Below are 57,671 nucleotides of genomic sequence, written 5' to 3'. Positions count from 1 at the left end.
GCACTACGTTGATTTGGATAAAATAGCCCTAAAGGAAATTCCTAAAATTAGCGACCCCGACGGTCGCGGTAATCTTTCTGTAGTAGAAAAAGACTTTTTGCCATTTACAATAAAACGGGTGTATTATTTGTACGATGTGCCAAGTTCTTCAACTCGCGGCGGCCATGCGCATAAACAATTACAGCAGTTTTTAATTGCTCTAAGCGGTAGTTTTGACGTGGTTTTAGACAATGGCAAAACACGGCGCACAATTACTTTAAACAGACCAGATAGGGGGTTGTTAATTCCAAATGGTGTTTGGCGCGAACTAGAAACATTTTCATCGGGAGCTGTTTGTTTATCTTTAGTGAGCGAAGTGTATAACGAAGCAGACTACATTCGCGATTACGATGAATTTAAATTATTTAAAGGTGCCTAAACGCAAGCCTAATTTTTCTAGATTATTTTTCGTTTTTGAAAGATATTTAAGAATTGTTTTGTTTTGACGCAGCAGAAAGCGTTGTTTTTTACTGAGATTGGTCTGATTTATTTTACCTAAGTTTTTTTTAAAAGCCGGTTTATCACCTTCCATTTTTGCCAAAATACAAAGCGAATATCTGTTTAAATCTAAAAATTTTTTTAACGCAGGATTATTTTCTTCAAAAGGTTCGTAGGCTTCAAAATTGGCTTTTTCAGCAACGTTTTTTACACTGTTAAACAAGCCACTTGTGCGTACTACATACGTTGCGCAAACTTTTGGGCTAAAAACTACTTTGTATTTCAGGCCAATGCGAACGTATAAATCTGTGTCTTCTCCACTCTTTATTTCAGGATTATAATTTCCTACTTCATCAAAAACACTTTTTTTTACTACAAAAGACGAACTGTGCAAAACCGAGTCTAATTGGCTCGCCTCAAAATAATCTACCAGTACCGCATCATTATCAATTCTCTTTATGGAATAACTATTTTGAAATTTTTTTCCGTTGCGAATAATCTCGGCTGCAGTGGCAAATACATATTGGTTTGAAAATTTTTTCAGCAGTCTATTTTGTTCTTCCAAATAAAATGGATACCAATAATCGTCTGCATCTAAAAGTGCAATATTTTCGCTTTGTGCTTTTGCTATCGCTGCATTTCGAGCTGCTGCGGCACCTTTATTTTGTTGCGAAAAATAACGAATACGCGAATCGTTGAACTTTAAAATTTCGGCTTCACTAGTATCGGTACTACCATCGTTTACAATAATAATTTCAAAATCGGAAAATGTTTGCGCCAAAACACTTTTCAGGGTGTCGCCAATGTACTTTTCTTTGTTATAAACCGCTATTACTACTGAAAATTTCATCGTGTCATATTTTTTATAAACTGAGGTAATACCCCAATCTATATACGTCGAAGATAACCAACGAAGGTCTAGACGACAAGAGGTTTTTTTCCATAGCGGCTTTAAAAGTTTTATAAAATACAGAAGCCACCTCCCTCAATTTGTACTTTTTTAGTACTTCTGCTTTTTTAGAAAGCGCGGTTTCGTTGTGTTTTATTAAGCCTTGCGCCACAAAACTATGCAGACTTTCTACAGATTCTCTTGATTTGCGAAGAAATATTTCGCTACTCTCCAAACCAAGATGAATTACAGGATTATCTATATGTGCCACGTGTATGTTTTTTGCCTTGGCATCTAAAGCAAAAAGCGTGTCTTCGTGCCTTAAATTTGGAATTTCCTCATTAAAAGCTAATTTGGAAAAAACCGATTTTTTTATCAGAAAGTTAAGTGTTAAAAAACGTAGATGCGGTTGTTTTTCCCTTTCTGGAACTGGGAGGGCCTCTCTTTCTTTCCCGTACTGCCAGCGCAAGATTTCCGATTTTGGGGGTGGATCGGATTGATAGAGGATGCCGCCGTAAATAATTTCAGTGTGTTTATTTATTGCGGCTAAGTATTTTTTTAGAAAATCGGCTCTAATTATTTGGGTATCGGCATCTAAAAAAAGCAGGTTTTCGTATTTGGCATTATTAGCCAAAAGGTTGCGAATAGCACTCCTGCCAATATTTTTTTTCAATTTATGGTATGTTGCATTTTCCAAACTGTTTATGGCTTCGTTTTCAGCAACGGGGTTTGGCGAACAATCATCGTAAACGTTTATTTCAAATATAATAGCCAATTTTTTAGCCTGTACATGCAGCGATGCTACCAACTTAAAGACATTGTAATTATATGTGGGAATTAAGATTGAAATCATTTTTTCGATATTAATATGGTTTCTTCCACAAACCCATAACGCTCGTTTTCCGGAAATGTGTTTATTTCTACATTTTTAAAGCCGCTTTCTTTTAATCTTTCTTGCAATCCAGCTACCGAATAAACGCGCACATGATCCTCTTGTCCAAAAGCTTTTAAGCGGGCTTTTGGGGTTTTTATTGAAGCATCTTCGAATGTTTTTCCCGTCTTAAAAGGAGTTTGGATAATGCAGGTTCCATTGCTTTTTAGAACGCGATGTAATTCGGTCATGGCTTTTCTATCGTCTTCAATATGTTCTAAAATGTGATAGCAAATTATTAGGTCGAAAATATTTGCACCCAACGGAATTTGGGTAATGTCGTACTTGTGTTCGGCAATAAATTCGGCCTCGTAATCTGTGCTAAAGTAAGTAATGGATGGGTTTTTCTTTAGCAATCTATAAACACTTCGCGATGGGGAAAAATGAAGCACTTTCCCGTGGAGCAAATTGTTTGAATGTAATAGCGAATATAGTCTTCGAGTTCGCGAACGGCTTCCACAAAATGGACAGAGCAGATCTGCCGGTATTTTTATAAAACGTTTAATACCTTTCCCACATACAGTACACTCGTGATTTTTTCCTCGTAAGTGAAATGCAAAAATAGATCGAAAAAAAACTTCGTGTTCAAAAAGTAATTTTTTTGGCACGAGGGTATATGCTGCCTTTTTAAGTAATTGGTACATGCCGCTAAAATACAGCAATCTTTTTTGGAAGGCGTATATTTTTAATTAGAAAATGCTTTAAATTATTTCCTTATTTCTTCAATTTTGAAAAAAGAAGTACCTTGTGTAAAAAGATTGATACGTGCGAATTCTATTTTTATTTTCATTGAGTTTTTTCTTCACATTTTCAGCCTTTGGGCAGGAAGAAACTTGGTTTTTCCTTCGTGCTCGCGACACTTCATTCGTACCTTCATTTGAAAAAAAAGATGCTTATTTAATTTACACAGGAAACGATGCCCGATTGAAAGCTGCATTGCGGAATTATAAAATTAAAACCTTCAAAAAAACGTGGAAACACGCCCGAAAGGAAAACCTGCAGAAAACATTCTTCGTAATTGCAGATAAGCAAGCCCTCATGACAGATTTGCTGCAGAATGCATCGCATCTTTTTGAATTTGGAGAACAAATAGCACAAGAAGATAAAAAAATTTTTGAACCCAACGATTACGGGTTAACCAGTACTATTGGCGAAAATCTTGGCGCACAGGTAAATCTAGATTATTTAGATGTAATGGAAGTGCCCAAGGCGTGGTATTACACCACAGGATCGCGCGATGTTATTGTTGGAATCTCTGACGGTTCCGTTCCGACAGACGATATTGAATTTGCTGGAAAGAGTAAGGTGATTCGAGAATCCTTTTTGGCAAAAGGCCACGGTATTTCAGTAGCCGAAACGGCTGCAGGTCAAGGTGATAATGGTTATGGTATTGCTGGCGTGTGTTATGATTGCAGTATTTACGCTACAAATTATCGTCATTTTGATACGTTGGAACAACTTGTTGAACTTTCTAAATTAGGTGTAAAAGTAATTAACTGCAGTTGGGGGCTTACCCATTATTACGAAACTGCACAACAAGCTATATACGAAATGTTAAACAATGGCACGGTGGTAGTAGCCATTGGCCACAATCAATCTTATTATCACACCAAAGGACAAAAGTATTATTATCCGGCTTCATATGATGGTGTAATTTCGGTTTCGTCGGCGTCGCATCGTTACGAGCATTATTGGGAAAATATTCGTGTGGAAGAAGACAAAGGTTTGTATTATGTAAAAAACATTCGCAATTATGTAGGGCTCACAGGTGGTTTTAAAAACAATGATACTACTCAAGTTCCACATTTGTACCCAATTAGTATTAGAAACCTGAACAGTGCAATTGATATTGTGGCGCCTTCAAGTGGTTTGTTTAGGTACAGCGAACTGGCACTGAGAGATAAAATAGACGTGAGTGAATTTAATCAAACTTCGGGGGTTGCTCCTTTAGTTACGGGTACTGTCGGACTTATGTTTTCGCTCTATCCTTGCTTGCCAGCTGACCAAGTGGAGAGCATTATTAAACTTACATCATCCAATATTGACGATGTAGAACCCAATAAACCGTATGCAGGAATGTATGGCGCCGGAATGCTAAACACCGGTCGCGCCGTAAAGATGGTTTTTGATATGTTTGCTGGAAAAGGTGCTGTAACAATGGAAAATCAGCGTTTTAGCCGTTGGAATTTTAAACTTACCGCCCTTGCCGAAGTGGTAATTAAAAATCAGGAATTTACTGAAGATGCTCGTTTAGATTTAACTTCAAAAAGAGGTATTGTTATTTCAGAAAATACAGTTTTAAAGCCGGGTGCACTCGGAAAAATTCATCTCAAAATTGATCCATCACTCGAGAAAGAGTGTGAGTTGCAACTTCGCGATCCGAGTATATTGGATGATTAATCTTTAACCGAAAACTGACAACCGATAACGGTTTACACCGTCTTCTGCACAACTTCAAAAATTTGGTTTTCGTCGCACTTTAGTGTTTTGGAAGGATATTTCAACAGTAAGGCATAGTCGTGGGTTGCCATTAAAATAGTATTTCCGTTTTTATTTATTTCGCGTAAAACCTCCATTACTTCTACACTCGTTTGCGGATCGAGATTTCCGGTTGGCTCATCTGCTAAAATAAGTTCGGGGTCGTTTAAAAGTGCACGGGCAATTGCCACACGTTGCTGTTCGCCCCCCGAAAGTTGGTACGGGTATTTAAAAGCCTTGGTTTTCATATCTACTTTGGCCAGCACATCGTTAATTTTGCTTTCCATGGCAGCTTTGTCTTTCCATCCAGTTGCCGTTAGTACAAAAAGTAAGTTGTTCTGAACCGTACGATCGTTCAGTAATTTAAAATCTTGAAAAACTACACCTAATTTTCGACGTAAAAAAGGAATATCTTTTTCTTTTAAAGTGGCAAGATCGTACCCCACAATATTGCCTTCACCTTCTTTTAGCGGAAGATCGCCGTAGAGGGTTTTCATAAAGCTACTTTTCCCGGTCCCAGTTTTTCCGATAAGGTAAACAAATTCGCCTTTATCAACTCTTACACTTACATCGGAAAGCACCAAATTATCGGTTTGATATATAGCGGCGTTTTTTAATTCTAAAACTGGCTGGGACATATTTTTTATTATTTAGATAAAATTGAATGACAACAATAAGAATCAATGGAAAAAAAGGCATTGAAAAGCGCGCGTTGGAACCAAAGGTTACTATTGCTTGTCCAACAGATGCGCCCAAAATTAGTAAAACACAGAAGAATTCAAAAGTAAATAACAATTTTCTATTTCGAATTCTTTTATAAAAATGAAACGCACAAATTATTAAAAAAAGTATTTTTAGAAATAGCACGATAGGGGTCATAATAAACAGCCAAAATCCAGCTAACACCCACTTAATTTCTTTGATCGGAAACGATTCGTAATTCCACATTACACCTGTGCCCCAAAAATCTATCCACGATAATGTAACTCTTTTTAAATAAGCGAGTTTGTTGTTTTTTATCAAATCGATATTCATGGGTATTAGCAACTGCGAAAATTCGGCGACTGTAATTGAGTCTTTTCTCTCCAAATCTGCAAAAACATGCCAAATGGCCATGGCGGGATCTGAGCCATTCGCAATTACTGAATCTCGTTTCCGAATATGCAAATCGCGAATCTTGGCGTATTTGTTATCTGCATTTTGAACAAAGAAAACCGTTGTTTGGGCAGTATTTATGCCGGAATAGCTAGTAATGGCCTTATAGCCCGTATGTGTTTCGTTAAACGAACTCCACAACGAATAAAAGGTAAACGCAGGAAAACAAATAAGTAAAACACTAATTATATTGTGAAATATACCGTTTTTAAAATTTAAGACTACATAATAAAAAGCAATAAACGGGGGGAGAATTATAAACATTGGTCGCACAACGAGAACCATGGTTGCGGCTATTCCAATTAAAAACACAGTAAAAAAACTGAGACGCTGTGTAAAAAAACCGGTTTTAAACAAAACCCATACGCAAAACACTAAACAACTTAGCGTAAGGCTCTCTGTAAGAATTGCACGCTCGTAAAATAAGAGGTGCATAAAAATGGAAGGAATTAACCCCACCACAAGTGCATAATTTAAATTTTTGCTTTGTTTAAAAAAGATATAAAAAAGCATAAATGATGTGAGTATGCCGAGAATGCTTTGATAAATTGTGGTAAGTGGACCGGAAAGATCTGCTAAATAAATTAAAAATGGATAGCCCGGAGTTCGCGTGCCATTATAACCATTAAAATTCCAGCTTTTAATCATTTCGGCAATGGTAAAATACCCGCCGGAATCATTAAAAATACTCACATGGCCATTGTAGAGAATATAGACTAAAACTCGCGCCACTACACCAAAAGCAAAAAGGAAAAAATAAGGATGCCTTTTAGCTAATTGCCAGATTTTTTTAAGAATCATTTATTAAGAGTTTGAACGATTTTCTTTAAGGCATCAATTTCTTTTTGTTGCTGCAGCGTATAAAGGGTTAATTCCTCAATTTTTTGAAGTAAAAGCAGGTTCATTTCCTTTAGTGAAATTCCTTCCATTTCCATCTTTTCGGCGGAAGGTATATTGGGCAAATGGTGATTTTCTTTTAAAAAGACTTCAAGATCTTCCAGGGAAATTAAATTGTATTCCGGCATTATTTCAGAAAAACCGGTGTAATAGCTTTCAAAAACATAATCGGGCGCTACGGCACCGTATAAATCTACCATTACTTCCTGTGTGTGAATTTTTCCTTTTACAGTTAACAGTTCATCGGGCGTTGTGGTGCCAATGCCAATTTTACCATTTTTTTCAACAAGATTTTTAAAAGGATTGCGTTGGGCTGTTGCAGAAAAACAAAACAGCAGAACAATAACAATTACGATTTTAGGAAACAATATTTTCATAACAAATAATTTTTATAAAAATAGGGGTTATTTCTGGAATCGTAATTGTTATTTTTTAGATGGACATTAATTATGGAATTTATCCTCTTTCCAATTTTGTGGATTTTTAATAATATAATTTTCAATACGGTTATATTCCGCGTGGTTCCTAATAATGTGGTCGTGAAATCCTGCCTGCCAACCATTTTGTATTTGCAAACGATTTGCATGTCGTGTGATCGCCGATTTATAGGAACCCACGATGGACGATATGGTATTTTTCCCCTGATTTTGAAATCGGATTTTTCCTATCGATTTTGCGGTCGTTTCCCCCGTTTCCCCTGTTTCCCCCCGTAGAGACAAGGCATGCCTTGTCTCTACCACGCCACCATTGCCGTCACCATTGCCGCCACCATTGCCACCATTGCCGCCACCATCGCCACCATCACCACCATCGCCGCCCGGTTTGTCAATCAATAATATTCCGTGAATATGGTTAGGCATAACCACAAATGCACCCAACGAAACGTGTTTTGAATGATTTGGAATTTCGTGCCATAAAATATTCACAATTATGCCTAAGGATGAAAACACCATTTTCCCATTCTGTATTTCTCCAAAAAAATGTTTTCTATTTTTGGTGCAAATTGTAATAAAATAGGCGCCATTCCATCCGTAATTCCACCATTGCGCTCGGATGGATTCAATTCTATATTTTCCTTTAAATTTTGCCACCTTAAATTGACATTCAAACCTTTATAATGAAATTTTAATTCTTAAAAATAAAGAATATTCCCGTAAAAATTTGAAATGTAATTTATTGCAATATGTGGCGTTATAATAGGGGTAAATTCATCAAAAAACCAATCGTTAATAAAACCTTAAAAATTACAGTATCGCCGAAAGCTACATTTAAAGTTAAATATCTTTACGCCACAAAAAACTGTAACAAATGGTTAAGAATTTTCTTGTCTTTTCGCTTTTTCTATTCCTTTCGTTTTCATCGCAATCACAACAATCGGCTGTTTTTACAAACGATTTTGCTGAGTTCAATAAAGCCTTGGAATTATACAAAAACGAACAATATCTAGCAGCCCAAAGCCTTTTCGACAAAATAAAATCCAATAGCAATGACGAAACCGTGCAAAGCGATTGCGCGTACTATATTGCAAATGCTGCCGTGCGTTTAAACCAACAGAACGCCGATCAATTAATGGAGGAATTTGTGAAGAAATATCCTACGAGTTTAAAGCGCAATTCTGCATATATAGACGTGGCGAATTTTTACTTTGAAAACGGAAAATATTCGCACGCCCAAAAATGGTACGATAAGGTTGATGCTTCAAGTTTAAGCCGAAGCGAAAAGGAGCAATTCAATTTCAACAATGGTTACGTTTATTTTAAGGCGAAGCGGTACGACGATGCCAAAAACTATTTCAACAGAGTTTCAACTTCGCAAAAATACGGCTCGCAGGCCAAGTATTACTTGGGTTTTATTGCCTACGAAGGCGATGATTATGAGGAAGCAAATGAAATGTTTGAAGAGGTAAAAGGCGAGGAACGCTATTCTGAAGATCTCAGTTATTACCAAGCCGATATGAATTTTAAACTCGGCAATTTTGAAAAGGCCATCGCGATGGGGAAGGAGCAGTTTGATAAATCCAACCCGCAGGAAAAAAGTCAGCTTTCAAAAATTATCGGCGAGAGCTATTTCAATCTTGGCCAGTATGCCGAAGCGATTCCGTATTTAAAGGAATACAAAGGAATGCGCGGTAAATGGAACAATACAGATTACTACCAATTGGGTTACGCTTATTACAAACAGGGCGAGTACGAAAATGCTATTGGCGAATTCAACAAAATTGTGGATGGAAAAAACGCCGTTGCACAAAATGCCTATTACCATTTGGCGGAAAGTTATCTAAAGCTCGATAAAAAACAGGAAGCGTTGAACGCTTTTAAAAATGCTTCGGAAATGGATTTCAGTGAAAAAATTCAAGAAGATGCGTATTTAAATTATGCAAAGTTGAGCTATGAAATAGGGAATAGCTATAAAAGCACACCGCAAGTTTTGCTTTCGTTTATTGAAAAATATCCCGACAATGAAAACAATGAAGAGCTGAAAACATTACTTATAGACAGTTACATAACTTCAAAAAATTATAAGGAAGCGTTAGATTTATTGGAAAACAACAAAAATTTCGCAGATAAAGCCGCGTATCAAAAAGTAGCTTTTTACAGAGGTATTGAATTGTACAACGAAGCAGATTACAACGAAGCCATTTCATTTTTCGATAAAAGCCTAAAATATCCCGAAGATGCTAATTTTGCCGCCCGCGCAACCTATTGGAAAGCCGAAAGCGAATATCAACTTTCAAATTTTGAAAAGTCGCTGGCGGGTTATAATAAATTTCAACAAATGACCGGATCCCGGCAAACGGGAGAATTTAAAAACTTGAAATACAATCTGGCGTACAACCATTTCAAATTAAAAAATTATCCTGAAGCTATTTCAAATTTTAAAACTTATGTGGGTTCATCTTCGGCAGAAAGCGTTCGGAAAAAGGATGCGTTCTTGCGTTTGGGCGATAGCTATTTTGTTACTAGCCAATATTGGCCGGCGATGGAAAATTACAATGCCGCAATTGAATTGGGTGGAGAAAACGATTATGCACAATTTCAAAAGGCCGTTAGCTACGGTTTTGTAGACCGTAGCGAAAAGAAAATTGAGGAACTTATCACTTTTATCAAAAAATACCCAAAATCGGTTTACCGCGATGATGCGATATACGAATTGGGCAATACGTACGTGGCTCAAAATAGAAACGAGGAAGCTATTTCGGCTTACGACCAATTGGTCCGCGAAATTCCCAATAGTAGTTTTGTTTCAAAAGCTTTGCTAAAAAAAGCACTCATTTTTGAAAACTCTGGAAAAAGTAACGAAGCACTGGCAATTTTTAAAAGTGTAACAAAAAATTTCCCTTCCACACCCGAAGCTTTACAAGCCGTTTCGTCCGCAAAACTTATTTATATAGAACAAGGCAATGTTGACGAATATGCTCGCTGGGTAAAAACTTTGGATTACGTGCAGGTGGGCGACACAGAGCTCGATGATGCAGCCTATCAAGCGGCAGAGCAGCCTTATTTGGAAAACAATCAAAACCAGGCCAAAACCCGTTTTGAGGATTATTTAAAGCAATTTCCAAATGGGCAGCACGTGTTGAACGCACATTTTTACGTGGGCCAAATTTATTTTGCCGATGGAAAGAATGAAGCGGCCATTCCGCATTTTGAATACGTTGTAAACCGTGAACGAAGCGAATTTACCGAACAGGCCCTTGCCCGGATTTCCGAATTGTATTTGGGTAAAAAGGATTACAAAAACGCTTCAAAATATTTAACGCGTCTGGAAGCCGAAGCAGATTTTCCGCAGAACATAATTTTTGCACAGACCAATAGTATGAAAGCTGCATATGAATTAAAACAATATGCCGAAGCGGTAAGTTATGCCGAAAAAGTGCTTCAGAATTCAAAGATTGACAATTCAATTAAAAGCGATGCGCAGATAATTATTGCCCGTTCGGCGATAAAAACGAATAATGAGTCAAAAGCCAAAACCGCCTATGCCGAAGTACAAAAAATAGCAACCGGCGCCCTCGCCGCCGAAGCGCTTTATTACGATGCATATTTCAAAAATAAAGAAGGAAATTTTGAAGGTTCAAACGCATCAATCCAGAAATTAGCGAAGGACTATTCGGGATATAAATTATACGGTGCCAAAGGTTTGGTGCTGATGGCGAAGAATTTTTACGCGCTAAAGGATGCCTATCAAGCCACTTATATTTTGGAAAGTGTGACAAAAAACTTCACTGATTTTCCGGAAGTGGTTGATGAAGCAAAAGCCGAACTGGTCGTAATCAAAAACGCTGAGGCGAAAACCAATTCTTCGGTAGAAACTGGCGGAAATTAAGCATTTCGACCAATTCTTCCTGCAAGGTTTTCAAAACCTTGTAGGCTTAAAAACTAATTTAAGAAGAAAAAAATTAATTGATAATATGTTAAAGAAACGCATCGTATTATTTTCATTCGCAACAATTGTATTGTTCAATTTTTCTATGTTTTCACAGGAAAAGGAACTGGATCCCGAAGTGGTAAATATTGTAAAACCCTATACGCCCACAATTTCGGATGCCTTTAAAGTGAAGGAAACACCATCCTTGAACGACTCTATTTCAACTTCTAAAAAAGAAGTGAAATACAGTATTTTCTCGGTTCCGGTAGCTTCAACTTTTACGCCTGCAAAAGGAAAGGCCACCAATGTTGAAAAGACGAAACCTATAAAGTTATACGATAATTACGCCACGCTTGGCTTCGGAAATTACACCTCTATTTTGGGCGAACTCTACAGCAATTTTGAAATAAGCCGTACCGATAACGCTGGGTTTTTCTTTCGGCATAATTCATCACAGGGCGATATTAAAGATGTAAAATTGGACAATAAATATTACGACACCAGCCTGGATGCAAATTATACGAGTCGCCAACGAGACGCAACATATAGACTCGATGCGGGCGTGGAACATCAAATTTATAACTGGTATGGTTTGCCCGAAAATTACGTAACATATCCCGACAACGTGATTGCGAATATTGATCCGCTGCAAACGTATTTCAGTGGTTATGTAGGAGGAAGTATTGCGCTGGACGATTCGTTTTTTAAAAAAGCGGCATTAAATATTCGGTATTTGGGCGACGCGTTTTCCTCTTCGGAATTTAATGCTACGGTAAAACCTGAGTTTTCATTTCCGTTGGAAGATATATTGCTAAAAGTAGATGGCGATATTGATTATTTAAGCGGAAGTTTTGATAGAAACTACCTAAATACTTCCGATATAAAATACAGTAATTTACAAGTAGGTTTGGCACCGTCAATCACCTATATAAATAACGAGCTAAGCGTTTCGTTGGGCGTTGCGGGGTATGTGAGTTTGGATGCTGAAAACAGCAACACAGATTTTTCACTCAACCCAAGATTAAATGCCTCGTACCGATTGTTGGACGAGACCGTAATTGTTTACGGTGGGGCAGAAGGTGGACTTCAGCAAAATACATATTATGGTTTTAAGGAAGAAAATCCATTTGTTTCTCCAACTTTAAACATTGTACCAACAAAAAAATTATACGAAGGTTTTGGAGGAGTTAAGGGGAAAATTTCAAATTCCGTTGCTTACAATGTTCGGGCTTCCTATGGAAAGGACGAAAACCGCGCACTTTTTCAAATGAATCCTTTTAAGATTTACAACGCAAATTTTGAAGGGTATGAATACGGAAATACCTTTAATGTGGTTTATGACGATATAAATACACTTGCTTTTTTCGCAGAGTTAAAAGTGGAAGTTTCTAATACATTCTCCTTGGGAATTAACGGAACGTACAATAATTACAGCACAGATTTGCAAAACGAAGCCTGGAACTTGCCTGATTTAAAAGCCTCGGTGTTTTCAAATTTCAACATTACCGAAAAATTATACGGTGGTGCATCGCTGTTTTTCGTGGGTGAACGGAAGGATTTGGCGTATAATTATAACCCTGCAGGCACTTTCTTTGCCCAAGAAGTTTCGTTGGATGGATATGTGGATGCTAACGTGAATTTAGGGTACAGATTTACCGATAGACTTTCCGTTTTTGTAAAGGGAAGCAATTTGTTTGGCGATAATTACGAAAAGTGGATGAACTATCCGGTGCAGGGAATACAAGGTTTGGCGGGTGTTACCTATAGATTTGATTGGTAAATTCCAAAAATTATAAATTAGTAAAACATCCGTCTTTGGCGGATGTTTTTTTATTTTTACAGACTAATTATTTCTATTATGAAAAAACTATTCTCCATTTTATTCGCAGTTACCCTTTTATCCTGCGCCCCCGATAAACTTCCCGCAGACTTATTGATTAAAAACGCAACAATTTATACGGTCGATAATAACTTTAGCACCGCGAGTGCTTTGGTGGTAAAAGACGGTAAAATTATTGAAATAGGCCTAAAACCTGAACTTGAATTAAAATATAAAATTAAGGAAACGTACGACGCCAAAGGCAATACGGTAGTTCCCGGACTTATTGATGCACACGCACACTTATACGGCCTTGGCCTTGGGTTGCAAAATGTAAACTTAATCGGAACCAAGAGTTTTGAAGAAATTCTGGGTCGGGTGGTCGCTTTTCAGGAAACTAGAAATGTGCCCTACATCATCGGACGCGGTTGGGACCAAAACGATTGGGACGATAAAAATTTTCCCACAAAAAAGGAACTGGACTCATTATTTCCCGAAACGCCTGTTGCCTTGCAAAGGGTAGATGGCCATGCGTATTTGGTGAATTCAAAGGCGTTGGAACTTGCGGGAATTAATTCCAAAACAAAGGTGGCCGGTGGCGAAGTGGTTTTGGAAAACGGCGAACCTACCGGAATAATCATAGACGCGCCAATGCGTTTAATACGAAAAACCTTCCCTCCAATTACTTCTGAAGTTTCAACCGAAGCCCTGTTGGAAGCCGAAAAAATCTGCCTGCAATATGGCTTGACCACGGTTGATGATGCGGGCTTGGGAAGAAATATTATCGAGTTGATCGACACCCTTCAAAAAGAGGGAAAATTTAAGCTCAGAATGTATGCTATGGTTAGCAACACTCCCAAAAATCGCGACTATTATTTAAACAAAGGCATTTATAAAACCGACAGATTGAATGTGCGTTCCTTTAAAGTGTATGCAGATGGCGCGCTGGGTTCCCGCGGTGCCGCAATGCGCAAACCGTACAGCGATATGCCGCACCATTTTGGAGCGATGATTGCCACTGCCGATAGCTTGAAGTATTTAGCCGAAAAACTTGCTGCTTCAGAATTTCAGATGAACACCCACGCCATTGGCGATTCGGCAAACATTGCGGTGCTTCGGGCGTATAAAAATGCGTTGGAAGGACAGACCGATAGACGCTGGCGTGTGGAACATGCACAGATAATTTCGGCAGCAGATTTTGATTATTTCAATGACAATAATAATATTCTTCCGTCGGTGCAGCCTACGCACGCCACCAGCGATATGTATTGGGCCGAGGATAGAGTGGGAGCGGAGCGCATAAAAGGCGCCTATGCCTACAAAGAATTGCTGAACAAAGCCGGAAGCATCGCTTTGGGCACCGATTTTCCCGTAGAACAAGTAAACCCGATGTACACTTTTTACGCCGCCGTTGCAAGAAAGGATTTAGAAAATTACCCTGCAGAAGGTTTTCAGATGAAGGATGCCTTAACGCGTGAAGAAGCTTTACGCGGAATGACTATTTGGGCTGCTTTTGCAAATTTTGAGGAAGATGAAAAAGGAAGTATTGAGGTGGGAAAATTTGCCGATTTCACCATTCTCGATAAAGATATTATGAATGTTGAGGAAAGTGAAATTCCAAATACGAAGGTTGTTGCAACATTTATAAATGGCGAATTGGTTTACGAAGCCGAATAAAAACTTTCCGTCTTTGCGACTTTGCGAGAAATTTTTGCACGCAAAGCCGCAAAGACGCAAAGAATAGTTATAATGGAAAACATCATAAAACAACTTCCTCAAAAAGCAAAAGAAGCCGAAGCCGAAAACAAAAAGTTTTTCGCAAAGCTGAAGAAAAAGCCGCCTAAGCATCTTGATAGTTTGATGCAGGAATTGCACGAGGAAGAATTTCAAAGAACAGATTGTTTAACGTGTGCCAATTGCTGTAAGACTACCGGGCCACTTTTTACCGATAAAGACATTGGGCGGATTTCAAAACATTTCCGGATGAAACCGCAACAATTTATTGAAACCTATTTGCAGATAGACGAAGACAAAGATTACGTTTTGCAAAGCGTGCCCTGCAGTTTTTTGGGTGCGGATAATTATTGCGGTATTTACGATGTGCGCCCAAAAGCCTGCCGCGAATTTCCGCATACGGACCGAAAGAAATTCCAACAGATTTCAAACTTAACACTAAAGAATGTAACTATTTGTCCCGCTGCTTTTAATATAGTGGAAGAGATGAAACGAAGGATAAATTCCAAATAAAAAATCTCAAAAAAATAAATTCTAAACAATAAAGTCCCACCCCTAGCCCTCCCAGAGGGAGGGAAAGATTCCTCCTTTTGAATGGGGTTAGGTGGATGTTTTGGAATTTGTCAATTTTATGGATAAAGCAAATACTTCGCTCGAATTTTCTGAAAATCAGAAAGCCCTTCTTTCCACGAATCCCGGATTTCTTCCGCAGATAATCCTTGTTCAATCTGCTTTTGTAATTTATCGGTTCCTGCAAGTTTCACAAAAAACGAATTAAAGAATTCCTTCTTTTTTCCATTGGCGTTGTAAGCATCAATCAACCATTCCAGCTTTATTTTACTTAAACGCGGTTCGTTTCTTAGATCTTTTCCGTGGCAAAGTTGCCCTTTGAACTTAGGGTTTTTTGCACCTTCATTGGACTGTGGCGTATATGAAAAAGTATAATTTGAAGCAGGCAAGCTCGGCGCCCCAAAAACCTGGAATTGCATATCGGTGCCACGGCCTGCATTTATAAATGTTCCTTCAAAAAAACAAAGACTGGGATATAGATTGATGGCTTTGTCATTCGGTAAATTGGGCGATGGTTTTATGGGTAGTGCGTACGGAGTTTGGTGGGTGTAGTTTTTCATCTTTATAATGGTAAGATCGCAATAGGTTCTTTTTTTAGACCAATCGCTGCCTAAATTATCTATCCATCCTTCGCCGTTAATCATTGCCGCATATTCTCCAATGGTCATCCCGTGCACAATAGGAACAGGATGCATTCCAACAAAGCTTTGATGCTCTTTTTCTAAAATAGGTCCATCAATATAATGCCCGTTGGGGTTGGGACGGTCCAAGACAAGTACTGGAATTCCTAGCTCTGCGCAAGCTTCCATTACGTAATGCAACGTAGAAATATACGTATAAAACCGTGCCCCCACATCTTGAATATCGAACACCATTACATCAATTCCCTTTAACTGTTCCGGGGAGGGCTTTTTGTTGCTACCGTAAAGTGAAATTAGCGGTACACCGGTTTCTTTGTCAATACCATCTTTCACGTGTTCTCCGGCATCGGCCGTACCACGGAAACCGTGTTCGGGCGCGAAGACTTTTTTAACTGAAATTTTATTTAGAATAAGATAATCAACTAAATGCATCTGCATTTTGAATTTTTTTACTTCTTCAATTGCAGGATCATTAGCCTTTTTAATTGTTACTTCAGAAGTTTGGTTTGCAACTACACCCACATTTTTACCTTTCAAAAGATCGGCATAAAGGTGATATTGTTCTGCCCCTACAATAATCTGTGGTTCGCTAAGAGAATCAAGGATAGTTTTGACGGTTATCTTTTCTCTTTGTTCTCTGTTCTTTTTTCTTTCTTCTTTATTCTGAAGAGAATTTCCACAAGACAAAACCGTTAAAACAACCAATAAAACTGTATTTTTGAAAAAAGTTAAGCCCATAAAATCATAGTGAATTTCGAATTTTTCATCGCCCGGCGCATTATTGCTTCCAAGGACTATAAAAGTAGTATTTCGGCACCGATAATAAAAATTGCTATTACCGCAATCGCCTTTGTTATGCTTTTGAAGAATTTTCCTCGCTGTGGATAATGGGCTTCAGAAAAATTGATATTTAGATTTTTAAAATTTAACTAAAAAAAATCCTACATTTCGTTTTTTTTTTTTTTTCATTTGTGGCATATTACAAAATTTAAGTACACTACTTTTTTGCAATACAAAAATTAATAATTTATCCTACAAATTTTAATTTTATGAGAATCAAATCCCAAATCTTACAGCATATATTTATATTGCTTTTTATCTTTACATTAGCATCTTGCCAAAGGGAGGAATCTTCCGACCAACTTCCATTGCAAACTAAGCAAATTGAAAATTTTATAAATCAATCAAAAGCCTCTACAATTGCTACTGAATTTGTCTTTGATATAAAATCAAAAAACGCAAATGGGACTACTTATTCAAAAAAGGAGGTAGCGGAAATTACTCCAATAGCTGATGAAACCAAGAAAAATGTTTTTTATATAGTTAACTATAAAGAAGGTGGCTTTGCAATTATTGCTGCAGACAATAGATCTATTCCCATTTTGGCATTCGATGACAATGGCAATCCTATCGGTGCGGCGCATTACCTTTATTATCGGATGAACTGGGGCTGGGGCGGACAATATAACAATGCTTGGTATGCTAACAATAATTTTAATCCGGGCAGCAATACTTTTAATTATCAGAAAAAAATGATTTACAATATAAAATCTTAAGGTTATGAAAGCAGTATTTTTAGTTTTATATATGGCCATATTGATTGGTTGCAGTAAGAAAGACGATACGGGAGAGCAATTTGTGTTTGACTTGGCAGTAAATTTATCCATAAAAAATGAGGCTGGTGATGATATGCTTGACCCCAATAATCCCAATTCCTATAAATTGAATGATATTAAAACCTATCATTTGATTGACGGAGAAGAAGTTTGGGCAATTGCTGATAATGTAATATCGCAGAATAATGAGGGCGCTTTTATTTTCACGACTTTTGTCAATTATGAGGGAAATTATGAATATCCCATAACCTATATAGATTGGGACGAAACCGATAGGGACACCATAAAAGCCGAAATTTATAGAACGGAGCGTCAAATTAGAGTAATAAAAATCTGGTACAACGAAGAGCTGAAATGGGATGTTGAAAATGGCGGCGGCCCTGAATTCACGATCATTAAATAAAAATAATATATAGCCGAAAGTTTTAATTAAATGCAGGATTGGCCTTCAAAGATTTAATATCTATGGAGGCTTCTCTGTTTAATGTGCTTACTGTTAGATATTTGAACCAAAGCAATAGAAGCCTGAAAAGCCTGTAAAGGTTTCGATTGCATTCCTTACTTTTTAATCTTTAATCGATAAAAGCTTCCGCAGGAAAAAAGTAAAAAGACTGTTATTAAAACCGTATTTTTGAAAAAATAAAAAGCCATAAACCTTCAGTGAATTTCGAATTTTTCATCGCTCGGCGCATCATTGCTTCCAAGGACTATAAAAGTAGTATTTCGGCACCGATAATAAAAATTGCAATTACGGCAATTGCATTGGGTATAATTATGATGCTCGTTTCCATTGCCACAGGCGTGGGACTTCAAAAAAAGATTCGCGAAAAGGTTTCTGCCTTTAATGGCGATATCATTATCACGAATTTCGACACCAATTTTTCCAACGATTCACAAAATCCAATTTCAAAAAATCAGGACTTTTATCCAAGTTTTAAAAATATTGAAGGCATTAAGCATGTGCAAATAACAGCTTCCAAAGGTGGCGTGATCCGAACCGAAACCGACTTTGAGGGCGTAGTGGTAAAAGGCGTTGGCGGCGATTACGATTGGGAGTATTTCAAGGATTATTTAACTGAAGGAAAACTGCCCGACTTTAAAGGCGATTTAAATTCAGACATCTTAATTTCCGAATATTTGGCGAACCGACTCCAATTGAAATTAGGCGATAAAGTGACCACTTTTTTTCTGAACGATGAAATTTCCAAAACGCCCCGAAGCCGCGGTTTCGATATTGTCGGTATTTACAACAGCGGCTTTCAGCAGTTTGATGAACAATTTATAATTACGGATATTCGTCACATTCAACGGCTGAACAAATGGGACGAAGACCAAATTGGCGCTTTTGAAGTATTTGTTAACGATTTTGATGAAATAATCCCCATTGGGAATCAGGTTTATAATGAAACAGAAAGTACGCTCGATACCCAAACCATTCGCCAAAAATACGCCTCCATCTTTGAATGGCTCGATCTTTTCGACTTCAATATAATTATGATAATCGGCATTATGATTTTGGTGGCGGGTATCAATATGATTACGGCTTTACTGGTTTTAATTTTGGAGCGAACCCAAATGATAGGAATTCTGAAAGCGCTGGGAAGCAGCGATTGGAGCGTGCGGAAAGTATTTCTTTACAACGCAATGTACCTAATTGGCGTCGGTCTTTTTTGGGGAAATGTTATAGGGATTGGGCTGCTTTTAATCCAGAAATACGGTAAGATTTTTAAACTAAACCCAGATACGTATTACGTAAACGAAGCGCCAGTTTATTTAAACTGGGATTATATTCTACTATTAAACGCAGGTACGTTTTTACTTTGTCTTTTGATGCTTTTGATACCTTCCTTTATTATTTCGAAAATTTCTCCGGTAAAGGCAATTCGGTTTGAATAAAGCCATTTTCAAAATATATTCCGGTTTTAATCCCCCTCCTTTGGAGGGTTTAGGGGAGGACTTTTAATGCTTTTAATCCCTTCTTTTATTATTTCAAAAATATCTCCTGTGAAGGCCATTCGGTTTGAGTGATAAAAATGAATGGCACTCAATCATTCAAAATTTATTATCAGTTTCATATATATGCTAAAGCTATTATTATACTTCTTTGCATCTTCTACTTATTTAATATTTGACTTAAATCATTTAAACGTTTCTATATTATTAGGTCTTAGTTAAGCAATGCATTTTGTTTTCATCTATTAATTGTACCTTTGCCGCTTCAAAATAGACTATGGAATACGCAGAAAATATATTGGGAACCATCGGCAACACGCCCATGGTAAAAATCAACAAAATAATTGGGGACATTCCCGCTTTGGTGCTCGCCAAATACGAAACTTTTAATCCCGGCAACTCGGTAAAGGATCGAATGGCGGTAAAGATGATTGAAGACGCCGAGGCAGACGGAAGATTAAAACCCGGCGGAACAATCATTGAAGGAACTTCCGGCAACACGGGAATGGGCCTCGCACTGGCCGCAATCGTAAAAGGCTATAAAATGGTCTGTGTAATCAGTGACAAACAGAGCAAGGAAAAGATTGATATTCTAAAAGCCGTGGGAAGTAAGGTCATTGTTTGCCCCACAAACGTTGCCCCCGAAGATCCGCGCAGTTATTATTCTACTTCCAAACGCTTGGCGGAGGAAACGCCCAATAGTTGGTATGTAAACCAATACGACAATCTTAGCAACACAAAGGCACACTACGAAAGCACCGGCCCAGAAATCTGGAAGCAGACCGATGGAAAGGTAACTCATTTTGTGGTAGGTGTTGGTACTGGGGGAACAATTAGCGGTGTAGGGAAATATTTAAAAGAGAAAAATCCAAATGTAAAAATCTGGGGAATCGATACCTACGGAAGTGTTTTCAAGAAATACCACGAAACGGGAATTTTTGACGAAAACGAAATCTATCCCTACATCACCGAAGGGATTGGCGAGGATATCCTTCCAAAGAATGTTGATTTCAGTGTTATCGATGGTTTTGTAAAAGTAACCGATAAAGATGCAGCAATCTATACACAAAAGCTTGCTAAAATGGAAGGTTTCTTTTTGGGGAATTCTGCCGGAGCGGCTATTAAAGGTTTACTTCAACTAAAAGACAAATTCAAAAAAGATGATGTTGTCGTTGTGCTTTTCCACGATCACGGCAGCCGTTATGTGGGCAAAATGTACAATGACGAGTGGATGCGCGAGCGCGGTTTTGTGGAAGATGAGGTGAAAAATGCTTCCGATTTAATTCAAGGGCACGCAGATAAACCTTTAATTACCGTAAAAACCGAAGAACTTGTTAGTCACGCTATTGAACGCATGAAGAAATTCAAAATCAGTCAAATCCCTGTGGAAGATAGCACTGGGTTTGTAGGCGCTTTGGATGAAACCGATTTGCTTCGGAAATATCTTGAAAACAAAAACGTAGCCGACCTGTTTATAAAAGATGTAATGCACAAACCTTTTCCTATTGTAAAGAAAAGCACAACTGTTGAAGAAATTTCGAAGTTAATTCACAAAGAAAACAATGCGGTTTTGGTAGATATGGGAGATGGAAATTATAACATAATTACAAAGCACGATATAATTAGTGCGCTTTGATAGATTGCTAAACCTTTTGCGACATAGTGATTTTGCGAGAAATATGGCACGCAAAGCCGCCAAGTCGCAAAGCAAAAAAAATATATGAATTTATCTGAAAAACCAAATAGCCGCTATAGTGGTTGATTGTTGTTATCATATTCATATTGATTTAGGATCTGGGTTATTGGAATCTGTTTATGAAGAAGTTTTGTTTCATGAGTTAAAGTCTAAAGGGCTGAAAATTGAAAAGCAAAAACCTTTGCCAGTGGTTTGGAAAGACTTGAAATAGAATCTTGGATTTCGGTCGGATTTGATAATAGAAAATAAAGTGATTATTGAAATAAAATCCGTAGAAGAGATACATCCCGTTCATCCGAAACAATTATTGACTTATTTGAAATTGACGGGATTGAAATTAGGATTGCTTATTAATTTTAACAGCCCGTTGATTAAATCTGGAATAATAAGAATAGTAAACAACTTGTAAACCTTTGCAACTTTAACTAGATAAATGGTGCGCATAGTTCATATTACTTATTGAATGTTTTTCTCTTTGCGTCTTCGCGACTTTGCGAGGAAATCGTACCGCCTTTGCGAGAAAATGTTCAAATGTGCTGGTAAATATGGAATTTCGAAGTATTTTTATATTGTAATGAAAAACGAAGCCAAAAAATTATTTCGCTTTTTGCGCACCAAACCGGTGCCTGCAAATACCAATGAAATATTGGCACTGGAACGTACAAAGCTTGCCAATGAGCGTACCTTGCTTTCCTACATTCGCTCTTCCTTATATCTTCTTTTGGGCGGAATAGGTATTTTACAATTAAAAGACTTTGAAAGCATACAATGGATCGGGTATGTGGCTCTGGCAGTTTGTGTAATTTTTCTGGCGATTGGTATTTTTAGGTACGTATTGCTATCCCGAAGACTTTACAAATGGAACCGTATTCTTTTTGTAGATACTATTTCGGAAAAGGTTGAAAAACAGGCTGATTCTGAAAAAAATTCATAAAAAGTAGCAGTTTAGGGCAATCAATTTTTCTTATCTTTATAGCTCAGTTTAAAACTCCCCGTTAATTTATATTTCAGATGAAAGAAGATTTTCTGCACTACGTGTGGAAATTTCAGAAGTTTGAAGTGGGTAGTTTTTACACTTCTGATAATGAAAGTCTCCACATAAAAAATCCAGGGAGCCACAATTTAAATTCGGGGCCTGATTTTTTTAATGCCCAAATTGAATTAAACGGGCAGCTCTGGGCAGGCAATGTAGAAATACATTTAAAATCTTCAGATTGGTACGCACATGGCCACGAAACCGATGCAGCTTATGACAATGTAATCCTTCACGTAGTGTGGGAGCACGACGCTGAAATTTATAGAAAAGACGGCTCTATAATTCCCACATTTCCTGTAAAAAACCATATTCCCAAATCTACTGTGGAGCAATATCAAAAATTATTTTCGAAAGGAAAAAAGTGGATTAATTGTGAAAATGAATTAGCCGCCGTAGATACTTTCACTTTTCAAAATTGGCTGGAACGCCTTTATTTTGAAAGGCTTCAGAAGAAAGAAAAAATACTTCTCAAAGAACTGAAAGCTACTCAAAACCACTGGGAAAGTCTGCTTTTCAGAATGCTCTGCAAAAATTTTGGATTGAAGGTGAACGGCGATTCCTTTTTCAGTATTGCAAAATCAATTGATTTTTCCGTAGTAAAAAAATGCAGCCAAGAGCGGCAGGATTTGGAAGCACTGTTAATTGGGCAGGCGGGTTTATTGGAAGGAGAGACGGAAGATTGGTATTATAAAACTTTAAAATCACGCTATACTTATTTGGCACGCAAATTTAAACTGAACAATGAGAATGTAATAGCGCCCAAGTTTTTTAGGTTGCGGCCGCCAAATTTTCCGACGGTGCGGTTAGCGCAATTGGCGATGCTATATTCCGAGCGTCAAAACTTATTTTCGCACGTGATGGAAACACACGATTTAAACGGATTTTATAAACTATTTGATGTTTCATGTGGCGAATATTGGGATTCGCATTATAATTTTGGAATTGGTTCGTTGGGGCGTAAAAAACGAATTACCAAGAAATTTATTGATCTTCTTCTTATAAATACCGTCCTTCCATTAAAATTTTGCTATGCCATACAAAATGGCAAGGATGCTACAGAAGAGATATTGCAGTTGGCTTCCGAAATTCCTTCCGAAGAAAATTCAATTGTAAAGAAATTCAATTCAATCAATACCATTTCAAAAAAGGCTTGGCATAGCCAGGCGTTGCTTCAACTAAAAAGTGAATATTGCGATAAAAATAACTGTTTGCAATGTGCGGTTGGGAATGTTATTCTAAATTCGAGCCTCAATTTGAAAACGTAGAACTAATTTGGCCCATAATTTTTTCTATGTGAAGATTTTACATATTTCGTTAAAAGATGTATTTTGCGAGTATGTTGCAGGCTATTTATTCCATTCGATATTTCTTCGAGAAACGAGGTTTTTACGTATCGTCGCGTTTAGCCGAAAGGTTGGGAATGCGCGCTAAAAGCGTTCGGTTATTTTTTATTTATGTTTCTTTTGCCACCTTAGGTGCCGGCTTTGCAATCTATCTTACTCTAGCCTTTATTTTAAGGTTAAAGGATTTGGTAAACACCAAACGAACCTCTGTTTTTGATTTATGAAACAATTTTTCAGCTCTAAAATTACCGTTGCAATATTACTTTTAATAGTGGTGTTTATGACGGGGGTTGTAGGCTTTCACTTTTTTTCGGATTACAGTTGGATAGATGCTTTTTACATGACCGTAATTACGGTAACTACGGTAGGTTATGGCGAAGTAATGCCGCTGAGCCCGAGTGAAAAAGTTTTTGTTTCGCTTCTTATCATTTCCAGTATCTTTATAGTTGGTTATGCCATTTCAGTAATAACGGAATATATTTTAAGCAAGAACATAGGAATTTTAAGACAGAAAAAAGTGCAGAAAAAATTGAAGTCAATGCATAATCATATAATTGTTTGCGGCTATGGCCGAAACGGAAAGCAAGCAGCCCAAAAGCTATCGGCCTACAATCGCCCTTTTGTTATAATTGAAAAAGACGAAGAGGTTATTTCGCGATTTTCTGAAGACGGTTTGCTATTTGTGTTGGGAAATGCAATAGAAGATGAAACCTTGTTAAAGGCCGGAATAGAAAGGGCTTCTACCTTAATTTGTGCCACACCTAACGATGCAGATAATTTGTTTATTGTGCTCTCTGCACGGCAGATGAATAAGAAATTGCAAATAATTAGTAGGGCTAGCGAAGAAACAAGTTATAAAAAACTAAAACTAGGGGGCGCAGATAATGTAATTATGCCCGATAAGATAGGTGGCGACCATATGGCTTCTTTAGTTGTAGTGCCAGATTTGGTTGAGTTTTTAGATAATTTAACGGTGGCCGGTGAACAGGATAGTATTAATGTAGAGCAGATTCCTTTTGAGAAAATGTGCCCTCACGGCAAAGAGCAGGCTATTCGTGATTTGGATGTGCGAAAAAAAACGGGCTGTTCCATTATTGGGTATCGCTCTCCAACGGGCGAATACATAGTTAATCCTGAACCTTCGTTAATCTTGAAGAAAAGTTCCAAATTAATATTGATTGGGCGCCCCGATCAGATAGAAAGTCTTAAAAGGGAATACGGTGTTTAACCATTTCATGGAGTTAATTTTTTGGTGTGACCTTTAAAAATTACACATGAAAATAATCTCCCGACTGCATAATATTTCTGAAATGATCGTGATAGAAAATATAGATTTTTAATCAGTATTGTCCGATTAAAAATCATGTTTTTCCCCTACGGGACATTTGTTTAGGTGCGATCTCTTGATTACCAATATTTTGCCCAGCTGGAGCAGTATGCCGTTAGGCATTAAATATGGGTAAAAAAATAGAGCCCCGTCAATTCCTAGTCCCGTAGGGACTACATATAATATGGGGTTTTCCAGAGTTAGTCATTACTTTTATCGGACAACAATGATTTTTAATGTGTGATTTAAAGAAAGTATATTTATCATTAAATCCTTGGAAATAGAGTTTTAAACTGATTGGAGAGTTAATAATTATATAAATATTAATAATACGTTAACAAATTTATGTGTATTTTTTTGAAATTGTAATATTTTTTAATCATCTTGCTTCGCTTTACTACAAAAGCGTTTCATCCTAAAAATATACTATGAGGAAACTTCTTCTTTCGCTAATTGTTTTTTTAATTCCATTACTCACATTCGCACAGCAAACAACCACTTCCCAAAAGGTTGATGAAATCTTTAAAGATTATACGGGATGGTTTGTAGATCTTATTTTTTACGAAATTCCATTCTCTGATACTTTTCAGATTCCCTGGGTTTTAATAGTACTTGTTGGTGGAGCTACATATTTCACCATTTATTTTAAACTTATAAACTTCACTGGTTTTGCTACGGCTGTTAGGGTAGTGCGTGGAAAATACGAAGACATTGAAAAACACGGGGCCGACACGCTCTATGGAGACGTTACCCCGAACGAACAGGAAAACCTTATTGAAACTATTCGCGACGACAGTGCCGATGGTGAAGTTAGTCACTTTCAGGCTTTAACCGCAGCCCTCTCGGCTACCGTTGGCTTAGGAAATATTGCAGGAGTTGCCGTGGCATTATCTATTGGTGGCCCCGGAGCTACTTTTTGGATGGTCTTGGCAGGTTTATTAGGGATGGCTTCTAAGTTTGCCGAATGTACCCTTGGGGTAAAATTTCGCGACGTAGGACCAGATGGCACGGTATACGGAGGCCCGATGTACTACCTTAAAAAAGGTTTATCGCAAAAAGGAATGGGCGGTCTAGGTAAAGTATTGGCTGTTCTTTTTGCCATATTTGTTATTGGTGGTTCTTTTGGTGGCGGAAATATGTTTCAGGCAAACCAAGCCGCAGCACAATTCGTGCAACTTTTTGATCTGCAGGACACCAGTGCAGCAATATGGTTTGGTATTGTAATGGCAATTATAGTTGCCGTAGTTATTATTGGAGGTATAAAGCGTATTGCCAAAGTAACCGAAAAAATAGTGCCGTTTATGGCTGGAATATATGTGTTGGGAGCTTTGGTAATTTTGGTGGCAAATTACCACCACATTGGCGACGCCTTCGCCTTGATTTTTGAAGGTGCATTTTCTGGTTTGGGTATTGCTGGAGGTTTGGTTGGTGTTATGATTCAGGGAATACGCCGTGGCGCATTTTCCAATGAAGCCGGAGTAGGGTCGGCTGCAATCGCCCACTCGGCGGTGCGTACTAAGTATCCAGCTTCCGAAGGAATTGTGGCTCTATTAGAACCTTTTATAGATACGGTGGTAATATGTACAATGACTGCCTTGGTAATTGTAATAACCAATTTTGATAATAATATTCTTCAATATGGCGTTGAGGTAAAAGAAGGGGTAGAATTAACAGCAACTGCTTTTGATAGCGTTATTCCGCACTTTTCTGTAGTACTTACCGTAGCGGTTATTTTGTTTGCTTTTTCAACCATGATTTCATGGTCGTATTACGGTATGCAAGGTTGGGTATATCTCTTTGGAAGAGGTAAGGTTACCGAACTTGTGTATAAATTGTTATTTTGTATCTTTATCTGGGTTGGGTCGGTAATTAGTCTTGGCTCCGTTATTAACTTCTCTGACGCCATGATTTTTGCAATGGTGGTGCCAAACATTATTGGAGTGGTACTATTAACGCCAGTAGTTAGAAAAGAATTAAACCGCTATATGAAGGCAATAAAAATTAAACACGATGCCCTTGACGACGGTTTAGAAGATTTGCAGAAGCATATGTAAATTGTAAAATATATGGAATTAAAATCCCACTTCACGTTTAGCAAACAGCAACGAAGTGGGATTTTGCTTTTGTTGCTATTTATCGTTGCCTTGCTATGTGTATTTTGGTTTGTAGATTTTTCGGAAGAAGACGTTCTGGATACAACTTCAACTGAAATCATTTTGCTACAAAACGAATTGGATTCGCTTAGATTGGTTGCAATAGAAAATAGAAAACCTAAGATATATCCTTTTAATCCAAACTTTATAACCGATTATAAAGGCTATGCCTTAGGAATGTCTAACCAGGAAATTGATAAATTGCTGCAATATCGAAATGCTGGAAATTGGATTAATTCTACGGCAGATTTTAAAAAAGTAACCGGCGTTTCAGATTCTTTGTTGGACGAATTGAGTCCGTTCTTCAAATTCCCCGAATGGGTTACCAATCCGAAACCAAAAACAGATTTTAAAGATTATAATTCGGAAAAGGGCTTTTCTGAAAAACCTTTCGCCCAAAAAATTGATCTCAACAAAGCTACCGAAGAACAATTACAGCGAGTAAGTGGCATTGGGGAAGCCTTGAGCAGCCGAATTATTTCATACCGCGAAAAGATTGGCGGATTTTCAAGCGATATCCAATTAAACAGCGTTTATGGTTTAGAACCTACTGTAGTACGACGAACGCTTAATCTATTCACCGTAAAAACGCCTAAAAAGATTTCAAAAATAAATATAAATACGGCCTCCGCCTCAGACATTTCAACTATACCCGGAGTATCGTTTAAAATGGCTAAAAATATCTGGGAATACCGACGTCTTCGCGAAAAAATAAACAGTATTCAAGAACTGGATAAAATTGAAGGAATGACTGAAAGAAAGTTACGCCTAATTCAGTTATATTTGTCCGTTGAATAAATTTTCTAATTCGCCGAAAGGCTTATAAATAATAGATTTAGACCAGTATGAATAGCATGTATTTTACAGAGGAGCACGAATTTTTCAGAAAGAGTTTTCAAGATTTTCTTCAAAAGGAAGTTGTGCCGCACATTGAAAAGTGGGAAAAAACCGGGCATATTGAGCGCTTTATTTGGGAGAAATTTGGTGAAATGGGCTACTTCGGAATCTATCAGCCCGAAGCCTACGGTGGCATGGATCTCGATCTTTTTTACACTGTAATATTTCTGGAAGAACTTCAAAAAATAAATAGTGGCGGATTTGCAGCTGCAATGTGGGCGCACGCATATTTAGCGATGACGCACCTTAAAAAAGAAGCGAACCACGAACAAAAAGAAAAATATTTAGCCCCCAGTATTACAGGTGAAAAAATAGGATGCCTTTGCATTACCGAACCCTTTGGTGGAAGTGATGTTTCGGGTATGCGAACCACCGCCGTAAAACAAGGCGATAGCTATATTTTAAATGGTTCAAAAACCTTTATTACCAATGGCGTTTACAGCGATTATTTAATTGTGGCGGCAAAAACCGCACCCGAATTGGGCAATAAAGGCATTAGTATTTTTGTGGTAGATAGAGACACTAAAGGGGTTTCGGCAACTAAACTGGACAAGCTAGGATGGAGAGCCAGCGATACTGCCGAAATAGCCTTTGATAATGTTACAATACCGCTTACAAATTTAATGGGTGAGGAGAACGCTGGCTTTCCTTACATTATGCAGCATTTTGCTTTAGAAAGGTTGATTATGGGTATAAACGCCCACGCTCGTAGTGAGTTTGCATTGGAGTACACCATTCAATATATGAAAGAGCGAACTGCGTTTGGAAAAAGCATTTCTAAATTTCAGGCCTTGCGTCATAGAGTGGCACAACTTGCCAGTGAAATTGAAGTGAGCAAAACCTTTAATTATGTTACGGCTAAACGTTTAAACGATGGCGAATATGTAGTAAAGGAAGCTACAATGAGCAAGCTAATTTCTACTAAAGTTGCCGATGAGGTAATGACCGAATGTCTGCAGTTTTTAGGCGGTTATGGATATATGGAAGAATATCCGTTGGCGCGTTTACTGCGCGACAGTAGGCTAGGGCCAATAGGTGGCGGAACTTCTGAAATACTTAAGGAAATTATTTCAAAAATGGTTATTGAAGGGAAAGAGTATAAGCCTGCAACTTAAAATTATAACCTAAACTTTAAGAATGAAGAATATCAGGAAAAGTCATTTTCTCACACTACTATTTTTTTTAATTACCGCAGCAACTTTTGCTCAAAGTGAGCTAAAAGGAAAAGTAGCCGATTTTTTAACCTTTCAACCCATTGAAAGCGCCAGTGTGTACATTAAAAATACCACCGTAGGTTCCATAACTAATGCCGATGGAAATTTCGTTTTAAAAGTGCCACAACAAAACTTGCAGGATACCTTGGTTATTTCGTCCATCGGGTACAAAAGTTTTAATGTAGTAATCACTGAATTTGAAAACGGCTCCGATATTTATTTGGAAGAAGATGTTGCTTCCTTAGATGAAGTTGTAATAGTTGCAGATCCGCGCCCTACTACCGGCAATGGTATTGTGCAAAAGGCCATTGAAAAACTTCCGGGCAATTTGCCTGAAGTTGCGTATCTGCAAAAAGGATTTCTTCGTCATAAAGAACGCAATAAAAAGGAATACAAATGGCTTATTGAAAGCGCTATAACTTTATACGATTCCAGCTATGCAGCCGGGGCAAAAAATTATTTAAAAATAAATGTAGACGAAACCCGCAAAAGCTACGATCTACGAGATATAGACAGTCTGTTTACGTATTCGGCCTATTTAAAGAGCATCGGGTCTAAGGCCGGAAATATTAATAAAAATACCGTAAAAACTTCAGCTTTAATTGAAGCCATAAAATGGAACGACAGCCGAGTAAATGGTTTGGGCAATCTATTTAAAGGGAGGCTTAATATAGTTAGAAATTCGGATGTTTCGGGGGCTTTGTTCGGTACAAATACTTTGGAAATGCACCAGTTTAAATTAGATACAATTTTAGTAGATAACGGTAGAAAACTCTATAAAATTAAAATTGAAAAAGGTGCAGATTTTGTAGGCTTAAGCACGCCTAATATTTATAATGAAGGTTTTGAACCCAAAGGGTGGATTTATATTTATTACGACAATTACGCCATTAAAAAAGTGGAATACGAACTAATTGCTGCATCCGATGTTCAAAAAAGAAGGAGCAAAAGTCTTTTTGATACGCAAACAATCCATAAACTTGTTATAACGTATAAGGACTATGACGGAAAAATGTACCCCAATTATGTGTATTACGAAACGCCAAAACTTGTAAATACGGGCGACCGATCTTCCGATAGAATAAAAACTGAAGCCGAACCAGGCTTTGATAAGGGCGAACAATACTACTATACTGTTCAAGAAATTTTATTTACCGATATAATCCGTGACCCAGAATTGGTAAGCCAAGAATTGCTTCAAAACAACTGGGATGCAGATGTTTTTTCCAGCAAACCCTACAATGCTCTTTTCTGGGAAAATTACAACGTATTGTTGGAGAGTAAAGAAGAGCAGAAGCTTATTCAGGATTTGAGCAAACGTGCTTCATTGTATAAAGAGTGATTTTTTTTAAATTCTGTGTTTGTAATTCAATATTAAATATTACTTTTGCCGACCTAAAGAGAGGAGGTGATGACACTATGTTAATTATACCAGTTAAAGACGGAGAAAATATCGACAGAGCGCTAAAGCGTTTTAAGCGTAAATTTGATCGTACAGGAACAATGCGCCAATTGCGTGCGCGACAAGCTTTCACAAAGCCTTCAGTTAAGAAGAGAGCGCAAATGCAGAAAGCACAATATATTCAGAACTTAAGAGATCAGGAAGAAATCTAGTATTTCTTTTTTGAAGAGAGAATCTAAAAATCCGTTGGAACTAATTTCCATCGGATTTTTTTTATGGGTGAAAGCCATTGGGTTGTTAAGTTATTGCGTTATTTTTAGGATCTCGTAACTAAAATGGAATTGTTAACGAAACTAGCAAAATGTCTTTTCAAGCTTTTACAGATTATCTCCAACTCGAAAAAAAGTATTCGCCAAACACCATAACTGCTTATTTAAAAGATTTGCGCGATTTTGGGAAATTTGCTTCGGACGAATATCAGTATGCCAATATTGATACGGTAAATTATGCAATTGTACGTAGTTGGATTGTAATGCTTGTAGATTCGGGTATTTCAAATCGTACGGTAAACCGAAAAATATCCTCGCTTAATACCTATTATAAGTTTCTGTTGAAAATAGGGCAGATAGAGGTTAATCCGTTGGCAAAGCACAAATCGCTTAAAATTTCAAAAAAAATTCAAGTGCCATTTTCAGAAACCGAAATTAGTAGCGTGCTGGAATTCCTAGCATTGCAAAGTGATTTTATAGGATTGCGCGACCGGTTAATTGTAGAGCTTTTTTATTCTACAGGAATTCGAAGGGCAGAATTAATTAATATAAAGTTAAGCGACGTATCACTTTCACAAAAAACAGTAAAAGTATTGGGCAAACGGAACAACGAGCGCATTATGCCACTTTTGCCCATAGTAATACAAACCATAGAGGCGTATGTGCCCCATCGAAACCAACTGGAAAACAGCAACGATTCGGAATACCTATTTCTTACCCAAAAAGGGGTTAAAATCTACGAAAATCTTGTTTATCGTATTATAAATTCATACTTTAGTAAAACTTCAGAAAAGGTAAAGAAGAGTCCGCATATTTTGCGGCATTCTTTTGCTACCCATCTTTTAAATGAAGGAGCAGATATAAATGCGGTAAAGGAGTTGTTGGGTCATTCCAGTTTAGCTTCTACCCAGGTTTACACACAAAACAGTATAGCAAAATTGAAAGAAGTTTATAAAAGCTCCCATCCACGAAACTAAAAAATTGAGACAGACTTATGGCATAAAAATACGTAACGTATAAACTTAAAAAATTATATAATATGAAAGTAAACGTACAAACTCCCAATTTTGCAGCGAAAGAGGAACTTTTAGTATTTGTAGAAAAAAAGTTGTCTAAGCTAGAGCAGTATTACGATAAAATAGTATTTGCAGATGTATTTTTAAAAGTTCAGAAAACAAGTGAGAAGGAAAATAAAATCGTAGAAGTATTGCTAAGTTTGCCTGGCGATGAGGTTATGGTGAAAAAAGAAGCAAAAACCTTTGAAGAGGCTACAGATGAAGTTGTTAAGGCGATGGAGCGACAGCTAAAAAAAAGAAAGCAAAAACAAAAAGCATATTTATAGTATTATTTTTTAGAAAAAGTTTTGTAGAAAAAATAATTTCTCTACATTTGCAGTCCGTTAGAAATAGCGGACTTTTTTATGGCTGAAAAACAGTCTTAAAAAGAGGTCAAAAAGCCGATGTAGCTCAGCTGGCTAGAGCAGCTGATTTGTAATCAGCAGGTCGTGGGTTCGAGTCCCTCTATCGGCTCAATAATTCAGAATTATGAATTCGGAATTATGAAAAGTAAAAAGTAGATTTTTAAATCTGCAAGTTCATTAGGATTATTGAAAGTTTTAGTTGTGAATTCTGCATTCTTAATTCATAATTGAAAAATTGGGGAGATACTCAAGCGGCCAACGAGGGCAGACTGTAAATCTGCTGACTACGTCTTCGCAGGTTCGAATCCTGCTCTCCCCACAAATGAGTGTATAGCTGAAAGAGGATCTTCGCAGGTTCTCCCGAAGCTTCGGGACTGCTCTCCCCACAAACAATTTTTGCTTAGGCAGAAATTGAAAAAATCAAATTTCAATAAACAAATTCCAAATGGGTTTGCTTGATGTTTGAAAATAGTTCTTTAATAGATTGGAAAATATCTTTTTTGGTTAAATTCTTAATCAATTTCAATTTCCGTTGGAATTTGGGATTTGTTATTTGGAATTTATTCAAAAAATTGCGGGAGTAGCTCAGTTGGTAGAGCGTCAGCCTTCCAAGCTGAATGTCGCCGGTTCGAACCCGGTCTCCCGCTCAAGAAAGTTCTTTAAAATGTGTAGATATTGTTTTTTACAATATTTCCATAAAAATTTAGAGAGCAGGGTACTAGGTTTATGCCGAGTGCAGTCTAGGTAATCCCGGTCTCCCGCTCTAAAAAGTTATAGGTTAAGTTTTTTTTATAATAATCTTGACTTATAGGCTTTAAACTGTCACCCTGAGCGCAGTCGAAGGGCAGAAACCAAAAACGCCGGTGTAGCTCAGGGGTAGAGCGTTTCCTTGGTAAGGAAGAGGTCATGGGTTCAATTCCCATCATTGGCTCAAGTTGTAAATACAATAGAACACTAATATATAACTAAGATTAAAACTAATACAAAATGGCAAAAGAAAAATTCGATCGGTCAAAACCACACTTAAATATTGGTACAATTGGACACGTAGATCACGGAAAAACAACCACTACTGCAGCTATTACTAAAGTTTTGGCGGATGCAGGATATTCAGCAGCGACATCATTTGATCAAATTGATAATGCGCCAGAAGAAAAAGAAAGAGGTATTACAATTAACTCTTCTCACGTAGAGTATCAAACAGCTAACCGTCACTACGCACACGTTGACTGTCCTGGTCACGCGGATTACGTAAAAAACATGGTTACTGGTGCTGCCCAAATGGACGGTGCTATTCTTGTAGTTGCTGCTACAGATGGTCCAATGCCACAAACACGCGAGCACATCCTTTTAGGTCGCCAAGTAGGTATTCCTAGAATTGTTGTGTTTATGAATAAAGTAGACTTAGTTGATGACGAAGAGTTGTTAGAATTAGTTGAAATGGAAATCCGTGACCTTCTTAACTTTTACGAGTACGATGGTGATAACGGACCCGTAGTTCAAGGTTCTGCTCTTGGTGCACTTAACGGTGAGCAAAAATGGGTAGATGCGCTTCTTAAATTAATGGAAGAAGTTGATCAATGGATTGAAGAGCCAGTTCGTGATATCGAGAAGCCTTTCTTGATGCCTATCGAAGACGTTTTCTCAATTACTGGTCGTGGAACTGTTGCTACAGGTCGTATCGAAACTGGTATTGCTAAAACTGGAGATCCAGTTGAAATCATCGGTATGGGAGCTGAAAAATTAACTTCTACAATTACTGGTATTGAAATGTTCCGTCAAATCCTTGATAGAGGTGAAGCTGGTGATAACGCTGGTATCCTACTTAGAGGTATTGAAAAAACACAGATATCTAGAGGTATGGTTATTACTAAGCCAGGTTCTGTAACTCCACACGCTAAATTCAAAGCTGAGGTTTATATCCTTAAGAAAGAAGAAGGTGGGCGTCACACTCCATTCCACAACAACTACCGTCCACAGTTCTACGTTCGTACAACTGACGTAACTGGAACAATTATGCTTCCTGATGGTGTTGAAATGGTTATGCCTGGTGATAACTTAACTATTACTGTTGAGTTGCTTCAACCAATCGCAATGAATGTAGGTCTTCGTTTCGCTATCCGTGAAGGTGGACGTACTGTAGGTGCAGGTCAGGTAACTGAAATTTTAGAATAATTATTATATCATTAAAAGTTCTGGGTGTCTCGAATTTACTTCGAGATACCTTGGCTTTTAAAGTGGGTTTAACCAATCTGTTGGTCTGTAAACCTGTGTTGTAATTCAGATTGCTGAATTAAAAATAGTTTAACGCTCGCATACTAATCGGGAGTAAAACTAAAAGAAAGATAAAATAGAAATATTTATCTACGGGTTTAGCTCAGTTGGTAGAGCACTGGTCTCCAAAACCAGGTGTCGTGAGTTCGAGTCTCGCAACCCGTGCTAAATATCTGCTAAAACAGGTAGCCCAAAATTTGGGAACAAGAAATTTTAATAGCGACGTCATGGTAAACTATATTACAGAATCGTATAAAGAACTTAAAAATCACGTTACCTGGCCTACGTGGGCAGAAGCGCAGAAGTTAACTGTTATTGTAGCGGTTTTTTCTGTTCTCTTGGCTTTGGCTGTATGGGGTGTAGATACCGTTTTCAGCAAAGTGGTCGGAATATATTTTGATTGGATCAAGTCGTAAAAAAATGACCGAAACAACAAATACAAAAAAGTGGTACGTAGTCCGTTCAGTTAGTGGGCAGGAAAACAAGATTAAATCGTATATCGAAAGCGATATTAAACGATTGGGCCTTGAAGATTATGTTGATCAGGTGCTGGTACCTACTGAAAAGGTAATTCAAATTCGCAACGGAAAAAAGGTAAACAAAGAACGTGTTTACTTTCCGGGCTATATAATGATCCAAGCTAACTTAGGGGGTGAAATTCCACATATTATAAAATCTATAAATGGGGTAATTGGCTTTTTGGGTGAAACCAAAGGTGGAGACCCTGTGCCGCTCAGACAATCTGAAGTAAACAGAATGTTAGGTAAAGTAGATGAGCTATCTGTAAAAGACGATAGTGTAAATATACCTTTTACCATTGGCGAAACCGTAAAAGTTATAGATGGTCCATTTAACGGATTTAACGGAACGGTAGAAAAAATTAATGAAGAAAAACGCAAACTCGAAGTAATGGTGAAGATTTTCGGAAGAAAAACACCACTGGAATTGAGTTATATGCAAGTAGAAAAAGTTTAATTGTTACGCTTAATAGGTTTTTTCGAAGGCTTCCACTTTTGAATAACCACATCAAAAATTAGAAATGGCAAAAGAAATCAGTAAAGTAGTTAAGTTGCAAGTTCGTGGAGGTGCTGCTAACCCATCACCACCAGTAGGACCTGCTCTTGGTGCTGCCGGTGTTAACATCATGGAGTTCTGTAAGCAGTTTAATGCCAGAACCCAGGATAAGCAAGGAAAGGTATTGCCAGTAGCGATCACGGTTTTTAAAGATAAATCTTTCGATTTTATCATTAAAACTCCACCCGCTGCCGTTCAAATACTAGAAGCTGCTAAAGCAAAAAAAGGCTCCGGTGAACCACACGCAAAAAAAATAGCCACAATCTCTTGGGACCAAATTAAAACGATCGCGGAAGATAAAATGCCCGATCTTAATGCATTTACCATCGAGTCTGCTATGAAAATGGTAGCTGGTACTGCACGTTCTATGGGAGTTAAAGTAAAAGGTGATGCACCTTTTTAATTTGAAAAAAGAAACTATAAAATGGCACGATTAACTAAAAAGCAAAAGGAAGCTAAACTAAAGGTAGAGGATAGAACCTATACCGTGGCCGAAGCTTCTGCTTTAATAAAAGATATCACCAGCGTAAACTTTGATGCTTCCGTTGACCTTGCAGTGCGCCTTAACGTAGATCCACGTAAAGCGAACCAAATGGTTAGAGGCGTTGTTACCCTTCCGCACGGAACCGGTAAAGACGTAAAAGTTTTGGCATTGGTAACTCCAGATAAGGAAGCCGAAGCCAAAGAAGCAGGAGCAGATTACGTAGGTCTTGATGAGTACCTCGACAAAATTAAAGGAGGATGGACAGATGTTGACGTAATTGTAACTATGCCAAGCGTTATGGGTAAATTGGGTCCTTTAGGACGTATATTAGGGCCTCGTGGCCTTATGCCAAACCCTAAAACAGGTACAGTAACAATGGACGTTGCTAAAGCCGTTTCAGATGTAAAAGCTGGTAAAATCGACTTTAAAGTAGATAAAACCGGTATCGTACACGCAGCAATTGGAAAAGCATCTTTTGATGCCGAAAAAATTGCCGGAAACGCAAGAGAATTATTAACAACCCTCGTTAAACTTAAACCACAAGCGGCAAAAGGTATATACATTAAAAGTATTTATATGTCTAGTACTATGAGCCCAGGAGTTGAAGTTGACACAAAAAGGTTTACTGAGCAGTAAAAACTGGAAATTATGACAAGAGAAGAAAAATCACAAGTAATTGAAACGTTGACTGCACAGTTGTCTGATAGTGCTAATATTTATTTAGCAGATATTTCAGGCCTTAATGCAGGGAACACTACCAACCTTCGTCGTGCTTGTTTTAAAGCAGGTGTGCAGTTGGCAGTGGTTAAGAACACGTTGCTTAAAAAAGCAATGGAGAGTTCTGATAAAGACTTTGGCGAATTAACAGAAATACTAAAAGGCAACACGTCTTTAATGTTTTCTGAAACAGGTAACGCACCTGCCAAGGTAATTAAAGAATTTAGAAAAAAATCTGATAAGCCGCTTTTAAAAGGAGCCTATATCCAAGAATCAATTTACGTTGGCGACAACCAATTGGATAGTCTGGTTGAACTTAAATCTAAAGACGAACTTGTTGGAGAAATTATCGGGTTGTTACAATCGCCTGCTAAAAATGTTATCTCGGCTCTTAAGAGTGGTGGTAGTACAATCGCGGGAATTGTTAAAACCTTATCCGAAAAAGAAGGATAAAACCTTTAAAACTCCTTTTTTAAATGGAGATTTAAAGAAATGGTATTGCACTAATTTAATTTATATAAACACAATTATTTTTAAAAACGATAGAAATGGCAGATTTGAAAGATTTCGCAGAACAATTAGTTAACTTAACAGTAAAAGAAGTTAATGAGTTAGCTACAATATTAAAAGACGAGTACGGTATAGAGCCTGCAGCTGCTGCAGTAGCTATGGCCGGACCTGCTGCTGGTGGTGGAGAAGCCGCTGAAGAGCAATCAGAATTCACAGTAATGTTGAAGGCTGCTGGTGGTTCTAAACTTGCAGTTGTAAAACTAGTTAAAGAATTAACTGGTGCTGGTCTTAAAGAAGCAAAAGAATTAGTTGATAGTGCTCCTTCTCCAATAAAAGAAGGTGTATCTAAAGATGAAGCAGAAGCTTTAAAAGCACAACTAGAAGAAGCTGGAGCTGAGGTTGAGCTTAAGTAAGCTTACAACGTTCCAAACCTTAAGGTTTAGGTCTTCCCGATAGTTCGGGAAAGGCCTAAACCATTTTGCGTATATAATGGTTAACCCCTTTTTTATACGTTTTTTCAATTTCATTTTAATTAAAATTCCGTCCATAGATGTCAGCAACGCAAACTGAAAGATTGAATTTTTCCTCTGTAAAAAATAAGCCGGATTACCCCGACTTTTTGGACATTCAGATTAAATCCTTTCAGGATTTTTTCCAGTTGGAAACCAAATCAGAAGAAAGAGGCCAAGAAGGATTGTATAAAACCTTTTTGGAAAATTTCCCGATTACCGATACCCGTAATCAATTCGTTTTAGAGTTTTTAGACTATTTCGTAGATCCACCAAGATATTCCATTCAGGAATGTATAGAACGTGGCCTTACCTATAGCGTCCCTCTTAAAGCGCGTTTAAAACTGTACTGTACAGATGCCGAACACGAAGATTTTGAAACTATCGTGCAGGACGTTTACCTCGGTACTATTCCTTACATGACCCCTAGCGGAACTTTCTGCATTAATGGGGCCGAACGTGTTGTGGTTTCACAACTTCACCGTTCACCTGGTGTGTTCTTTGGCCAATCTTTCCACGCAAATGGAACGAAGCTTTACTCTGCCCGTGTTATTCCTTTTAAAGGATCTTGGATTGAGTTTGCCACAGACATCAACAGCGTAATGTACGCCTATATAGATCGTAAGAAAAAATTACCTGTAACAACACTATTCCGTGCTATTGGCTTTGAAAGGGATAAAGATATTCTTGAAATATTTGACCTGGCAGAAGAAGTAAAAGCTTCAAAAACTGGACTTAAAAAATATATTGGCCGTAAACTTGCCGCCCGTGTACTTAAAACGTGGCATGAAGATTTCGTAGATGAAGATACCGGCGAGGTTGTATCTATTGAACGTAACGAAATTGTTTTAGACCGTGATACCGTTCTTGAAAAAGAGCACATTGATGAAATCATTGAATCTGGCTCAAAAACAATCTTGTTGCACAAAGAGGATAACCTATTGGCAGATTACGCCATTATTCACAATACACTGCAAAAAGATCCTACCAACTCCGAAAAAGAAGCGGTAGAACATATTTATAGACAACTTCGTAACGCTGAACCACCGGATGAAGAAACTGCGCGTGGCATTATACACAAACTTTTCTTTAGCGACCAGAGATATAACCTTGGGGAAGTAGGCCGTTACAGAATGAATAAAAAACTGGGTCTTGATATCCCTATGGACAAGCAAGTGCTTACCAAGGAAGATATTATTACCATTGTAAAATACTTAATCGAGCTTATTAATTCCAAAGCTGAGATTGATGATATTGATCACCTTAGTAACCGTCGTGTACGTACTGTAGGCGAACAACTTTCCCAGCAGTTTGGAGTAGGTCTGGCACGTATGGCACGTACCATCCGCGAACGTATGAACGTGCGTGACAACGAGGTGTTTACACCTATAGATTTGATTAATGCGAAAACACTTTCGTCAGTAATCAACTCTTTCTTTGGTACCAACCAGCTTTCGCAGTTTATGGACCAAACCAACCCACTTGCAGAGATTACGCATAAGCGTCGTCTTTCGGCACTTGGGCCTGGAGGTTTATCACGTGAAAGAGCAGGTTTTGAGGTTCGAGATGTACATTATACACATTATGGCCGACTTTGCCCAATTGAAACTCCAGAAGGACCAAACATTGGTTTAATATCTTCACTTTCTGTGTTTGCCAAAGTAAACAACCTAGGCTTTATTGAAACGCCATATCGAAAAGTGAATGATGGGAAAATTGATTTTAAAAATGAATCGATCTACCTTTCTGCTGAAGAAGAGGAAGATATGCACATTGCCCAAGCTAACATTCCATTGTCAGACAATGGAGTAATTGAAGCTGAAAAGGTTATTGCGCGTATGGAAGGCGATTTCCCATTGGTAGATCCAACTGTATTAAATTATGCAGACGTTGCACCAAACCAGATTGCTTCTATTTCGGCCTCGTTAATTCCGTTCCTTGAGCACGATGATGCTAACCGTGCTTTGATGGGCTCAAACATGATGCGCCAGGCGGTACCATTATTAATTGCAGATTCGCCAATCGTAGGAACAGGTCTTGAAAGACAAGTTGCTTCAGATAGTCGTGTGCTAATAAATGCCGAAGGTGATGGTGTAGTTGAATATGTTGATGCTAATGAAATTACTATAAAATACGACCGTACCGAAAACCATCGTATGGTTAGTTTTGATGCGGACGAAAAAACGTATCAACTAGTAAAATTCAGAAAAACAAATCAAAGTACTTCCATTAACCTAAAGCCTATTGTAAGTAAAGGCGATAGAGTGAAAAAAGGTCAGGTACTTTGTCAAGGATACGCTACCGAAAAAGGAGAATTGGCACTCGGACGAAATATGAAGGTTGCCTTTATGCCTTGGAAAGGGTACAACTTTGAGGATGCCATTGTTATTTCTGAAAAAGTAGTTCGCGAAGATATTTTTACTTCTATTCATATAGACGAATATTCGCTGGAAGTTCGCGATACCAAACTAGGTAACGAAGAATTAACAAACGATATTCCAAACGTTTCGGAGGAAGCTACTAAAGATTTGGATGAATACGGAATGATCCGTATTGGAGCCGAGGTAAAGCCCGGCGATATTCTAATTGGAAAAATTACGCCAAAAGGTGAAAGTGATCCTACGCCAGAAGAAAAATTGCTTCGCGCCATATTTGGTGACAAAGCAGGCGATGTAAAAGATGCTTCACTTAAAGCTTCACCTTCATTGCACGGTGTAGTCATAGAGAAAAAGCTTTTTGCCCGTGCCGTTAAAGACAAACGCAAGCGCGCAAAAGACAAAGAAGACATCGCAGAACTTGAAGCAAAATACGAAGCAAAATTTGTTGCACTTCAAGATGTTTTAGTTGAAAAGCTTTTCGCTATCGTAGGTGGAAAAACAGCACAAGGTATCAGCAATGATCTTGGTGAAATAGTTTTCCCTAAAGGAAAGAAATTTACATTAAAAATGCTTCACGCAGTTGACGATTACACTCACTTAATTGGAGGTACTTGGACAACCGATGATGAAACCAACGAATTGGTGGCAGATTTAATGCACAACTATAAAATTAAGGAAAACGATCTTCAAGGTAACTTGCGTAGAGAGAAGTTTACCATCTCTGTAGGTGATGAGCTTCCTTCAGGAATTTTGAAACTTGCCAAAGTTTACGTTGCTAAAAAACGTAAATTAAAAGTAGGAGACAAGATGGCCGGACGTCACGGTAACAAAGGTATTGTTGCACGTATTGTACGTGAAGAAGATATGCCTTTCCTCGAAGACGGAACCCCGGTAGATATCGTGTTAAACCCTCTTGGGGTACCATCGCGTATGAATATTGGGCAAATTTATGAAACGGTACTTGGATGGGCTGGTCAAAAATTAGGACGCAAGTATGCGACTCCAATTTTCGACGGAGCAACAATAGACCAGATTAATGAATTAACAGATGAAGCTGGAATTCCGAGATACGGGCATACCCATCTATTCGACGGTGGAACTGGTAAGCGTTTTGATCAACCTGCAACCGTAGGGGTAATCTATATGCTAAAACTAGGCCATATGGTTGACGATAAAATGCACGCACGTTCTATAGGGCCGTACTCACTTATTACGCAACAGCCGCTTGGTGGTAAAGCACAATTTGGTGGTCAGCGTTTTGGAGAGATGGAAGTTTGGGCGCTTGAAGCATACGGTGCATCCAGCACGCTTAGAGAAATATTGACTGTTAAATCTGATGATGTTATTGGAAGAGCAAAAACCTACGAGGCAATCGTAAAAGGCGAAACCATGCCAGAACCAGGATTACCGGAATCTTTCAACGTACTTATGCACGAATTGAAAGGCTTGGGTCTTGACATTAGATTAGAAGAATAACCCGAAGGGTTATTTCGGTCGAGGCGCAATGCATTGCGCCTCGACCACAATAAAACAAATAATCATTTTTTCAACATGATGAACAGAAATAAAGAAAACACAGTACAGAAATTCGATAAGATTTCTATTGGTTTGGCTTCTCCTGAATCTATTTTGGCAGAATCACGTGGCGAAGTATTAAAGCCCGAAACAATAAACTACCGTACGCACAAACCAGAGCGCGACGGTCTTTTCTGTGAGCGTATTTTTGGCCCTGTAAAGGACTACGAATGTGCCTGTGGTAAATATAAAAGAATCCGCTACAAAGGTATTGTTTGCGACCGATGTGGTGTTGAAGTAACGGAAAAGAAAGTACGTCGTGACCGTGTGGGGCATATTAATTTAGTTGTTCCCGTAGCACACATTTGGTACTTCCGTAGCCTTCCAAACAAAATTGGCTACCTTCTTGGATTGCCGTCTAAGAAACTGGATATGATTATTTACTACGAACGCTATGTGGTAATTCAGCCAGGTATTGCTAAATATGAAGGAGGAGAAGACGTTAAAAAAATGGATTTCCTTACCGAAGAAGAATATCTAGCAATTCTAGATTCAATTCCGGCAGAAAACCAATATTTGGAAGAAACCGATCCAAATAAATTTATTGCGAAAATGGGAGCAGAGTGCTTGATCGATCTTTTACAAAGAATTGATTTAGATACACTGTCATACAACCTTCGTCATAAAGCAAATAACGAAACTTCTAAACAACGTAAAACCGAAGCGTTAAAACGTCTTCAAGTTGTAGAAGCACTTCGCGATGCAAATAAAAACCGCGAAAATAAAGCCGAATGGATGATTATGAAAGTAGTTCCGGTTATTCCACCAGAATTACGTCCGTTGGTGCCACTTGATGGCGGTCGTTTCGCAACCTCAGATTTAAATGATCTTTACCGAAGAGTAATTATCCGTAACAACCGTTTAAAACGATTGATGGAGATAAAAGCTCCCGAAGTAATTCTCCGAAACGAGAAACGTATGCTTCAGGAATCGGTAGATTCATTGTTTGATAACACACGTAAATCTTCCGCAGTAAAAACAGATAGTAACAGACCCCTGAAATCTCTTTCAGATTCATTAAAAGGAAAACAGGGTCGTTTCCGTCAAAACTTGCTTGGTAAACGTGTAGATTATTCGGCTCGTTCGGTAATTGTTGTAGGCCCAGAATTAAAATTATTTGAATGTGGTCTTCCAAAAGATATGGCGGCCGAGCTTTACAAACCTTTTGTAATCCGTAAATTGATTGAAAGAGGAATTGTAAAAACCGTAAAATCTGCAAAGAAAATTATAGACAAAAAAGAGCCTGTAGTTTGGGATATTCTTGAAAATGTGTTAAAAGGCCACCCTGTTATGCTTAACCGGGCCCCTACATTGCACAGATTGGGTATTCAAGCTTTCCAGCCTAAATTAATTGAAGGAAAGGCAATCCAGTTGCACCCATTGGTATGTACTGCGTTTAACGCAGATTTTGATGGTGACCAAATGGCGGTTCACCTTCCACTTGGGCCAGAGGCAATTTTGGAATGTCAACTTTTAATGTTGGCTTCTCACAACATTTTAAACCCAGCAAATGGTTCGCCAGTTGCGGTTCCTTCACAGGATATGGTTTTGGGTCTGTATTATATGACCAAATTGAAAAAAACCATGGGCGATGTAGTTGTAAAAGGCGAAGGACTTACCTTTTATTCAGCCGAGGAAGCAATAATTGCTTATAACGAAGGCAGAGTAGATCTTAATGCCGAGATTAAAATTCGTACCGAAGACTTCAACGAAGAAGGCGTATTAGCTAAACAAATTATTACTACTACTTTAGGAAGAGTAATCTTTAACGAAAAAGTGCCTGTTGAGGCTGGTTTTATAAATGAAGTATTGACCAAAAAATCACTTCGTGATATTATTGGTAAAATATTAAAAGTAACATCGGTACCTGCTACGGCTAATTTCCTTGATGAAATTAAAACCTTGGGGTATAAGTACTCTTTTGAAGGTGGCTTGTCCTTTAGCTTGGGCGATATTATTATCCCAGCCGAAAAGCAAACTATGATAGACAATGCCAATTCGCAAGTAGATGGCATTATCAATAGCTATAACATGGGGCTTATTACCAATAACGAACGTTATAACCAGGTAATTGATATTTGGACAGCAACCAACGCCGAACTTACCGAACTTTCTATGAAACGAATTCGCGAAGATCAGCAAGGTTTCAACTCTGTGTATATGATGCTTGATTCTGGTGCGAGGGGTTCTAAGGAGCAAATTCGCCAGTTAACAGGTATGCGTGGTTTGATGGCTAAGCCTAAAAAGTCTAACTCCGGAGGTGGTGAAATTATTGAAAACCCAATTCTTTCCAACTTTAAAGAAGGTCTTTCAATTCTTGAATACTTTATCTCTACCCACGGGGCGCGTAAAGGTCTTGCAGATACCGCTCTTAAAACGGCAGATGCAGGGTACTTAACACGTAGATTGGTAGATGTTTCGCAAGATGTTATCATTAATATTGAAGACTGCTATACGCTTCGTGGCATTGAGGTTTCGGCCTTAAAGAAAAACGAAGAAGTAGTTGAAACTCTTGGAGCCAGAATCGTAGGACGTACAGCTCTTAACGATGTTGTAAACCCACTTACCAAGGAATTATTGGTGGCTTCTGGCGACCATATTACAGAAGAAATTGCCGATGCAATTGAAGCGTCTCCTTTAGACAGTGTTGAAGTGCGTTCTGCGCTTACTTGTGAAGCTAAAAAAGGTATTTGTTCGCAGTGCTACGGTCGTAACCTTGCTACCAATAAAATGGTACAAAGTGGCGAAGCGGTAGGTGTTGTGGCGGCACAATCTATTGGTGAGCCAGGAACACAGCTTACACTACGTACCTTCCACGTTGGGGGTATTGCAGGTAACATTTCCGAAGAAAACAAATTAATTGTAAGATTTGACGGAAAAGCCGAAATTGAAGATCTTAAAACCGTTAAAGGCGAAGATAATCAAGGCAATACAGTAGATATTGTTATTTCTCGTACTTCTGAAATAAAACTTGTTGATAAGAAAACAGGAATTACACTAAGTACCAATAACATTCCATACGGTTCTACACTTAATGTGAAGGATGGCGATACGCTAAAAGCGGGCGATGTAGTATGTACTTGGGATCCTTATAACGGGGTAATTATTTCGGAATTTGCTGGAAAAATTAAATACGAAAACATTGTTCAAGGGGTAACCTATCAAGTTGAAATTGATGAGCAAACTGGTTTCCAAGAAAAGGTAATTTCAGAATCTAGAGATAAAAAACGTATTCCAACCCTGCAAATTTTAGGGAAGAAAGACGAAGTAATCCGTAGCTATAACTTGCCGGTTGGCGCCCACATTATGGTGGATGACGGCGACAAGATTAAGATTGGTAAAGTACTTGTGAAAATTCCTCGTAAGTCTGCAAAAGCAGGTGATATTACGGGTGGTCTTCCGCGAGTTACCGAACTTTTTGAAGCACGTAATCCGTCAAATCCAGCAGTAGTTAGTGAGATTGATGGTGTGGTTTCTTTCGGAAAAATAAAACGTGGTAACCGCGAAATTATCGTTGAGTCTAAATTAGGCGAATTGAAAAAGTACTTGGTTAAACTTTCAAACCAAATCCTGGTTCAGGAAAACGATTACGTTCGTGCAGGAATGCCATTATCAGACGGATCTATTACACCAGAAGACATTCTTCGTATTAAAGGCCCATCTGCAGTACAGCAATATCTTGTGAACGAAGTTCAAGAGGTTTACCGTCTGCAAGGGGTAAAGATTAACGACAAACACTTTGAGGTTGTTGTTCGTCAAATGATGCGAAAAGTGAAAATTGAAGATCCGGGAGATACAACCTTTTTGGAGGATCAATTGGCGCATAAAGACGATTTTATTGAAGAGAACGATAAAATCTACGGAATGAAAGTAGTTACCAATGCAGGAGAATCTGAAAACCTAAAGGAAGGACAGATTTTATCGCCACGAATGCTTCGTGATGAAAACTCGTTGTTGAGAAGAAACGACAAAGAACTTGTTGAAGCTCGCGATGTGATTACCGCAACGGCAACTCCAGTACTTCAGGGTATTACGAGAGCGTCCTTACAGACCAAATCGTTTATCTCTGCAGCTTCCTTCCAGGAAACCACCAAGGTATTAAACGAAGCCGCAGTAGCTGGTAAAGTAGATACGTTGGAAGGCTTAAAGGAAAACGTTATTGTAGGTCATAAAATACCAGCCGGTACCGGTATGCGTAAGTATGATACTATAATCGTGGGTTCTAAACAAGAGCTGGAAGAAATGAATCAAGCAAAGCAAGAAGTAAATTATAATTAATATGTAGATCTGGTGCGGTAGAGACGCAAGGCATTGCGTCTCTACCGCCGCCTACAATTATATTTTAAAACGATTTAACGTCTAATCTCGATTCTATCGGGAGTAACATAAAAAAAATGGCTGATCAAAAAAAAGAAAAACCAAAGCAAAATCAGATAAACATTGAGCTGGACGCCGATGTGGCACAAGGTATTTACAGTAACTTGGCTATAATAAATCATTCGGTTTCTGAGTTTGTGGTAGATTTTGTTACCATTATGCCCGGAATACCTAAAAGCAAGGTGAAGTCTAGAATTATCTTAACGCCTCAACATGCTAAACGGTTTTTAAAAGCATTGAATGACAACGTTAAACGCTTTGAAAACGCCCATGGCGAAATAAAGGATTATGAGCAACCGCCCATTCCTTTAAACTTTGGCCCTACGGGGGAAGCGTAATAAGGTATCTAAATAAATTTTTCAATAACCCCTTTAGCATTTTCTATGCTAAAGGGGTTATTTATTTTGGCAGGTAATGTCTTTATTTTTTGGAGAAGAGTAAAGTAATTATTCATCTAATTCAATACGAAAGTTTGTCTATATTTACACTCTATTTCAATAAAACCTACTTCCATGAGAAACATTACTTTTTTCTTGTTCTTTTTAATTTTGTCATTCTCAAATTATGCTCAAGTTGGTATTGGCACTGTTAGTCCTAATCCCTCTTCAGTATTAGATATTACTTCGGACAACGAAGGTATTTTAATTCCGAGAGTAGCATTGCTTTCCACTACTGATGTAACTACCATTGCCTCACCTGCAACAAGTTTAATGCTATATAACACAAATACTGCAGCCGATGTAGTGCCTGGGTACTACTATTGGAGTGGTGCTAAATGGATGCTTGTGGCCACTACTAATATGATTGAAAATAAGTGGGATACATCAGGTAACGCTGGAACAGATCAGACTACAAATTTTCTTGGTACCACGGATAATCAGGATTTAGTTTTTAAAAGAAATAACGCCTTGGCTGGAAGATTGGCTTTGAAAAGCACTGCTTTTGGTCTAGGAGCACTTTCAGCAACACTTACTAGTAATGCAATTGATAATACAGCTATTGGGATAAACGTATTACAAAGCAATACTAGTGCTTATGGTAGCACTGGGGTTGGTTTTGGCGTATTAACAAATAGCAATGGAGATAATAATACAGCTATTGGTAGATATGCTATGCATTATAACCTTGGCGGATTTGCTAATACAAGTGCTGGAGCCTATGCTCTCGAAAATAATATAAATGGTACGCATAATACAGCGATTGGATACACGGCCCTTCGGAGCAATACTTCTGGAGGTTATAATACGGCAGTGGGGTTTAAAGCTTTAAAAAACAATATTAATAATCAAGAAAACACGGCCGTAGGTTATGGAGCTCTCGAAAATAATAATTCATATAACAATACGGCTACCGGTGCTATAGCACTACAAGCTAATACTTCTGGAAGAGAAAATACCGCCAATGGAAGAGCGGCTCTACTTAGAAATACTACGGGGAATGAAAATACTGCAATGGGATCAAAAGCACTTCTCTCGAATACAACCGGTTATCGTAATACATCCAGTGGTATGGAGTCTTTATTGGATAATACAACGGGCTTTCAGAATACAGCAAATGGTACTCGTGCATTAAATAAAAATACTACTGGTTCTAATAATAATGCAACGGGTAATTATGCTATGCGTCTTAACACTACAGGATCGGGAAATGTTGCCATTGGTGGTTCTGCGCTTGATGATAATATAAGTGGAAACAATAATACAGGTATTGGTTATTTATCTAATGTTGCTTCAGAAAACTTGACCAATGCAACTGCTATAGGTTACAACGCTATTGTTAGTACGAATAATAGTTTAGTTTTAGGTTCAGTAAGTCCACCAGTTAATGTAGGTATTGGAGTTACTAATCCTTCCGCAAAACTCGAAGTTTATAGTACAACTGCGAATACATCTGGTCTGAAGTTAACACGACTTACTTCTGCTTCCCCTGTAGCTACAGGAGCAACGATAGGGGTTGATGCTACGGGTAATGTGGTTACAGTTCCCGGAGCCGCTCCTGTGGTTATTTATACGGGATCATTAGGTAATGGGAGTGGTGGATCCGTAAATGCTACAATTACGGCAAGTGGCTTTAATACAGTGCCATTGCCCAATACTTCTACTAATATTGGTGGTGGTATTTGGAACGGGACTAACAATACATATACAATACCTGTAAGTGGCACGTATTTAATTAAATCTAGTATAAGACTAACTGATGGTAGTGTTTCTCGGAATGTTTTCCAAGCTGTTCACACTTCAAATGCAGATATCCCTGATGGAATTTGGCAGACCAATTCTGGGAATAGATGGACCATGTTGTACACAAGAATCGCCTATTTTAATCAGAATGATGTGCTAAGATTGTATATATATTCTGATGGACAGCAAGCAAGACTGTCTGATGCATCCTTGAATATTACCTTGTTGAGTAAAAGTTAGATTGACAGATATAAAGGAACAATAGTTTTAAAGTAGATCTTTTAAAAAATTATTACTAGTTATCCTATTAATTTAGTGCTTTTCTCAAACTCACTCACAAAATGCAGTTTTACATTCGGGTATTTAGACTGTGTCATTTGTAATGTAAACGATGAATCTGCAAAGAAAACCAATTGGCTGCGTTTGTCTTTGGCCAAAAATTTTGCCTTTACTCTTTTAAAATCAGCAAACTCTGCACTTTTGGGGTCTTTTGCTTCAACCCAGCAGGCTTTATGTACATTTAAGTTTTCGTAGCTGCATTTTGCGCCGTATTCGTGCTCTAATCTGTATTGAATTACTTCAAACTGTAACGCGCCCACGGTACCAATTACTTTTCTACCGTTTAACTCTAGAGTGAAGAGTTGCGCCACACCTTCATCCATTAATTGGTCTATCCCTTTTTCGAGCTGCTTGCTTTTCATCGGGTCAGCATTATTAATATATTTAAAGTGTTCGGGTGAAAAGCTAGGAATACCTTTATAATGCATTTCTTCTCCTTCAGTAAGTGTGTCGCCTATTTTAAAGTTGCCTGTGTCGTGAAGACCAACGATATCGCCAGGGTAGGAAACATCTACAATTTGTTTTTTTTCGGCAAAAAAGGCATTGGGGCTGCTAAATTTCATTTTTTTACCATTGCGAACGTGTAGATAAGGCGAATTTCTTTCAAAGACACCAGAAACAATTTTAATAAATGCCAGACGGTCGCGATGTTTGGGATCCATATTGGCGTGTATTTTAAAAACGAAACCCGAAAAGTCTTTTTCGTCCGGATAAACTACACGCGTACTGCTTTCTTTGGGTCGAGGCGTAGGAGCTATTTCAACAAAACAATCTAACAATTCGCGAACGCCAAAGTTATTAAGCGCCGATCCAAAAAATACCGGTTGAAGTTCGCCATTTAGGTATTCTTCCTGATTAAAATCTGGGTAAACTTCATGAACGAGCTCTAACTCTTCTCGTAATGTATTGGCTGCTTTTTCACCAACTAGATCATCGAGTTCAGTACTGCTAAGGTCTTCAATTTCAATGGTTTCTTCAATGTTTTTACGGCTATCACCACTAAAGAGGTTTATATTTTTTTCCCATACATTATATATACCTTTAAAATCGTAGCCCATTCCAATAGGAAAACTCAATGGGGTAACGCGGAGCTGTAACTTTTGTTCAATTTCATCAAGTAGGTCGAATGCATCGCGACCTTCACGATCTAATTTATTGATAAAAATGATCATGGGAATATTGCGCATTCTACAAACTTCAACAAGCTTTTCAGTTTGCTCCTCCACGCCCTTAGCCACATCAACCACAACAATTACACTATCTACGGCAGTTAAGGTTCTAAAAGTATCTTCAGCAAAATCCTTGTGGCCGGGAGTGTCTAATATATTTATTTTAAAGCCTTCGTATTCAAAAGCTAAAACCGAAGTTGCCACCGAAATTCCACGTTGGCGCTCAATTTCCATAAAGTCGCTGGTAGCGCCTTTTTTTACTTTATTGTTCTTTACGGCGCCGGCTTCTTGAATGGCTCCTCCAAATAAAAGAAGTTTTTCAGTTAGTGTTGTTTTTCCTGCATCTGGGTGGGCAATGATCCCAAAAGTTCTTCTGCGTTTTATTTCGCTTTTAACAGTCATATATTTTTCTCAATAAGTTGCAAAGATAAAGTTTGTAATTCGAGTTAGAAACTTTAGAAGTATCAAATAAATTTTCTGCACAAAAGATTTAATTTAAGTTGAATTAATAGCAACTTCAAAAGTTGTTTTTTGCAAGTTTAAAAATTGGGTAATCAGGAAACGTAAAAGGGAGTGCTCGTAAAAATCGCATGCGCCGAAACGGTCTATTCTTAGGGAGTGTACGTGTTACTACGTATGTTTTTACGGGGTTAAATTACTGAGATTTAGCGTGGAATATGCAGTTTGCCGACTATTTGGAACATTTTAACTAATAGTTGTTTGTAAAGCATTCCTTACGATTTTTCCACTGTATATTTGATTGTTAACAGGGCGAGAACTGTTTAAATAATATGTATCAAAAACTAAATAACAATTAATTTAAAACTGAATATATGTATCAACTATCAACAATAATTAAGGGATTAATGCTGGTAATTTTTGTTGCTGTATTAAACATAAATTTTGTTTCGGCACAAAATTGTAATGCAACTTTATCAGTAGAAAAGGATAGAAATGCGCAATCTGCATATACAGAGGATGGTGCTACCTTTAATATGGTACTAACAAATACTTCATCCAAAAAGGTAACATATATTATTTCATCAACAAATTTAGAAGAGTCTTGTGCTAATGATGCTTATAAAACTTCGGCTCCCAATGTTGCATTAAATGTTGCTGTAAAGAGCAGTGCGAATGCAAGTGTTGCTAATAACGCACTTACACTGGCTGCCGGGGAAACTCGTAAATTTAAAATATACGTATCGGTACCGGCACGCACCCCGAGTAATGTTTGGAGTTGTATAAAAATTTCTGCAAAGGGAAGCGAATGTGCCGAGCCGTCATCGAGTACTACATTGCGAGTTTATGTTCCAGAGCCTTCGGAAGGATAGGACAAAAAAATATTGAAAAGGAATACTATAAATAGTATGGGTTAATGCCAAAATTATTTTTTATGAAAAAACAACTACACTTTAGAGACATATTGGTTGAAAAATTATCGAAAATTACTTTCTTATTAGTAATTCTTTCGTCATTCACCTTTTTTGGACAGCAACCATCACTTGATGTTGTTAAAACTAGGGTTGCAAATACCACGACATGTAACGTTTTTGATATTAATATAGATGTAGACGGTGTTGCATCAAAAAAACCGCAAGAAGTTGTATTGATAATAGACCGTTCGGGTAGTATGTCCTACGGTAATAACCCAAAACCAATAGCATATGCCAAAGATGCAGCTATTGATTTTGTGAATGAATTGTTTAAGCCAGAGAATAACCCTACTGGTCTAAATAAAGTTTCGTTAGTTTCGTATTCAAGTTCGGCAACTGTTGACCAGCAACTTACCACTAATAAAACATTAGCCATCGCCAAAATTAACGCTTTGGTAACTGGAGGTACAACTAATATTGAGGATGCGCTTGTAAAAGCCAGAGCCGAACTTAATTCTAGAGGTACATTTAATTGTGAAACCTCACGAAGTATAATCTTGCTTACCGATGGAGTAGCGAACCGCGACAATAACGGTAATAGTTGTAGTACTACTTCGCCTAATACAATTTGCCAACAAAGAGCTATCGCTGCTGGTCAAGCTGCTTGGTCTATAACCAAAAGTGGCGTTCCGTATCCGCAAAATGTATTTACTATTGGTTTAACAGGAGCAATTTGCTGTAATGAACAAACAATAGCATTAAATACCTTAGATCAAATACAAAATGCGGGTGCATATCATACAGAAGTAAATGCCGATTTGTCTGATATTTATATGGATATTTTTGGTAATTTAAATTATGCTGCTATCCAGCTTCCCGGACAGAAATTTTTAACTACTACTATTACACCTGGATTTACTATTGTTCCCGGTTCTATTTCTACAAATAAAGGTACCGTAACCCTTAGTGGGCCTGAGGATAAAATCTTTTGGGATGTTCCAAAAATCGCTACAGAGTCATTATTTTTAAAATATTCTCTTGTTGCTACAAACTCAAGTGTTTGTGGCACTCAAAATCCTGATAGTACGGTAGTAAAGTATGAGGACAGCGACTGTGATCCTGTTACTTTGAATTTAACAAACCCAGATGTCTGTGTTCCATGTCCATCAGTAACAGCTTCTATTGATCAGGTAAGTTGTGATAACTCTGTTAATTACAGCGCCAATTTCTCTTCGGGTGATTGCAGCCCGCCATTAGGTAATGTGCAGTGGGAGTTTTTCTTAAATAATGTTTCAGTAGGAGTTTCCAATCAAGCAACCGGCACCTATGTATATACTGGGGGTGGTGCGTTTGAAGGTAATTTTAGAGCCAAAGCAACTTATACGAGTACATATGCTTCCGGTTGTACCTTGCCTTCAGTAACAGATGAAAAAACCATAACGCTACATGATAAGGTGGCGGCTACAATAGAAAAAGTAAATGCCAATTCTTCAGGCAATTGTAATAATGGTGAAGCAACTGTAACTCCCACAAATGGAACAGGACCTTACACGTATCTTTGGAGTGCAAATGCAGGAAGTCAAACCACCCAAACCGCATCTGGATTAGCTGCAGGAACTTACAGTGTTGTGGTTACAGATGTTAATGGTTGTACTGTTGAAAAAACTATTTCGGTTTACTGCGACATAGAGGATTGGAATTTTGAATGCGGCGATGACAAAATTGTAGATGAGTATGGCTATAATGCAAATTGTAACGCTACAACTGTTGCCAATATTCCTAATCCATCAAATGTATACCAATATGCAGTTGAAATAGTTTACAAAGATAACAACCCTGGAGCAACGCTACAGTTTACGGATGCATTAGGAAATCCACATACCCTTGAAAGATCAGTGCCTGTTGGCTCTAGTTCTAGTGTATGGGTGTATCGAGGTCTTATAGTAGGAAGTACAAGTAGTATAACATATACTGATAATGCCAATAGATGTAAACTGCAATCTGTGGTGGTGTATGCTTTCCGAAATGTTCCTAACGCTACTTCAAATTCAGGGAAATTTACAAGTTTAAGTGGTTATAATAATATAGTTAACTTTACTATAGATATACCTACATTTTCGGGTCCAAGAGATTTATTGGTAGAAACGCCAATATCAGAAGTAACAGATGATGGAAGATACCTTCTTGTTAGAGCTACTGCAGGTTCAGTTTCAAATCAGACAATTATATACGGGCCAGACTCAAACTTGCCTGGAGGAACTTGTTGCCTTTCTATTCCTTCTATAACTTTAGAAGATGTTCCTGGTAATATCACCCAGGTTACAATTACGGTTGATACAAGAAATAATCAAAACGGACAAAGCGTTAACGGACAATCATGGGTAATTGCAGGAGGAGTAAATGTAGAAGCTAATTGTTACTCAGATTTAGAGCTTACGCTACAGTCGAAAACTGATATATTATGCTATGGCGATAACACTGGTTCCATAACCGTTGAGGCTACTGGAGGGGTGCAACCTTATTTATATTCAATAAATGGAGGCACACAACAGTCGAGTGCAACATTTAATAACCTAACCGCGGGTGTATATGTGATTGAAGTAGAAGATGCAATAAATAATACTGAGTCTATTTCAGTAACTCTTACACAACCTGATGATATAGTGGTTCAAATCACCAAACAAAACGCCTCTACATCTGGTGCTTGTAACAATGGGGAAGCTACTGCCAGTCCTAGTGGAGGAGTTCCTCCATTTTCATATCAATGGAGTGTGAGTGCAGGTTCCCAAACTACTGCCACGGCAGTCAATTTACCTGAAGGAACGCACCAGATTGAGGTTACAGATGCAAACGGTTGTACCGTTGTTCAAAGTGTTGTTATAGATTGTATAAATGATTGTGATGCAGTAATTGATATAGATAATGTTACTCATGTATTATGTAAGGGAGATGCCACTGGTATGGCGAAAGTTTCGGCCAGTTCGCAGGCAAATCCTACGGCAGTATTTACCTTTACTTGGAATACCGTGCCTCCACAGATAGATAGTGGTGTAACCTCCAGTACAATTACCAATCAGCCAAGTGGCGTTTACACGGTGAGTGTAACGATTGATGGAACCGTTTGTCTCCCTGTAGAACAGAGCGTAACAATAAATGAGCCTTCAAATGCATTAAATGTTACTGCTACTTCTACCGATGAAAGTGGTCCTAGTACTGGCGATGGAACTGCTACGGCAAATGCTTCAGGTGGTACACCACCTTATACTTATAGCTGGAGCCCGGGCGGTCAGACTACTAGAATAATTACAGGATTGAGTGCTGGAATATATACAGTAACAGTTACAGATGCAAATGGTTGTACAGAAACGGCAACAACCACGGTTAATCCTGGATCTTGCCATAATTTAAGTGCAAACCCTTCTTCAACCCCTGTTTCTTGTAATGGAAGTAGTGATGGGTCTGCTACTGTTTCAGTAAGTAACGGGGTAGGACCATTTACCTATTTATGGAGTCCTGGAGGTGAAACGACTCAAACAATCACCGGTCTTTCCGCTGGAAACTATACTGTTACGGTTACAGACCAGACTACTTTATGTACAGTTGATGCTACAGCAACGGTTAGTCAACCTAATATTTTAAGTTCAGGTATAGCTATTACAAGTGTTTCGTGTTTTGGAGGTAATAATGGGTCGTTAGATTTAACTGTCCTTGGAGGAACCCAACCTTACTCATTTCTATGGAATAATGGAGCGACAACAGAAGATTTATTTAATTTAACTGCCGGTACTTATTCGGTAACCATTACAGATGCTAATGGTTGTACAACATCTAATAGTGCAACCGTACTTGAACCTGCGTCTGCCTTATCACTAACTTACTCGGTTCAAGACGTTTTATGTTATGGTAATTCTACTGGATCAATAGATATAACTGTTTCTGGTGGTACCATACCATATCAATACAATTGGAGTAATGGAGCTACGACTGAAGACTTATCAAGTATTCCGGCTGGAGTATATAGCGTAACGGTAACTGATGCCAATGGTTGTACACTTACAGAAAATTCAATTACTATTAGCGAACCAGCAAATCCTATTAGTATAATAATTACCAAAGAAAATGCAACAACAGGACAAGGTTGTAATGATGGGGAAGCCACAGCAAGTCCGTCTGGAGGAGTTTCTCCTTATACATATTTATGGAGCGCAAGTGCCGGAAATCAAACAACTGCTACTGCCGTTAACCTGCCCGCTGGCACACATAGTGTCACTGTGACCGATTCCAATGGATGTGAACTAAATCAAGGTGTGGTAATTATTTGCGATAACACTTGTGATGCAGTCATTACAGTAGATCAGGTAACCAATGTACTTTGTACTGGCGATACTACTGGTAGTGCTTCAGTAAGTGCTTCTTCCGCTTCAAACCCTGGGGCATTATTTACATTTACCTGGGATACCACACCCCCTCAGGTAGATGCGGGTGTTACAACTAGTACTGTAAACAATCTTGGTTCTGGTATTTATACTGTAAGCGTAACTATTGATGGTACAGTTTGTCAACCAGAACAGCAGAGCATAACTATAACCGAACCTGCGTCTGCACTATCAGTGTCTGCTACATCTACAGATGAAAGTGGACCAGCCACTGGTGATGGTACTGCAACTGCTAATCCAGTTGGTGGAACTCCACCATATACTTATAGCTGGAGCCCAGGCGGAGAAACTACGCAAACTATTACGGGATTAAGTGCTGGCGTTTATACTGTAACTGTTACAGATGCTAATGGATGTACGGCTGTGGCCACAACTACCGTGAATCCTGGTACTTGTAGAGGTTTGGCGGCAGTTGCCAATTCAACTTCAGTAACTTGTAATGGTGATAGCGATGGTACTGCAACAGTTTCTGTAACTGGTGGATCCGGATCATTTACATATTTATGGTCTCCAGGAGGACAAACAACGCAATCTATTTCAGGATTAAGTGCGGGATCGTATTCTGTTGTTGTAACAGATACGGTTACTTTATGTACCGTAACTGCTTCAACTATTGTAAATGAGCCTAATGTTCTGACTTCTGGGGTGGCCGTAACTCATGTGAAGTGTTTTGGCGAAAATACAGGTTCAGTAGATTTAACTGTTTCAGGAGGAACAGCTCCGTATTCTTTTTTATGGAGTAATGGTGCTACAACAGAAGATATTATCAATTTAGCCGCTGGAACTTATTCAGTAACTATAACCGATATTAATGGTTGCACGGCAACCAATAGTGCAACAGTATTAGAACCTGCTTCAGGACTTACACTTGCCATAACTTCTCAAACGGATATTGTTTGTAATGGACTAGGTTCTGTTACAGTACAGGCTAGTGGAGGAACAATTCCTTATTTATATAGAATAGACGGTGGAGCTTATCAATCTTCCGGAACATTTAATAATTTAACTGCGGGTTCACATACTATTGATGTGCTTGACGCTAATAATTGTACAGCCCAAGTTGTGGTTGATATATTGAGTAATTGCATTATTGCCATTGAGGACATCAACGATACCTTTATGAACCTACCGGTAGGAGGCGATGTATCTACAAACGACCTGAACCCAGACGGTCCAGCTGGAACGGAAGTGTTCACATTAGTAACAGGTCCAACAAGTGGTACCGTGGTATTTAATGCCGATGGAACATACATATACACACCAGCACTTGATTTTGTAGGTGCAGATATCTTTGAATACCAAATTTGTGACGGTGGTAACCCGATAGCGTGTGATACGGCCTTCGTTTACATTGAAGTATTAAACACTACCACAGGTAACGATGCACCGATAGCCAATGCCGATACAAATACCACGGAGACCGATATCCCGGTAAGCGGAAACGTACTTGTCAACGACTTTGATCCAGATGGCGATCCAATCTCCGTAACGGGCAATACGAATCCGACCAACGGTACGGTTGTAGTGAACCCTGACGGAACTTACACCTATACGCCAAACGCAGGATTTGAAGGCCAGGATACCTTTGAATATACAATTTGTGATAGCGGCACCCCGCCCTTATGCGATACGGCGGTAGTTACCATCCAGGTAATACCGAACGCCGGTAATATTACCGTTGCTAATGACGATGCGTACTTCGGTATGCCGGATACGGACATTACGGGCAATGTACTGGACAACGATTCAGACCCAGAAGGAGATAACCAATTTGTTGATGTTGCAATAACACCGATAAGCGGTCCGGCCAACGGAGTCTTGGCGATCAATGCCGATGGTACATTTATCTATACTCCGAACGCAGGTTACACTGGTACTGACCAGTTTGTTTACGGCAAGGTGGATGACGGTACACCGGTGGCTACAGATGTAGCAACGGTTTATATCAGCATCGATCCAAACAATGCCAATACCATCCTGGCCATCGAGGA

At 38.3% G+C, this 57,671-nt stretch carries 44 protein-coding genes, 5 tRNA genes and 1 pseudogene (2 of these 50 only partly in view); 41 read left to right on the top strand and 9 right to left on the bottom strand.

Annotated features, from left to right (window positions below):
- A protein-coding gene (locus tag VZD24_RS12860) for a glycosyltransferase (RefSeq protein ID WP_342687847.1) crosses the window boundary here: on the top strand, positions 1-12 show its 3' end. 1,098 nt of this gene lie to the left of the window's left edge; the window shows 12 of its 1,110 coding nt (coding positions 1,099-1,110); its start codon lies off the left edge, out of view; it ends in the stop codon at positions 10-12.
- Positions 1-418, top strand: the 3' portion of a protein-coding gene (locus VZD24_RS12855; protein ID WP_279447242.1) for a sugar 3,4-ketoisomerase. The gene continues 2 nt to the left of window position 1, outside the view; the window shows 418 of its 420 coding nt (coding positions 3-420); its start codon straddles the left edge of the window (only 1 of its three bases is visible, at position 1); the stop codon is at positions 416-418. The genes VZD24_RS12860 and VZD24_RS12855 overlap by 14 nt, the downstream gene beginning before the upstream one ends.
- Here the strand turns inward: VZD24_RS12855 and VZD24_RS12850 are convergent.
- Genes VZD24_RS12850 through VZD24_RS12840 form a run of 3 tightly spaced genes read right to left on the bottom strand, consistent with a single transcriptional unit; the run spans position 401 to position 2,959 of the window.
- Entirely contained in the window at positions 401-1,327 is a 927-nt protein-coding gene (locus VZD24_RS12850; RefSeq protein ID WP_342687846.1) for a glycosyltransferase family 2 protein, read from the bottom strand. The genes VZD24_RS12855 and VZD24_RS12850 overlap by 18 nt on opposite strands.
- A 13-nt stretch (positions 1,328-1,340) precedes the next feature.
- Complete coding sequence (locus tag VZD24_RS12845; protein ID WP_279447244.1) at positions 1,341-2,219, bottom strand: glycosyltransferase family 2 protein; 879 nt, start codon at positions 2,217-2,219, stop codon at positions 1,341-1,343.
- Entirely contained in the window at positions 2,216-2,959 is a 744-nt protein-coding gene (locus VZD24_RS12840; protein WP_342688812.1) for a class I SAM-dependent methyltransferase, read from the bottom strand. Before VZD24_RS12840 ends, VZD24_RS12845 begins: the two co-directional genes overlap by 4 nt.
- A 103-nt stretch (positions 2,960-3,062) precedes the next feature.
- Between VZD24_RS12840 and VZD24_RS12835 the strand changes: the two genes are divergently transcribed.
- Positions 3,063-4,697: a S8 family peptidase gene (locus VZD24_RS12835; RefSeq protein WP_342687844.1), complete on the top strand. Its 1,635-nt coding sequence runs from the start codon at positions 3,063-3,065 to the stop codon at positions 4,695-4,697.
- A 32-nt stretch (positions 4,698-4,729) separates the two neighbouring features.
- Here VZD24_RS12835 and VZD24_RS12830 read toward each other — a convergent pair whose 3' ends face one another.
- The 4 genes from VZD24_RS12830 to VZD24_RS12815 all read right to left on the bottom strand — a co-directional run bounded on the left by VZD24_RS12830 (position 4,730) and on the right by VZD24_RS12815 (position 7,918).
- Positions 4,730-5,413 carry a cell division ATP-binding protein FtsE gene (locus VZD24_RS12830; protein WP_279447247.1) on the bottom strand — a complete coding sequence of 228 codons (684 nt, stop codon included), beginning with the start codon at positions 5,411-5,413 and terminating at the stop codon, positions 4,730-4,732.
- Positions 5,361-6,731, bottom strand: coding sequence for a hypothetical protein (locus tag VZD24_RS12825; protein ID WP_342687843.1), 1,371 nt, complete (start codon positions 6,729-6,731; stop codon positions 5,361-5,363). The genes VZD24_RS12830 and VZD24_RS12825 overlap by 53 nt, the downstream gene beginning before the upstream one ends.
- Positions 6,728-7,204 carry a tail fiber protein gene (locus tag VZD24_RS12820; RefSeq protein ID WP_279447249.1) on the bottom strand — a complete coding sequence of 159 codons (477 nt, stop codon included), beginning with the start codon at positions 7,202-7,204 and terminating at the stop codon, positions 6,728-6,730. Before VZD24_RS12820 ends, VZD24_RS12825 begins: the two co-directional genes overlap by 4 nt.
- Before the next feature lie 66 nt (positions 7,205-7,270).
- Positions 7,271-7,918 carry a transposase gene (locus VZD24_RS12815; RefSeq protein ID WP_342687842.1) on the bottom strand — a complete coding sequence of 216 codons (648 nt, stop codon included), beginning with the start codon at positions 7,916-7,918 and terminating at the stop codon, positions 7,271-7,273.
- A gap of 217 nt (positions 7,919-8,135) precedes the next feature.
- Here VZD24_RS12815 and VZD24_RS12810 point away from each other — a divergent pair, with 217 nt between their 5' ends.
- The 4 genes from VZD24_RS12810 to VZD24_RS12795 all read left to right on the top strand — a co-directional run bounded on the left by VZD24_RS12810 (position 8,136) and on the right by VZD24_RS12795 (position 15,261).
- Positions 8,136-11,153: a tetratricopeptide repeat protein gene (locus VZD24_RS12810; protein ID WP_342687841.1), complete on the top strand. Its 3,018-nt coding sequence runs from the start codon at positions 8,136-8,138 to the stop codon at positions 11,151-11,153.
- 85 nt (positions 11,154-11,238) lie between these two features.
- Positions 11,239-12,975: a TonB-dependent receptor gene (locus tag VZD24_RS12805; RefSeq protein ID WP_342687840.1), complete on the top strand. Its 1,737-nt coding sequence runs from the start codon at positions 11,239-11,241 to the stop codon at positions 12,973-12,975.
- Positions 12,976-13,053: 78 nt separating this feature from the next.
- Complete coding sequence (locus tag VZD24_RS12800; RefSeq protein ID WP_342687839.1) at positions 13,054-14,691, top strand: amidohydrolase; 1,638 nt, start codon at positions 13,054-13,056, stop codon at positions 14,689-14,691.
- 72 nt (positions 14,692-14,763) lie between these two features.
- Positions 14,764-15,261 carry a YkgJ family cysteine cluster protein gene (locus VZD24_RS12795; protein WP_279447255.1) on the top strand — a complete coding sequence of 166 codons (498 nt, stop codon included), beginning with the start codon at positions 14,764-14,766 and terminating at the stop codon, positions 15,259-15,261.
- Between the two features lie 116 nt (positions 15,262-15,377).
- Here VZD24_RS12795 and VZD24_RS12790 read toward each other — a convergent pair whose 3' ends face one another.
- Positions 15,378-16,697 carry an exo-beta-N-acetylmuramidase NamZ family protein gene (locus VZD24_RS12790; protein WP_342687837.1) on the bottom strand — a complete coding sequence of 440 codons (1,320 nt, stop codon included), beginning with the start codon at positions 16,695-16,697 and terminating at the stop codon, positions 15,378-15,380.
- Between the two features lie 311 nt (positions 16,698-17,008).
- On the opposite strand from VZD24_RS12790, the gene VZD24_RS12785 reads away from it, so the two are divergent.
- The 32 genes and pseudogenes from VZD24_RS12785 (at position 17,009) to VZD24_RS12630 (ending at position 48,603) form a co-directional block, all read left to right on the top strand.
- The gene (locus VZD24_RS12785) at positions 17,009-17,515 is read left to right on the top strand and encodes a Spi family protease inhibitor (RefSeq protein ID WP_342687836.1); all 507 of its coding nucleotides are present in this window, start codon (positions 17,009-17,011) and stop codon (positions 17,513-17,515) included.
- 4 nt (positions 17,516-17,519) lie between these two features.
- Entirely contained in the window at positions 17,520-17,978 is a 459-nt protein-coding gene (locus VZD24_RS12780; protein ID WP_342687835.1) for a hypothetical protein, read from the top strand.
- Positions 17,979-18,235: 257 nt separating this feature from the next.
- Positions 18,236-19,471 carry an ABC transporter permease gene (locus tag VZD24_RS12775; protein ID WP_342687833.1) on the top strand — a complete coding sequence of 412 codons (1,236 nt, stop codon included), beginning with the start codon at positions 18,236-18,238 and terminating at the stop codon, positions 19,469-19,471.
- Between the two features lie 334 nt (positions 19,472-19,805).
- Positions 19,806-21,164, top strand: coding sequence for a pyridoxal-phosphate dependent enzyme (locus VZD24_RS12770; RefSeq protein WP_279447258.1), 1,359 nt, complete (start codon positions 19,806-19,808; stop codon positions 21,162-21,164).
- 88 nt (positions 21,165-21,252) lie between these two features.
- Positions 21,253-21,633, top strand: a pseudogene (locus VZD24_RS12765) (GxxExxY protein).
- 165 nt (positions 21,634-21,798) lie between these two features.
- A complete protein-coding gene (locus tag VZD24_RS12760; RefSeq protein WP_279447260.1) occupies positions 21,799-22,158 on the top strand; it encodes a DUF202 domain-containing protein in 360 nt (119 codons plus the stop codon).
- 77 nt (positions 22,159-22,235) lie between these two features.
- Positions 22,236-23,525, top strand: coding sequence for a DUF2851 family protein (locus VZD24_RS12755; RefSeq protein ID WP_342687832.1), 1,290 nt, complete (start codon positions 22,236-22,238; stop codon positions 23,523-23,525).
- Between the two features lie 71 nt (positions 23,526-23,596).
- On the top strand, positions 23,597-23,827 hold the full coding sequence (locus tag VZD24_RS12750; protein ID WP_279450247.1) for a PspC domain-containing protein: 231 nt from the start codon (positions 23,597-23,599) through the stop codon (positions 23,825-23,827).
- On the top strand, positions 23,824-24,831 hold the full coding sequence (locus VZD24_RS12745; protein WP_279447262.1) for a potassium channel family protein: 1,008 nt from the start codon (positions 23,824-23,826) through the stop codon (positions 24,829-24,831). Before VZD24_RS12750 ends, VZD24_RS12745 begins: the two co-directional genes overlap by 4 nt.
- Positions 24,832-25,358: 527 nt before the next feature.
- Positions 25,359-26,984: an alanine/glycine:cation symporter family protein gene (locus VZD24_RS12740; RefSeq protein ID WP_279447263.1), complete on the top strand. Its 1,626-nt coding sequence runs from the start codon at positions 25,359-25,361 to the stop codon at positions 26,982-26,984.
- A gap of 12 nt (positions 26,985-26,996) precedes the next feature.
- Positions 26,997-27,881 (top strand): ComEA family DNA-binding protein, encoded by an 885-nt coding sequence (locus VZD24_RS12735; RefSeq protein ID WP_342687831.1) that lies wholly within the window; start codon positions 26,997-26,999, stop codon positions 27,879-27,881.
- Positions 27,882-27,928: 47 nt separating this feature from the next.
- Positions 27,929-29,095, top strand: a complete 1,167-nt coding sequence (locus VZD24_RS12730; RefSeq protein WP_342687830.1) for an acyl-CoA dehydrogenase family protein — start codon at positions 27,929-27,931, stop codon at positions 29,093-29,095.
- Positions 29,096-29,117: 22 nt separating this feature from the next.
- Positions 29,118-30,536: a carboxypeptidase-like regulatory domain-containing protein gene (locus tag VZD24_RS12725; RefSeq protein ID WP_342687829.1), complete on the top strand. Its 1,419-nt coding sequence runs from the start codon at positions 29,118-29,120 to the stop codon at positions 30,534-30,536.
- A 77-nt stretch (positions 30,537-30,613) separates the two neighbouring features.
- Positions 30,614-30,808 carry a 30S ribosomal protein S21 gene (rpsU, locus tag VZD24_RS12720; RefSeq protein ID WP_279450248.1) on the top strand — a complete coding sequence of 65 codons (195 nt, stop codon included), beginning with the start codon at positions 30,614-30,616 and terminating at the stop codon, positions 30,806-30,808.
- 149 nt (positions 30,809-30,957) lie between these two features.
- Entirely contained in the window at positions 30,958-31,842 is an 885-nt protein-coding gene (locus VZD24_RS12715) for a tyrosine-type recombinase/integrase (protein ID WP_342687828.1), read from the top strand.
- A gap of 62 nt (positions 31,843-31,904) precedes the next feature.
- Positions 31,905-32,207, top strand: coding sequence for a ribosome hibernation-promoting factor, HPF/YfiA family (hpf, locus tag VZD24_RS12710; RefSeq protein WP_279447268.1), 303 nt, complete (start codon positions 31,905-31,907; stop codon positions 32,205-32,207).
- A 113-nt stretch (positions 32,208-32,320) separates the two neighbouring features.
- Positions 32,321-32,394, top strand: a tRNA-Thr gene (locus VZD24_RS12705).
- A gap of 128 nt (positions 32,395-32,522) precedes the next feature.
- Positions 32,523-32,604, top strand: a tRNA-Tyr gene (locus VZD24_RS12700).
- Positions 32,605-32,859: 255 nt separating this feature from the next.
- Positions 32,860-32,932: transfer RNA gene (locus VZD24_RS12695), tRNA-Gly, on the top strand.
- A 212-nt stretch (positions 32,933-33,144) separates the two neighbouring features.
- Positions 33,145-33,216, top strand: a tRNA-Thr gene (locus VZD24_RS12690).
- A 56-nt stretch (positions 33,217-33,272) separates the two neighbouring features.
- Positions 33,273-34,460, top strand: coding sequence for an elongation factor Tu (gene tuf / locus VZD24_RS12685; RefSeq protein ID WP_279447269.1), 1,188 nt, complete (start codon positions 33,273-33,275; stop codon positions 34,458-34,460).
- 191 nt (positions 34,461-34,651) lie between these two features.
- Positions 34,652-34,724 (top strand) — tRNA-Trp (locus VZD24_RS12680).
- A complete protein-coding gene (secE, locus tag VZD24_RS12675) occupies positions 34,700-34,975 on the top strand; it encodes a preprotein translocase subunit SecE (RefSeq protein WP_279447270.1) in 276 nt (91 codons plus the stop codon). Before VZD24_RS12680 ends, secE begins: the two co-directional genes overlap by 25 nt.
- A gap of 4 nt (positions 34,976-34,979) precedes the next feature.
- Positions 34,980-35,534 carry a transcription termination/antitermination protein NusG gene (gene nusG, locus VZD24_RS12670; RefSeq protein ID WP_279447271.1) on the top strand — a complete coding sequence of 185 codons (555 nt, stop codon included), beginning with the start codon at positions 34,980-34,982 and terminating at the stop codon, positions 35,532-35,534.
- Between the two features lie 64 nt (positions 35,535-35,598).
- Positions 35,599-36,036: a 50S ribosomal protein L11 gene (rplK, locus tag VZD24_RS12665; RefSeq protein ID WP_279447272.1), complete on the top strand. Its 438-nt coding sequence runs from the start codon at positions 35,599-35,601 to the stop codon at positions 36,034-36,036.
- 21 nt (positions 36,037-36,057) lie between these two features.
- Positions 36,058-36,753, top strand: coding sequence for a 50S ribosomal protein L1 (gene rplA, locus VZD24_RS12660; protein WP_279447273.1), 696 nt, complete (start codon positions 36,058-36,060; stop codon positions 36,751-36,753).
- A 12-nt stretch (positions 36,754-36,765) separates the two neighbouring features.
- On the top strand, positions 36,766-37,287 hold the full coding sequence (gene rplJ / locus VZD24_RS12655) for a 50S ribosomal protein L10 (RefSeq protein WP_279447274.1): 522 nt from the start codon (positions 36,766-36,768) through the stop codon (positions 37,285-37,287).
- 95 nt (positions 37,288-37,382) lie between these two features.
- Complete coding sequence (rplL, locus tag VZD24_RS12650) at positions 37,383-37,757, top strand: 50S ribosomal protein L7/L12 (protein WP_237604113.1); 375 nt, start codon at positions 37,383-37,385, stop codon at positions 37,755-37,757.
- Positions 37,758-37,894: 137 nt separating this feature from the next.
- Positions 37,895-41,707, top strand: a complete 3,813-nt coding sequence (rpoB, locus tag VZD24_RS12645; protein ID WP_342687827.1) for a DNA-directed RNA polymerase subunit beta — start codon at positions 37,895-37,897, stop codon at positions 41,705-41,707.
- Positions 41,708-41,785: 78 nt separating this feature from the next.
- Positions 41,786-46,084 (top strand): DNA-directed RNA polymerase subunit beta', encoded by a 4,299-nt coding sequence (gene rpoC, locus VZD24_RS12640; protein ID WP_279450249.1) that lies wholly within the window; start codon positions 41,786-41,788, stop codon positions 46,082-46,084.
- 116 nt (positions 46,085-46,200) lie between these two features.
- Entirely contained in the window at positions 46,201-46,521 is a 321-nt protein-coding gene (locus VZD24_RS12635; protein ID WP_279447276.1) for a DUF3467 domain-containing protein, read from the top strand.
- A gap of 174 nt (positions 46,522-46,695) precedes the next feature.
- A complete protein-coding gene (locus VZD24_RS12630) occupies positions 46,696-48,603 on the top strand; it encodes a beta strand repeat-containing protein (protein WP_342687826.1) in 1,908 nt (635 codons plus the stop codon).
- Positions 48,604-48,662: 59 nt separating this feature from the next.
- Here the strand turns inward: VZD24_RS12630 and VZD24_RS12625 are convergent, their stop codons facing one another.
- Positions 48,663-50,273 (bottom strand): peptide chain release factor 3, encoded by a 1,611-nt coding sequence (locus VZD24_RS12625; protein ID WP_342687825.1) that lies wholly within the window; start codon positions 50,271-50,273, stop codon positions 48,663-48,665.
- Positions 50,274-50,704: 431 nt separating this feature from the next.
- On the opposite strand from VZD24_RS12625, the gene VZD24_RS12620 reads away from it, so the two are divergent.
- Both VZD24_RS12620 and VZD24_RS12615 read left to right on the top strand, forming a co-directional pair.
- Complete coding sequence (locus tag VZD24_RS12620; RefSeq protein WP_279447279.1) at positions 50,705-51,202, top strand: FixG Ig-like domain-containing protein; 498 nt, start codon at positions 50,705-50,707, stop codon at positions 51,200-51,202.
- Between the two features lie 62 nt (positions 51,203-51,264).
- On the top strand, positions 51,265-57,671 hold a 6,407-nt coding region (locus tag VZD24_RS12615; RefSeq protein WP_342687824.1), incomplete at its 3' end, for an Ig-like domain-containing protein.

It is taken from the genome of Aequorivita flava (assembly GCF_038742595.1).
GTDB classification, from domain to species: Bacteria; Bacteroidota; Bacteroidia; order Flavobacteriales; family Flavobacteriaceae; genus Aequorivita; species Aequorivita marisscotiae.
Note: the sequence above shows the minus strand (reverse complement) of the source record. Positions and strands in the feature narration are given on the sequence as shown.

What these genes read in the sequence shown, in the direction of transcription:
- VZD24_RS12850 (WP_342687846.1), bottom strand. Translation starts at nt 1,327, where the DNA reads ATGAAATTTTCAGTAGTAATAGCGGTTTATAACAAAGAAAAGTACATT.
- VZD24_RS12845 (WP_279447244.1), bottom strand. Translation starts at nt 2,219, where the DNA reads ATGATTTCAATCTTAATTCCCACATATAATTACAATGTCTTTAAGTTG.
- VZD24_RS12830 (WP_279447247.1), bottom strand. Translation starts at nt 5,413, where the DNA reads ATGTCCCAGCCAGTTTTAGAATTAAAAAACGCCGCTATATATCAAACC.
- VZD24_RS12825 (WP_342687843.1), bottom strand. Translation starts at nt 6,731, where the DNA reads ATGATTCTTAAAAAAATCTGGCAATTAGCTAAAAGGCATCCTTATTTT.
- VZD24_RS12820 (WP_279447249.1), bottom strand. Translation starts at nt 7,204, where the DNA reads ATGAAAATATTGTTTCCTAAAATCGTAATTGTTATTGTTCTGCTGTTT.
- VZD24_RS12810 (WP_342687841.1), top strand. Translation starts at nt 8,136, where the DNA reads ATGGTTAAGAATTTTCTTGTCTTTTCGCTTTTTCTATTCCTTTCGTTT.
- VZD24_RS12805 (WP_342687840.1), top strand. Translation starts at nt 11,239, where the DNA reads ATGTTAAAGAAACGCATCGTATTATTTTCATTCGCAACAATTGTATTG.
- VZD24_RS12800 (WP_342687839.1), top strand. Translation starts at nt 13,054, where the DNA reads ATGAAAAAACTATTCTCCATTTTATTCGCAGTTACCCTTTTATCCTGC.
- VZD24_RS12795 (WP_279447255.1), top strand. Translation starts at nt 14,764, where the DNA reads ATGGAAAACATCATAAAACAACTTCCTCAAAAAGCAAAAGAAGCCGAA.
- VZD24_RS12790 (WP_342687837.1), bottom strand. Translation starts at nt 16,697, where the DNA reads ATGGGCTTAACTTTTTTCAAAAATACAGTTTTATTGGTTGTTTTAACG.
- VZD24_RS12785 (WP_342687836.1), top strand. Translation starts at nt 17,009, where the DNA reads ATGAGAATCAAATCCCAAATCTTACAGCATATATTTATATTGCTTTTT.
- VZD24_RS12780 (WP_342687835.1), top strand. Translation starts at nt 17,520, where the DNA reads ATGAAAGCAGTATTTTTAGTTTTATATATGGCCATATTGATTGGTTGC.
- VZD24_RS12770 (WP_279447258.1), top strand. Translation starts at nt 19,806, where the DNA reads ATGGAATACGCAGAAAATATATTGGGAACCATCGGCAACACGCCCATG.
- VZD24_RS12760 (WP_279447260.1), top strand. Translation starts at nt 21,799, where the DNA reads ATGAAAAACGAAGCCAAAAAATTATTTCGCTTTTTGCGCACCAAACCG.
- VZD24_RS12755 (WP_342687832.1), top strand. Translation starts at nt 22,236, where the DNA reads ATGAAAGAAGATTTTCTGCACTACGTGTGGAAATTTCAGAAGTTTGAA.
- VZD24_RS12750 (WP_279450247.1), top strand. Translation starts at nt 23,597, where the DNA reads ATGTTGCAGGCTATTTATTCCATTCGATATTTCTTCGAGAAACGAGGT.
- VZD24_RS12745 (WP_279447262.1), top strand. Translation starts at nt 23,824, where the DNA reads ATGAAACAATTTTTCAGCTCTAAAATTACCGTTGCAATATTACTTTTA.
- VZD24_RS12740 (WP_279447263.1), top strand. Translation starts at nt 25,359, where the DNA reads ATGAGGAAACTTCTTCTTTCGCTAATTGTTTTTTTAATTCCATTACTC.
- VZD24_RS12735 (WP_342687831.1), top strand. Translation starts at nt 26,997, where the DNA reads ATGGAATTAAAATCCCACTTCACGTTTAGCAAACAGCAACGAAGTGGG.
- VZD24_RS12730 (WP_342687830.1), top strand. Translation starts at nt 27,929, where the DNA reads ATGAATAGCATGTATTTTACAGAGGAGCACGAATTTTTCAGAAAGAGT.
- VZD24_RS12725 (WP_342687829.1), top strand. Translation starts at nt 29,118, where the DNA reads ATGAAGAATATCAGGAAAAGTCATTTTCTCACACTACTATTTTTTTTA.
- rpsU (WP_279450248.1), top strand. Translation starts at nt 30,614, where the DNA reads ATGTTAATTATACCAGTTAAAGACGGAGAAAATATCGACAGAGCGCTA.
- VZD24_RS12715 (WP_342687828.1), top strand. Translation starts at nt 30,958, where the DNA reads ATGTCTTTTCAAGCTTTTACAGATTATCTCCAACTCGAAAAAAAGTAT.
- hpf (WP_279447268.1), top strand. Translation starts at nt 31,905, where the DNA reads ATGAAAGTAAACGTACAAACTCCCAATTTTGCAGCGAAAGAGGAACTT.
- tuf (WP_279447269.1), top strand. Translation starts at nt 33,273, where the DNA reads ATGGCAAAAGAAAAATTCGATCGGTCAAAACCACACTTAAATATTGGT.
- nusG (WP_279447271.1), top strand. Translation starts at nt 34,980, where the DNA reads ATGACCGAAACAACAAATACAAAAAAGTGGTACGTAGTCCGTTCAGTT.
- rplK (WP_279447272.1), top strand. Translation starts at nt 35,599, where the DNA reads ATGGCAAAAGAAATCAGTAAAGTAGTTAAGTTGCAAGTTCGTGGAGGT.
- rplA (WP_279447273.1), top strand. Translation starts at nt 36,058, where the DNA reads ATGGCACGATTAACTAAAAAGCAAAAGGAAGCTAAACTAAAGGTAGAG.
- rplJ (WP_279447274.1), top strand. Translation starts at nt 36,766, where the DNA reads ATGACAAGAGAAGAAAAATCACAAGTAATTGAAACGTTGACTGCACAG.
- rplL (WP_237604113.1), top strand. Translation starts at nt 37,383, where the DNA reads ATGGCAGATTTGAAAGATTTCGCAGAACAATTAGTTAACTTAACAGTA.
- rpoB (WP_342687827.1), top strand. Translation starts at nt 37,895, where the DNA reads ATGTCAGCAACGCAAACTGAAAGATTGAATTTTTCCTCTGTAAAAAAT.
- rpoC (WP_279450249.1), top strand. Translation starts at nt 41,786, where the DNA reads ATGAACAGAAATAAAGAAAACACAGTACAGAAATTCGATAAGATTTCT.
- VZD24_RS12635 (WP_279447276.1), top strand. Translation starts at nt 46,201, where the DNA reads ATGGCTGATCAAAAAAAAGAAAAACCAAAGCAAAATCAGATAAACATT.
- VZD24_RS12630 (WP_342687826.1), top strand. Translation starts at nt 46,696, where the DNA reads ATGAGAAACATTACTTTTTTCTTGTTCTTTTTAATTTTGTCATTCTCA.
- VZD24_RS12625 (WP_342687825.1), bottom strand. Translation starts at nt 50,273, where the DNA reads ATGACTGTTAAAAGCGAAATAAAACGCAGAAGAACTTTTGGGATCATT.
- VZD24_RS12620 (WP_279447279.1), top strand. Translation starts at nt 50,705, where the DNA reads ATGTATCAACTATCAACAATAATTAAGGGATTAATGCTGGTAATTTTT.